This window comes from Delftia sp. DLF01 (genome assembly GCF_014852125.1).
In the GTDB taxonomy this organism is placed as follows: Bacteria; Pseudomonadota; Gammaproteobacteria; order Burkholderiales; family Burkholderiaceae_C; genus Comamonas; species Comamonas acidovorans.
Genome location: NZ_JACVAZ010000005.1, coordinates 57,213 through 114,883, shown reverse-complemented (window position 1 = coordinate 114,883; position 57,671 = coordinate 57,213). Strand labels below are relative to the sequence as shown.

General features: G+C 64.6%; 47 protein-coding genes and 1 pseudogene (2 of these 48 cut by a window edge). 35 read left to right on the top strand and 13 right to left on the bottom strand.

From position 1 onward, the window contains the following. A protein-coding gene (locus IB269_RS24260) for a LysR family transcriptional regulator (protein ID WP_192368538.1) crosses the window boundary here: on the top strand, positions 1-420 show its final stretch. The gene continues 510 nt to the left of window position 1, outside the view; 420 of the gene's 930 nt are visible here — the last part of the coding sequence; the start codon falls outside the window, past its left edge; the stop codon is at positions 418-420. A gap of 325 nt (positions 421-745) precedes the next feature. On the opposite strand, the gene IB269_RS29345 is transcribed toward IB269_RS24260, so the two are convergent. Then, complete coding sequence (locus IB269_RS29345; RefSeq protein ID WP_412523755.1) at positions 746-910, bottom strand: hypothetical protein; 165 nt, start codon at positions 908-910, stop codon at positions 746-748. Here IB269_RS29345 and IB269_RS24255 point away from each other — a divergent pair. The 16 genes and pseudogenes from IB269_RS24255 to IB269_RS24180 all read left to right on the top strand — a co-directional run. Then, positions 848-1,276: pseudogene (locus IB269_RS24255) on the top strand (CoA transferase); the annotation flags it as partial. The gene IB269_RS29345 and the pseudogene IB269_RS24255 sit on opposite strands and share 63 nt — an antisense overlap. Positions 1,277-1,583: 307 nt before the next feature. Next, positions 1,584-3,743 (top strand): indolepyruvate ferredoxin oxidoreductase subunit alpha, encoded by a 2,160-nt coding sequence (locus tag IB269_RS24250; RefSeq protein WP_192368537.1) that lies wholly within the window; start codon positions 1,584-1,586, stop codon positions 3,741-3,743. A gap of 9 nt (positions 3,744-3,752) precedes the next feature. Further along, positions 3,753-5,252 (top strand): indolepyruvate oxidoreductase subunit beta family protein, encoded by a 1,500-nt coding sequence (locus tag IB269_RS24245; RefSeq protein WP_192368536.1) that lies wholly within the window; start codon positions 3,753-3,755, stop codon positions 5,250-5,252. 32 nt (positions 5,253-5,284) lie between these two features. Then, positions 5,285-6,364 carry an NAD/NADP-dependent octopine/nopaline dehydrogenase family protein gene (locus tag IB269_RS24240; RefSeq protein ID WP_192368535.1) on the top strand — a complete coding sequence of 360 codons (1,080 nt, stop codon included), beginning with the start codon at positions 5,285-5,287 and terminating at the stop codon, positions 6,362-6,364. Beyond that, on the top strand, positions 6,361-7,392 hold the full coding sequence (locus IB269_RS24235; RefSeq protein ID WP_225614284.1) for a 3-hydroxybutyryl-CoA dehydrogenase: 1,032 nt from the start codon (positions 6,361-6,363) through the stop codon (positions 7,390-7,392). The genes IB269_RS24240 and IB269_RS24235 overlap by 4 nt, the downstream gene beginning before the upstream one ends. Beyond that, entirely contained in the window at positions 7,389-8,432 is a 1,044-nt protein-coding gene (locus IB269_RS24230) for a Bug family tripartite tricarboxylate transporter substrate binding protein (protein WP_192368534.1), read from the top strand. The genes IB269_RS24235 and IB269_RS24230 overlap by 4 nt, the downstream gene beginning before the upstream one ends. An 11-nt stretch (positions 8,433-8,443) precedes the next feature. Further along, positions 8,444-9,445: a PDR/VanB family oxidoreductase gene (locus IB269_RS24225; protein WP_192368533.1), complete on the top strand. Its 1,002-nt coding sequence runs from the start codon at positions 8,444-8,446 to the stop codon at positions 9,443-9,445. A gap of 31 nt (positions 9,446-9,476) precedes the next feature. Then, entirely contained in the window at positions 9,477-10,445 is a 969-nt protein-coding gene (locus IB269_RS24220; protein ID WP_192368532.1) for a Bug family tripartite tricarboxylate transporter substrate binding protein, read from the top strand. 4 nt (positions 10,446-10,449) lie between these two features. Beyond that, the gene (locus IB269_RS24215) at positions 10,450-11,805 is read left to right on the top strand and encodes an aromatic ring-hydroxylating dioxygenase subunit alpha (protein ID WP_192368531.1); all 1,356 of its coding nucleotides are present in this window, start codon (positions 10,450-10,452) and stop codon (positions 11,803-11,805) included. Next, the gene (locus IB269_RS24210; RefSeq protein WP_192368530.1) at positions 11,802-12,293 is read left to right on the top strand and encodes an aromatic-ring-hydroxylating dioxygenase subunit beta; all 492 of its coding nucleotides are present in this window, start codon (positions 11,802-11,804) and stop codon (positions 12,291-12,293) included. Before IB269_RS24215 ends, IB269_RS24210 begins: the two co-directional genes overlap by 4 nt. An 8-nt stretch (positions 12,294-12,301) precedes the next feature. Beyond that, positions 12,302-13,924: an ATP-dependent acyl-CoA ligase gene (locus IB269_RS24205; protein ID WP_192368529.1), complete on the top strand. Its 1,623-nt coding sequence runs from the start codon at positions 12,302-12,304 to the stop codon at positions 13,922-13,924. An 18-nt stretch (positions 13,925-13,942) separates the two neighbouring features. Then, positions 13,943-14,932, top strand: a complete 990-nt coding sequence (locus IB269_RS24200) for a Bug family tripartite tricarboxylate transporter substrate binding protein (protein ID WP_192368528.1) — start codon at positions 13,943-13,945, stop codon at positions 14,930-14,932. Between the two features lie 2 nt (positions 14,933-14,934). Next, positions 14,935-16,113: a thiolase family protein gene (locus IB269_RS24195; RefSeq protein WP_192368527.1), complete on the top strand. Its 1,179-nt coding sequence runs from the start codon at positions 14,935-14,937 to the stop codon at positions 16,111-16,113. After that, entirely contained in the window at positions 16,110-17,363 is a 1,254-nt protein-coding gene (locus IB269_RS24190) for an SDR family NAD(P)-dependent oxidoreductase (protein ID WP_192368526.1), read from the top strand. The genes IB269_RS24195 and IB269_RS24190 overlap by 4 nt, the downstream gene beginning before the upstream one ends. A gap of 1 nt (position 17,364) precedes the next feature. Next, on the top strand, positions 17,365-18,171 hold the full coding sequence (locus IB269_RS24185; protein WP_192368525.1) for a cyclase family protein: 807 nt from the start codon (positions 17,365-17,367) through the stop codon (positions 18,169-18,171). After that, entirely contained in the window at positions 18,168-18,896 is a 729-nt protein-coding gene (locus tag IB269_RS24180; RefSeq protein ID WP_192368524.1) for an SDR family oxidoreductase, read from the top strand. The genes IB269_RS24185 and IB269_RS24180 overlap by 4 nt, the downstream gene beginning before the upstream one ends. A gap of 16 nt (positions 18,897-18,912) precedes the next feature. Here the strand turns inward: IB269_RS24180 and IB269_RS24175 are convergent, their stop codons facing one another. After that, positions 18,913-19,380 (bottom strand): MarR family winged helix-turn-helix transcriptional regulator, encoded by a 468-nt coding sequence (locus IB269_RS24175; RefSeq protein ID WP_192368523.1) that lies wholly within the window; start codon positions 19,378-19,380, stop codon positions 18,913-18,915. 487 nt (positions 19,381-19,867) lie between these two features. On the opposite strand from IB269_RS24175, the gene IB269_RS24170 reads away from it, so the two are divergent. From IB269_RS24170 to IB269_RS24160, 3 genes are read left to right on the top strand one after another with little or no spacing between them, the layout of a single operon-like run. Beyond that, the gene (locus IB269_RS24170; protein ID WP_192368522.1) at positions 19,868-20,788 is read left to right on the top strand and encodes a DUF4007 family protein; all 921 of its coding nucleotides are present in this window, start codon (positions 19,868-19,870) and stop codon (positions 20,786-20,788) included. Then, on the top strand, positions 20,781-24,119 hold the full coding sequence (locus tag IB269_RS24165; RefSeq protein ID WP_192368521.1) for an ATP-binding protein: 3,339 nt from the start codon (positions 20,781-20,783) through the stop codon (positions 24,117-24,119). The genes IB269_RS24170 and IB269_RS24165 overlap by 8 nt, the downstream gene beginning before the upstream one ends. Continuing rightward, positions 24,112-24,954, top strand: a complete 843-nt coding sequence (locus IB269_RS24160; RefSeq protein ID WP_192368520.1) for a phosphoadenosine phosphosulfate reductase family protein — start codon at positions 24,112-24,114, stop codon at positions 24,952-24,954. The genes IB269_RS24165 and IB269_RS24160 overlap by 8 nt, the downstream gene beginning before the upstream one ends. Positions 24,955-25,011: 57 nt before the next feature. Here the strand turns inward: IB269_RS24160 and IB269_RS24155 are convergent, their stop codons facing one another. The 7 genes from IB269_RS24155 to dnaA all read right to left on the bottom strand — a co-directional run bounded on the left by IB269_RS24155 (position 25,012) and on the right by dnaA (position 41,808). Further along, a complete protein-coding gene (locus tag IB269_RS24155; protein ID WP_192368519.1) occupies positions 25,012-26,841 on the bottom strand; it encodes a DUF262 domain-containing protein in 1,830 nt (609 codons plus the stop codon). Positions 26,842-26,850: 9 nt separating this feature from the next. Then, entirely contained in the window at positions 26,851-32,256 is a 5,406-nt protein-coding gene (locus tag IB269_RS24150; protein WP_192368518.1) for an FtsK/SpoIIIE domain-containing protein, read from the bottom strand. Next, positions 32,250-33,809 carry a hypothetical protein gene (locus tag IB269_RS24145; protein WP_192368517.1) on the bottom strand — a complete coding sequence of 520 codons (1,560 nt, stop codon included), beginning with the start codon at positions 33,807-33,809 and terminating at the stop codon, positions 32,250-32,252. The genes IB269_RS24150 and IB269_RS24145 overlap by 7 nt, the downstream gene beginning before the upstream one ends. Beyond that, on the bottom strand, positions 33,806-35,716 hold the full coding sequence (locus IB269_RS24140) for a hypothetical protein (protein WP_225614283.1): 1,911 nt from the start codon (positions 35,714-35,716) through the stop codon (positions 33,806-33,808). The genes IB269_RS24145 and IB269_RS24140 overlap by 4 nt, the downstream gene beginning before the upstream one ends. Positions 35,717-36,379: 663 nt before the next feature. Then, entirely contained in the window at positions 36,380-38,959 is a 2,580-nt protein-coding gene (gene gyrB / locus IB269_RS24135) for a DNA topoisomerase (ATP-hydrolyzing) subunit B (protein ID WP_012201943.1), read from the bottom strand. 202 nt (positions 38,960-39,161) lie between these two features. Next, a complete protein-coding gene (gene dnaN / locus IB269_RS24130; RefSeq protein ID WP_012201942.1) occupies positions 39,162-40,280 on the bottom strand; it encodes a DNA polymerase III subunit beta in 1,119 nt (372 codons plus the stop codon). A 121-nt stretch (positions 40,281-40,401) separates the two neighbouring features. Continuing rightward, positions 40,402-41,808 (bottom strand): chromosomal replication initiator protein DnaA, encoded by a 1,407-nt coding sequence (gene dnaA, locus IB269_RS24125; protein WP_012201941.1) that lies wholly within the window; start codon positions 41,806-41,808, stop codon positions 40,402-40,404. Between the two features lie 414 nt (positions 41,809-42,222). On the opposite strand from dnaA, the gene rpmH reads away from it, so the two are divergent. From rpmH to IB269_RS24090, 7 genes are all read left to right on the top strand, one after another. Beyond that, positions 42,223-42,357: a 50S ribosomal protein L34 gene (gene rpmH, locus IB269_RS24120; protein WP_012207856.1), complete on the top strand. Its 135-nt coding sequence runs from the start codon at positions 42,223-42,225 to the stop codon at positions 42,355-42,357. A 58-nt stretch (positions 42,358-42,415) separates the two neighbouring features. Then, entirely contained in the window at positions 42,416-42,925 is a 510-nt protein-coding gene (locus IB269_RS24115) for a ribonuclease P protein component (RefSeq protein ID WP_012207855.1), read from the top strand. Further along, positions 42,922-43,212: a membrane protein insertion efficiency factor YidD gene (gene yidD, locus IB269_RS24110; protein WP_012207854.1), complete on the top strand. Its 291-nt coding sequence runs from the start codon at positions 42,922-42,924 to the stop codon at positions 43,210-43,212. The genes IB269_RS24115 and yidD overlap by 4 nt, the downstream gene beginning before the upstream one ends. Beyond that, complete coding sequence (gene yidC, locus IB269_RS24105; protein ID WP_192368516.1) at positions 43,209-44,921, top strand: membrane protein insertase YidC; 1,713 nt, start codon at positions 43,209-43,211, stop codon at positions 44,919-44,921. The genes yidD and yidC overlap by 4 nt, the downstream gene beginning before the upstream one ends. A gap of 98 nt (positions 44,922-45,019) precedes the next feature. Further along, the gene (mnmE, locus tag IB269_RS24100; RefSeq protein WP_071953974.1) at positions 45,020-46,441 is read left to right on the top strand and encodes a tRNA uridine-5-carboxymethylaminomethyl(34) synthesis GTPase MnmE; all 1,422 of its coding nucleotides are present in this window, start codon (positions 45,020-45,022) and stop codon (positions 46,439-46,441) included. A 218-nt stretch (positions 46,442-46,659) separates the two neighbouring features. Continuing rightward, positions 46,660-47,139, top strand: a complete 480-nt coding sequence (locus IB269_RS24095) for a Crp/Fnr family transcriptional regulator (protein ID WP_012207851.1) — start codon at positions 46,660-46,662, stop codon at positions 47,137-47,139. Positions 47,140-47,315: 176 nt separating this feature from the next. Then, positions 47,316-48,068: a hypothetical protein gene (locus IB269_RS24090; RefSeq protein WP_065344995.1), complete on the top strand. Its 753-nt coding sequence runs from the start codon at positions 47,316-47,318 to the stop codon at positions 48,066-48,068. Positions 48,069-48,085: 17 nt separating this feature from the next. Here IB269_RS24090 and IB269_RS24085 read toward each other — a convergent pair whose 3' ends face one another. Beyond that, complete coding sequence (locus tag IB269_RS24085) at positions 48,086-48,643, bottom strand: adenine phosphoribosyltransferase (RefSeq protein ID WP_192368515.1); 558 nt, start codon at positions 48,641-48,643, stop codon at positions 48,086-48,088. A 97-nt stretch (positions 48,644-48,740) separates the two neighbouring features. Here IB269_RS24085 and IB269_RS24080 point away from each other — a divergent pair, with 97 nt between their 5' ends. The 4 genes from IB269_RS24080 to IB269_RS24065 are packed head-to-tail and all read left to right on the top strand — an operon-like array spanning position 48,741 to position 51,758. After that, the gene (locus IB269_RS24080) at positions 48,741-49,742 is read left to right on the top strand and encodes a KpsF/GutQ family sugar-phosphate isomerase (protein WP_192368514.1); all 1,002 of its coding nucleotides are present in this window, start codon (positions 48,741-48,743) and stop codon (positions 49,740-49,742) included. Then, entirely contained in the window at positions 49,742-50,302 is a 561-nt protein-coding gene (locus tag IB269_RS24075) for a KdsC family phosphatase (protein ID WP_065344996.1), read from the top strand. The genes IB269_RS24080 and IB269_RS24075 overlap by 1 nt, the downstream gene beginning before the upstream one ends. Next, positions 50,299-50,916 (top strand): LPS export ABC transporter periplasmic protein LptC, encoded by a 618-nt coding sequence (lptC, locus tag IB269_RS24070; protein WP_013804806.1) that lies wholly within the window; start codon positions 50,299-50,301, stop codon positions 50,914-50,916. Before IB269_RS24075 ends, lptC begins: the two co-directional genes overlap by 4 nt. Positions 50,917-50,957: 41 nt before the next feature. Further along, positions 50,958-51,758 carry an SDR family oxidoreductase gene (locus IB269_RS24065; protein ID WP_192368513.1) on the top strand — a complete coding sequence of 267 codons (801 nt, stop codon included), beginning with the start codon at positions 50,958-50,960 and terminating at the stop codon, positions 51,756-51,758. 104 nt (positions 51,759-51,862) lie between these two features. On the opposite strand, the gene IB269_RS24060 is transcribed toward IB269_RS24065, so the two are convergent. Together IB269_RS24060 and IB269_RS24055 are read right to left on the bottom strand one after the other, a co-directional pair. Continuing rightward, complete coding sequence (locus tag IB269_RS24060; protein WP_097204884.1) at positions 51,863-52,390, bottom strand: RNA recognition motif domain-containing protein; 528 nt, start codon at positions 52,388-52,390, stop codon at positions 51,863-51,865. Positions 52,391-52,645: 255 nt separating this feature from the next. Then, positions 52,646-53,020 (bottom strand): RNA recognition motif domain-containing protein, encoded by a 375-nt coding sequence (locus IB269_RS24055; RefSeq protein ID WP_012207843.1) that lies wholly within the window; start codon positions 53,018-53,020, stop codon positions 52,646-52,648. Positions 53,021-53,513: 493 nt separating this feature from the next. Here IB269_RS24055 and IB269_RS24050 point away from each other — a divergent pair, with 493 nt between their 5' ends. The 4 genes from IB269_RS24050 (at position 53,514) to IB269_RS24035 (ending at position 57,164) form a co-directional block, all read left to right on the top strand. After that, the gene (locus IB269_RS24050; protein ID WP_034397481.1) at positions 53,514-54,092 is read left to right on the top strand and encodes a TMEM165/GDT1 family protein; all 579 of its coding nucleotides are present in this window, start codon (positions 53,514-53,516) and stop codon (positions 54,090-54,092) included. A gap of 106 nt (positions 54,093-54,198) precedes the next feature. Beyond that, a complete protein-coding gene (gene metX / locus IB269_RS24045) occupies positions 54,199-55,347 on the top strand; it encodes a homoserine O-succinyltransferase MetX (RefSeq protein ID WP_192368512.1) in 1,149 nt (382 codons plus the stop codon). Beyond that, positions 55,344-55,928, top strand: coding sequence for a methionine biosynthesis protein MetW (metW, locus tag IB269_RS24040; RefSeq protein ID WP_012207840.1), 585 nt, complete (start codon positions 55,344-55,346; stop codon positions 55,926-55,928). Before metX ends, metW begins: the two co-directional genes overlap by 4 nt. A gap of 72 nt (positions 55,929-56,000) precedes the next feature. Then, positions 56,001-57,164: a glycerophosphodiester phosphodiesterase gene (locus IB269_RS24035; RefSeq protein ID WP_192368511.1), complete on the top strand. Its 1,164-nt coding sequence runs from the start codon at positions 56,001-56,003 to the stop codon at positions 57,162-57,164. Here the strand turns inward: IB269_RS24035 and IB269_RS24030 are convergent. Beyond that, a protein-coding gene (locus tag IB269_RS24030) for an NAD(P)H-dependent oxidoreductase (protein WP_192368510.1) crosses the window boundary here: on the bottom strand, positions 57,148-57,671 show its 3' portion. Its footprint extends 127 nt past the window's final position; only the last 524 of its 651 coding nucleotides appear in the window; its start codon lies off the right edge, out of view — the gene reads right to left on this strand; its stop codon occupies positions 57,148-57,150. The two genes, IB269_RS24035 and IB269_RS24030, sit on opposite strands and share 17 nt — an antisense overlap.

The window sequence follows — 57,671 nt, the reverse complement described above, 5'->3', positions numbered from 1 at the left end:
GTGCCGGCCAAGCATGCGCTGCTCGAAAAGGCGGAAGTCACGCTGGCCGATGTGGCTGCCGAGCCCTACATCCTGCTCACCGTGGACGAGGCAGCGGGCACTGCAATGAAATATTGGAGCAAGACGCCATACCAGCCTCAGATCAGGCTGCGCACGAGCTCTGTAGAAGCAGTGCGCAGCACCGTGGCGAATGGCCTTGGCGTGACCGTTCTCTCGGATATGGTTTATCGACCTTGGTCGCTGGAGGGAAAGCGCATTGAAACCATCAGTCTGCGCGACGCCGTTCCTACGATGAACATCGGGCTTGGGTGGAAGCAAGGCATCGAATTTTCCCCAGCGATGACGGCGTTTCGCGATTACTTTCGGCAGTTGTTTCTCGAGCCGGTCGTGCATCAAGGCAGAAGGAGGCCCGGCGGTTGATGTCGTTGGTTGGACATGCCCGTTTCTGCATTCAGCAAAACGGCTTCCAACGAATTTTTCGCGCATGCGAATGCATCAATTGAGGCATCACTCCATGGCCCGGGTGAAGAATGCCGGCGATTCTTGGATCGATCGACATTCTCTTTCAGCCGTTGTTTTTCGCGCTTGATCTGGCGATGCGCTGGTGCCCGGGTATCAGGGGCATGCTGATCCCGGGCTGGCCATTGCTCTTGGCGCCATGCTGTGCAATCCAATGCCGCACTGCAGGGTCACCAGCTCGATGGCGACGTCGAAGGTTCTACGAGATGGATGAGAACCTGCGCGATCACACGTCGATATTGCCCGCCCGCAGCGCATTCGTCTCGATGAATTCCCGGCGTGGCTCCACTTCATCGCCCATGAGCATGGTGAACACGCGGTCGGCCTCGATGGCCAGAGCCTGATCTTCGGCCTGCAGAACGACCGCGAATGGCACAGCTTCTGCACCCATGTGCTGCAGCAGCCTGCGCTGGCGCAGGACACGCGCTTTGCCACCAACCTGCAGCGCGTGGCGCACCGTAAGGAACTCGATGCGGTGATCGCCTCCGTGCTGGCCCACCTGAGCCGCGAACAGGCCATGCAGCGCCTGGATGCAGGCGGCATCGCCAACGCGCCGCTCAACGACATGCACGCGGTCTGGAACCATCCGCAATTGCAGGAGCGCGAACGCTGGCGCGAGGTGGCCACGCCCGCCGGCAGCATCCAGGCCCTGCTGCCCCCGGCCACGCTGTCGGATGCCGAAGCCGCCATGGGCGCCGTGCTCGCGATGGGCGAGCATACGCAGGCGCTGTGGGAGGAGTTTGGCGGGCTGCACTGAGCCTGGGCGGCCCGCACTTCTTCTGCACGCATTGCACGCCCATCGTGTCGCCCTTGTCGTATTCCGTTGAGGTGCGAAATCTGCGGTCTCGATGGTGATGAAGTTCTGAGGAATTCTTGAAACCGCAAAGCGCTCCCCCGGAGCGCTTTTTTTCGTCAGAGCCTGTCCGCAGGCATCTGCGGATACCGGTCTTAAGGCCTGGGAAAACCATGATTTTGGATGCATTTACTTTGAAGTTGATGCATGTCATATTTCATCCAAATTCATGGATTACCGCTCCCCACGCGGTTCATGCGAAGGGTTCCGAATGGCAGAACGCTCGTTTGTCGAAGAGGTCCGCAAGCTGCGCCTGGGCGCCGGTGAGGTGTTCCGTGGCGAGGGCATCCTGGCCGTGACCAAGGCGCTGCTGGAGTCGGGCGTGAACTATGTGGCGGGCTACCAGGGCGCGCCCATCTCGCACCTGATGGATGTGCTGGCCGATGCGCAGGACATCCTGGTTGAGCACGGCATACGCTTCGAGAACAGCGCCAGCGAGGCCACGGCGGCCGCCACGCTGGCCGCCTCGGTCAACTACCCGCTGCGCGGCGCCGTGACCTTCAAGGCCACGGTGGGCACGAACGTCGCTTCCGATGCGCTGGCCAACCTGGCCTCGGGCGGTGTGCAGGGTGGGGCGCTGGTCATCGTCGGCGAGGACTATGGCGAGGGCTCGTCCATCATGCAGGAGCGCAGCCACGCCTTTGCGATGAAGTCCCAGATCTGGTTGCTGGACCCGCGCCCCAATCTGCCCAGCATCGTGCAGGCGGTGAAGAATGGGTTCGATCTTTCCGAAGCCAGCCATACGCCCGTGATGCTGCAGCTGCGCATACGCGCCTGCCATGTGCATGGCCAGTTCATCGCCAGCGACAACCGCCGGCCTGCCCACACCATCGAGCAGGCCATGGCGCAGCCGCAGCGCGACGTGGGCCGCATCGTGCTGCCGCCCGCCAGCTTCGTGCACGAGCAGGAAAAACTCAGCCAGCGCTGGCCCGCCGCCGTGCGCTTCATCGAGGAGCGCGGGCTCAACGAATTCTTTGCCGAGGATGCGGACGACATCGGCATTGCCTGCCAGGGCGGCAGCTACAACGGCCTGATCCGTGCACTGCAGACGCTGGACCTGGCCGATGCCTACGGCAACACGCAGATCCCGCTGTACGTGATGAACGTGGCCTATCCGCTGGTGGACAGCGAGCTGCTGCGCTTTTGCGCGGGCAAGCGCGCCCTGCTGGTGGTGGAGGAAGGCCAGCCGAACTTCGTCGAGCAGAACGTGGCGGCTGTTCTGCGCCAGGCCGGATCGGCCACTGCGCTGCATGGCAAGAACGTGCTGCCCGCCTTCGGCGAGTACACCACGGCCGCCCTGCTCAAGGGGGTGCGCGCCTTTCTGGAGGCGCAGGGCAGGCTGGTGCCGCAGCCGGTGCCGCGCAGGATCATCCCGCTGGCCTCCGTGCCTTCCCTGCCCCCGGTCGAGGCCAGCGTGCAGGCGCGCCCGCCGGGATTTTGCACGGGTTGCCCTGAGCGGCCCATCTTCACCGCGATGAAGCTGGTCCAGCGCGAGCTGGGCGAGCACCATGTCAGTGCGGACATCGGCTGCCACCTGTTTTCCATCCTGCCGCCCTTCAACCTGGGCAACACCACCATGGGCTACGGGCTGGGCGCAGCGGGGGCCGCGGCCTTCCATCCCGCGCAGCCGCGCGAGGGCGTCAAGCGCGTGGTGTCGGTCATGGGCGACGGCGGCTTCTGGCACAACGGCCTGACCAGCGGCATCGCCAACGCGGTGTTCAACAAGAGCGACAACCTGACCATCGTCGTCGACAACAGCTACACCTCGGCCACGGGAGGGCAGGACATTCTTTCCTCCAAGGCCTCCAACCCCACGCGCAGCACCAACCACGCCATCGAAAAGGCGGTGCGCGGCGTGGGCGTGCAATGGGTCAGGACCGTGCGCCGCACCTACGACCTCAAGTCGGTGGTGGGTACGCTGCGCGAGGCGTTGACCACCACGGCCCAGGGCCCCAAGGTGCTGATCGCGCAAAGCGAGTGCATGCTGAACCTGCAGCGCCGCGAAAAGCCCAGGGTCCGCCAGGCCATCGCCAGCGGCCAGCGCGTGGTGCGCGAGCGTTTCGGCGTGGACCCGGACACCTGCACGGGCGATCACTCCTGCATCCGCCTGTCGGGTTGCCCCTCGCTGTCGATCAAGCCCAACCCCGACCCGCTGCGCACCGACCCGGTGGCCACCGTGCTCGACAGTTGCGTGGGCTGCGGCCTGTGCGGCGAGGTGGCGCACGCGGCCGTGCTGTGCCCTTCCTTCTACCGTGCGCAGATCGTCAGCAATCCCACGCGCTGGGACCGCCTGCGCCAGCGTCTGCGCAGCGCCGTGATCGGCTGGCTGCAGGCGCGGGACCAGCAGCGGCGTGCGCGCTACGCGTTCTGAGGGCCTGGCATGGCAAGTCCCCAACCCATCAAGATCGCCATCCTCGCCATGGGGGGGGAAGGTGGCGGCGTGCTGGCCGACTGGCTGGTGGATCTCGGCGAGGCCAATGGCTTCATTGCCCAGAGCACCTCGGTGCCCGGCGTGGCGCAGCGCACCGGCGCCACCATCTACTACGTCGAGCTGTTTGCGCTGGAGCGGGCGCAGCACGACGGTGGCCAACCCGTGCTGGCACTGATGCCGTTGCCCGGCGACGTGGACGTGGTGCTGGCCTCCGAACTCATGGAGGCGGGCAGGGCCGTGCAGCGCGGCCTGGTCACGCACGAGCGCACCACCCTGGTGACGTCCACGCACCGTGTCTATTCCATCGCGGAAAAATCTGCCATGGGCGATGGCCGCGTGGACAGCGCCGCCCTGCTGTCGCATGCACGCCAGGCGGCCCGGCGCTTCGTGGGCATGGACATGGCCCAGGTGGCCGAACAGGCCGGCAGCGTGGTCAGCGCGGCGCTGTTCGGTGCCTTGGCGGCGACCGGCGTACTGCCCTGGAGCCGGGCGCAGTTCGAGGCCACCATCGAGCGCGGCGGCGTGGGCGTGCAGTCCAGCCTGAAGGCCTTTGGTGCGGCCTATGAGCATGTGGCTGAGCCTGCGCCACGAACGCAAGCGCAGACGGCTGACCCCGTCCAGCCTCCGGCCGCGCGCGAGCCAGCCGTAGCAGCCCTGCTGGCGCGCGTGGCGGCATTCCCCGGCGACGCACAGCCGCTCATCACCGAAGGCATACGCCGTCTGATCGACTACCAGGATCCGGCCTACGCCGCGCTCTACCTCGATCGTCTGGCCGAGGTACAGGCCCTGCCAAGCGATGGCACGGGGGCCTTGCTGCGCGACGCTGCGCGCCACCTCGCGCTGTGGATGGCCTACGAAGACACGGTGCGCGTGGCCGACCTCAAGACGCGCGGCAGCCGCTTCGCACGGGTCGAGGCCGAAGTGCGGCTGCAGGCCGGCCAGCAGATCGCAATCCAGGAGTTCATGCACCCGCGCATCGAAGAAATCTGCGACACCCTGCCCGCAGGCCTGGGCCGCTGGCTGGCCAGGCCGCATGCGGTGCACCGGCTGGTGGCGCGCTTCACGCGCCAGGGGCGCACGGTCTCCACCAGTTCGCTGCGCGGCTTTTTGCTGCTGTGGGGCCTGGCGCGGCTGCGCGGCCTGCGGCGCGGCTCTCTGCGCTTCCAGCACGAGAACGCGCGCATCGAGCAATGGCTGGCGCAGATCGCCGAGACGGCCGCTTTCAACCCGGCCCTGGCGTCCGAGGTGGTCCGCTGTCAGCGCTTGGTCAAGGGCTATGGCGACACCCATGCGCGGGGCCTGGCTAACTACCAGCTGCTGATGCAGGCCGTGCGCCGCGCCGGGTCTGCGCTGGCGCCTGCCACGTTGTGTGCGCTGCGCGAGGCGGCTCTCGCGGACGAGCATGGCCACGCGCTGCGGGCCGCACTGCAAGGCCAGGCACTGGCCTGATTTCAAGCAACAAGCATGGAGGAGGGAACGTCATGAAAATCACCATCCTGGGCGGCGGCCACGGCTGCTATGCGGCAGCGGCCGATTTGTCCGAAGCGGGCCATGAAGTCCGGCTGTGGCGGCGCGATGCGGCGGCGCTCGCACCGCTTGCGGTGGCGGGCTCCATCATCCTCAAGGATGCCAATGGCAGCCGAGAAGTGCCGCTTGCCATGGCGACGCCCGACATCGGTCAGGCCTTGAGGGGAACACAGCTGGTCGTGATCCCCAGCCCGGCGATCGCCCAGGCCGACATCGCCACCGCGATGGCTCCGCATCTGGCCGATGGGCAGGTCGTCTTCCTGCCGCCAGGCACCTTCGGCAGCTATGTGATGGCACGGCTGGTGCGTGCTGCCGGCAGCCGGGCCGACGTCGCCTGGGCCGAAACCGGAACGCTGCCCTATCTGGCGCGCAAGCATGGGGAGCGCGAAGTCAACGTCACGGTGCGTGCACTGCGCCTGCCCACCGGCGTGTACCCGGCACGCAAGGCAACCGAAGCCATCGCCGTGATCCGCGCCGCCTATCCGAGCGTGCATGCCTGTGGCGATGCGCTTTCGGGTGCAATGATGAATGCAGGTCCGGTCATCCATCCGCCATTGATGGTGATGAACGCCGCGCCGCTGCAGCACTTCGAGCGCTGGGACATCCACAACGAAGGCACGCAGGCGGCAGTGCGCGCCGTGACCGACCATCTCGACCGCGAACGCATGGCTGTGCGCGAGGCGCTGGGCTACGGCGCGCCCCACTATCCGCTGGCCGACCACTACGACAACGACCAATGGATGTATGGCGACGCGCACAAGCAGCTCGTCAAGTCCGGTGACTGGCGAGAGCACATCGACCTGCACCGGCATCGCTACATCACCGAAGACACCGAGCTGGGCTTGGCCTTTCTTGCCTCGGCCGCGCGCTGGGCGCAGGTGGATGCGCCTGTTGCGCACGGCCTGCTCGCCATCGTGGGTGGCTTTCTCGGGCGCGACCTGCGCCACGGCCCGCGCACCTTCGAGGCTCTGGGTCTTGCCGGTCTTGACCGCGCCGCATTGCAGCAGCGCCTGCACGACGGGGAGCGGCCATGACAGCGCATCTGACCGAGCCCATGCCGGCACCTGTCGCAGCCGTGGGCGCCGGCCGCATGGGACGCGGCATCGCCATCGCCTTCGCCTATGCGGGCCACCGCGTCGCGCTGATCGACCTCAAGCCGCGTGCAGCGCAGGCCGCCGAGCGCCTGCGCGACGAGGCTTTCCAGGAAATCCGCGCCAGCCTGCAGGCGCTGACCCGGCTGGGCGCGCTGCAGGCCGCGCAGGCCCAGGCCATCGAAGCGCGGATCGAATTTTTCGCGGCAGATGCCGCGAGCAGGGCTTTGGCGGGCGCGGGCCTGGTGCTCGAAGGTGTCCCGGAAACGCTGGAGGCCAAACGTGAGGCCTTTGAACAGCTCAACCGCCATTGCCATGAAGAAGCCATCCTGGCCTCCACAACAAGCAGCATTCTCGTCACGCAGATCGCCGGCTTCGTGCACCGGCCTGAACGGTTTCTGAACATGCACTGGCTCAACCCGGCCTACCTGATCCCGGTGGTCGAGCTGAGCGCGCACGCAGGCACCGACCCGGAAGTCGTGCGCCGCGCGACGGCGATGCTCGAATCGATAGGCAAGGTGCCGGTGCTGTGCGCGCAGGCGCCGGGCTATATCGTGCCGAGGCTGCAGGCACTGGTGATGAACGAGGCGGCCCGCATGATCGAGGAGGGCATCGCCACCGCCGAGGAAATCGACAAGGCCACGCGCCACGGGCTGGGCCTGCGCTTCGCGGCGATGGGCGTCGTGGAGTTCATCGACTTCGGCGGCTGCGACATCCTGCACCACGCGAGCCGCGAGATGTCTGCCTCGATCGATGCACAGCGCTATGCGGCCCCCGCCATCCTTGGCCGCATGGTCGAGCAGGGCCTGCTGGGCCTGAAGTCAGGCAGCGGCTTCTATGACTACGCGGGACAGGACCTTGCCGCCTGCCGCGAGGACGTGCTGGCGCGCACGCTCGCCCAGCTGCGCAACGCCGGCCTCTGGCGGCCGGCGGCCGACCTGACCCTTGCCTCACCGGGAGCCCTTCCATGAGTCATGCCCGCACCACCTCATTTCACGAGTCATCCCGCGAGAAATGCCTGCCAGCCCCACGGAGGCGCCGCCGCCTGCTGCTGCGCGACTGCCGGCAGGCCCTGGCCGTGCTGCTGTGCGCAGTCGGCGCAGTGACCGCCGCGCACGCCTGGCCGACGAAGCCGCTGCGCCTGGTCGTATCGTTCTCGCCTGGTGGCCTGGCCGATGTGATGGTGCGGTTGCTGCAACCGCAACTGGCCGAAGCCCTGGGCCAGCCTGTGCTGATCGACAACCGCAGCGGCGCCTCGGGCAACCTGGCTGCGGACCTGGTGGTCAAAGGCGGTGACGGGCACAGCTTTCTTGTCACCACCTCCACCGTCGAGTCGGTCAATCCCTACATGTTCTCCAGCATGTCGTTCGATCCGGGCAAGGATCTGGTGCATGTGGCGCTGCTTGCCAACAGCCGTCTGTTTCTCGTCACGCGGCCCGACCTGCCGCCGCGCGATCTGAAGGCTTTCGTCCAACACGCACGCGCCCATCCCGGCAAGCTCAGCTACGGTTCTCCGGGCACAGGCAGCACGCCGCACCTGGCCGCAGAAATCTTCAAGCAGGCTGCCGGCATCGTCGCCACCCACGCCCCTTACCGTGGAGCGCAGCCGGTGCTGCAGGACCTGTTGTCGGGCCAGATCGACTATGCCTTCGTGCCCGGCACGGCGCTGACCTGGGTGCGCGGCGGCAAGCTCAGGCTGCTGGCGGTCGTGGGGCCGGCGCGCGTGCCCGAGGCACCCGACACACCGACTTTTGCCGAACAAGGCCTGGGCGACGTGGCCGTCGACACGCTGTTCGGCGTCTACGGCCCTGCCGGCACGCCGCCCCAGGTGGTGGACCGGCTCAACGGCGAGATCAACAAGCTGCTCGCGCAGCCGTCCATCAAGCTGCGGTTCGCCGAGCTGGGCGCCGAGCCCCTGCCGGCCAGCCCGGCCGCGTTCAAGTCCGCCGTACAGGCCGAGGCCCTGCGATTTGCCGCCGTGGTGAAGGCCGCAAACATCAAGGCGGACTGATGGAGTACCCCATGGCCCAGCCGACCGACTCCACCTCCCCTGCCCCCACGCTCACGCTGCGCGTCGCGCAGGCCGTGCCGCTCAACCCGCTGATCCGCATGCTGGTGCTGCGCGCGGCCGATGGCGTGCCGCTGCCCGGGTTCGAGGCCGGATCGCACCTGCGCGTGCGGGTGGGCCCGGGCAGTGGCATGCAAGATTGGCGCGAGTACTCGCTGATCGAGCTGGACCACGGCGCCGACGCCGCACCGGCCCAATACCGCATCGCCGTGCGGCTGGACGCCGAAGGCCGCGGTGGCTCGCGCTTCATGCACGCCTTGCAGGAGGGCGAGGAGATCACCATCGAGCCGCCGCGCAATGATTTCCCCCTGTCTGAGCACATGGGCTGCGCGGTGCTGGTCGCGGGCGGCATCGGCGTCACGCCGCTGGCCAGCATGGCGGCGCGCTGCCGCGCCCAGGGCAGGCCTGTGCGCATGGTCTACGCCGGCCGCAGCCATGCGCTGATGGCTCTGCTGCCCGAGCTGCGGGCCCTGCTGGGCGATGCGCTGCATGTGCATGCCGACGACGAGCGGGGCGCGCCGCTGGACGTGGGCGCCTTGCTGGACCACTGCGAGGCCGATGACCACCTGTATGTCTGCGGCCCCCAGCCCTTGCTCGATGCCGTGCTGCAGGGTGCGCAGGCCCGTGCGTGGCCCATGGAGCGCGTGCAGTTCGAACTGTTCACGGCCGCGCTGCCGCAGGCCGGCGACCACGCCTTCGAGCTGGTGCTGGCGCAAAGCGGCCGGCGCTGCACCGTGGCGGCGGACCAGAGCATCCTCGATTGCCTGGTCGAGCAAGGGTGCGATCCGCTGTTCGACTGCCGGCGCGGCGAATGCGGGGTCTGCGCCGTGCCCGTGCTCGAAGGCGAGATAGACCACCGCGACCATGTGCTCAGCGCCAGCGAAAAGGCCGCGGGCAACGTGATCCAGATCTGCATCTCGCGCGCCAGGGGGCCGCGCCTGGTGCTGGACCTCTGAGGCCCCACCCACCCCATGCGAGGAGACACCGATGATGCTCACAACCTTGAGGCGGCTGGCTTTGCTGGCCCTGCTTCCGCTGGCCGCACTGACTGCACTGGCCAATGACGGCAAGCCCGTCGAATGGGTCGTGGGCTACGCGCCCGGCGGCGGCTCCGACGTGGTGGCGCGCATGCTGGCCGATGCCATGGGCAAAAGCATGCAGCAGTCCTTCATCGTGGTGAACAAGCCGGGCGCGGGCGCGAACATCGCCGCCGAATACGTGGCGCGCACGCGCAGCCCGGAGCACATCGTCTCCACGGTGGATTCGGCCGTGCTGGCGGCCAATCCCTTTCTCTACGGCAAGCTGGGCTATAGCGCCGAACGTGACTTCGCGCTGGCCGGCATGATCGCGCGCTTTCCACTGGTGCTGGTGGTGGGGCCTCACGTGCCGGCCAAAAGCCTGCCGGAGTTCCTGGCCTGGGCCCGCAATGCGCCCGAAGGCACCAGCTACGGCAGCCCGGGCCTGGGCAGCCCGCACCACCTGGCGATGGAGCTGTTGCGCAGCCGGTCGGGATTGCAACTGACCCATGTGCCCTACCGCGGCGCCGCGCCCGCCCTGGCCGATGTGGCCGGTGGCCAGCTGCCCTTCATGTTCGTCGATACCTCCAGCGGCGGCCCCTTCATCAGCACGGGCAAGGTACGCGCCATCGGCGTCGCCAGCCCGCAGCGCATGCAGTCCATGCCCGATCTGGTGACCCTGGCCGAGCAGGGCCTGCCCGGCTTCGAGGCCTATGCCTGGCAGGCCCTGGTGGTGCCGGCCGCCACACGGCCCACCACCGTGCAGGCCCTGAACAAGGCGCTGAACCTGGCGCTGAATTCCGCCGACGTGAAGGCCCGCATGCAGACGCTGGGCATCGAGCCACTGCCCACCACGCCCGCCGAGGCCACGCACTACGCCGCCCAGGAACGCGAGCGCTGGGGCCGCGTGATCCGCAACGCCCACATCCGCCTGGACTGACGCCATGGACCGCAACCCCCGCTACCACGACAAGCCCGAGGCAGTGGCCGCCCTCGTGCGTGATACCGAAGTGCACAAGGACTGCTACACCAGCGAAGAAGTCTTCGCCCTGGAGATGGAGCAGCTGTTCGCCAGCGCCTGGATCTATGTCGGCCATGGCAGCCAGATTCCTAAGCCCGGCGACTTCTATGCCACCACCGTGGGCGACCAACCCGTGGTCATGGTGCGCCACACCGATGCCAGCATCAAGGTGCTCTACAACCGCTGCGCGCACAAGGGCGTGCAGATCGCCCCCGAGGGCTGCGGCCACACGGGCAAGTTCTTCCGCTGCCCCTACCACGCCTGGACCTACCGCACCGATGGCCGGCTGCTGTCCATTCCCCTGAAGAAGGGATACGACAACACGGGCTTCGAGGCCTGCGAGGCCAGCCAGGGCATGGTGGCCGTGGGCGCCGTCGAGGTGTACCGAGACTTCGTCTTCTGCCGTCTCCGGCCGCAGGGCATAGGTTTTGCAGAATTCTTCGGCCCCTCGCTGTCCACGTTGGACAACATGGTCGAGCGCTCGCCCGAGGGGCGCCTTGAGGTGGCCGGTGGCGTCATGCGCTACCTGCACCGCTGCAACTGGAAGATGCTGGTGGACAACCAGACCGACACCTGCCATCCCATGGTGGCGCACGAGTCGTCGGCCGGCACGGCGGTCAAGGTCTGGCAGCAGGCCCCCGAGGGCACGCCCCGGCCCATGGCGGTGGAGCTGTTCGCGCCCTTCGTGAGCCCCTACGAGTTCTTCGAGAACATGGGCATTCGCGTATGGCCCAACGGCCATGGCCACACGGGTGTCAGCGACTCCATCCATGCGGCATATTCGCCCGCGCCCGGCTACTGGGAAAGCATGGTCGCGGCCTACGGCGAAGAGCGTGCGCGCGGCATTCTGGGCGAGGTGCGGCACAACACCGTCTACTTTCCCAACCTCATGGTCAAGGGGCCGATACAGACGCTGCGCCTGTTCAAGCCGCTGGCGGCCGACAGGACGCTGGTGGAGAGCTGGACCTTCCGCCTGGCAGGGGCGCCCGACCTGCTGCTGGAGCGCACGCTCATGTACAACCGGCTCGTCAACGCACCCACCTCGGTGGTGGGCCACGATGACCTGGAGATGTACGAGCGTGCCCAGCAGGGCCTGGCATCTCGCGGCTCGCAATGGGTGAACGTGGGCCGCCTGTTCGACCCCGCCGAAAAGGACCAGGGCGAAGCCGTGACCAACGGCACCAGCGAATGGCAGATGCGCAGCCAGATGCGTGCCTGGGTGCGCTTCATGACGGACGGCATGCACGACGCCATGCACGCGCAGGAGGCCCGGCCATGAACCCCGCTCAACCCACCGATCAGCAGCTCATCGACTTCGTGCTCGACGAAGCCGCCTTGCTCGACGCATTGCGCTACGACGACTGGCTGGCCCTGTTCACCGACGACGGCCACTACTGGATGCCGCTGGCCCCTGGCCAGACCGATGCCCGCCTGCATGCCTCGCTGCTGTACGAAGACCGGCTGCTGCTGCAGGTGCGCATAGAGCGCCTGCACGGGGCGCGCACCTTCTCGCAACAGCCCGGCAGCCGTTGCCACCACCTGCTGCAGACGCCACGCGTGACGGCGCGCGACGACGCGACCGGCATCTACCACTGCCGCACGGCCTTCCACTACATCGAGACGCGGCAGGACGAGCAGACGCTGTATGCGGGCTGGGCCAGCCACGAACTGGTGCGACAAGGCGATGGCGCGCTGCGCATGCGGCTCAAGCGCGTGGATCTGGTCAACTGCGATGCCGCGTTCGGCAACATGCAACTGTTCATGTGAGGCTTGCGATGCCCTGTGCCAACCCTTGGATCGACAGCTTCGCGCCCGCTGCGCGCACCCTGCCGGCGATGCTGGAGCAGCAAGGCCGACGCTTTGCCGACCGCACCTTGCTCGTGGCCGGCGACATCCCCTGGAGCTACGCCGATGCACTGCGCACCGCCCGTGCCATGGGCGCGGTGCTGAGGGGCGCCGGTATAGGCCCCGGTGACCGCGTGGCCCTGATGTGCGGCAACCGTCCCGAGTTTTTGCAGGCGCTGCTGGGCTGCGCCTGGATAGGCGCCATCACCGTGCCCATCAACACCGCTGCGCGTGGCCCCTCGCTGCGGCACATGCTGGCCAACAGCGGCGCGCGGCTGTTCGTGGCTGAGGCCGAGGGGCTGGCGGCACTGCAAGGGCTGGAGGACCGTGACAGCCTGGCTCTGGAGCGCGTGTGGTGCATCGATGCGCCGCCGCCGCCTGGTGCCGTGCCAGACACCGGCCCTTTTCCGGCACCGGATGAGGTGCCGGCCGACGCCATCGCAGACCCTGCACCCGTGCAGCCTGGCGACACGCTGGCCATCCTCTACACCTCGGGTACGACCGGCCTGTCCAAGGGCGTGTGCTGCCCGCATGCGCAGTTCTACTGGTGGGGTCGCCATACCGCGCAACTGTTGGAGCTGTCGGGCTCGGGGGAGGGCGAGGTACTGCTGACCACGCTGCCGCTGTTCCATACCAATGCCCTGAATGCCTTCTTCCAGGCCTTGCTGACGGGATCCACGCTGGTGGTGGAAAAGCGCTTCTCGGCGTCGGGCTTCTGGGCTGCGCTGGCGCAGCACCGGGCCACGGTGACCTATGTGCTGGGCGCCATGGTACCCATCCTGTTGTCCCGGCCGGTGTCGCCGCTGGACCGCGCGCACCGGGTGCGCATGGCGCTGGCACCCGGCGTGCCGCCGCGCTTTCATGCGCAGTTCGGCGAGCGCTTCGGCATGCGGCTGCTGGACGGCTACGGCTCCACCGAGACCAATTTCGTGATCGGCCTGGGTGCCGAGCAGCGCCCCGGCAGCATGGGCCGCGTGGTGCCGGGCTTCACCGCGCGCGTGGCCGACGCGCATGACGGGGAGGTGCCGCCCGGCACGCCCGGCGAGTTGCTGCTGCGCGCCGACGAGCCCTTTGCCTTCGCCACCGGCTACTTCGGCATGCCCGAGCAGACCGTGCAGGCCTGGCGCAACCTGTGGTTCCACACCGGCGATCGCGTGGTGCGCGATGCTGACGGCTTCTTCATCTTCCTCGACCGGCTCAAGGATGCGATCCGCAGGCGTGGCGAAAACATCTCCTCCTATGAGGTCGAGCAGGTGCTGCTGAGCCACCCGGACGTGGCCGTGGCGGCGGTGTTCCCTGTGCGCAGCGAGCTGGCCGAGGACGAGGTCATGGCCGCCATCGTGCCGCGCGAGGGCGTTGCGCCGGACCCTGTGCAACTGCTGCGCTTTTGCGAACCGCGCATGGCGTACTTCGCCGTGCCTCGCTACCTGGAATTCATGGCCGCTCTGCCCTCGACCGAGAACGGCAAGGTGCAGAAATTCAAGCTGCGCGAGCGCGGCATCACCGCGCAAACCTGGGACCGCGAGGCGGCCGGCTTCCAACTCAAGCGCTGACCCCTGGGAGAAACCACCATGCAAACCTTGCGACGCCTGGCGCGATCTTTGGCCGCGCTGCTGTGCACCGCTTGCCTGGCACTGGGTGCGGCCGCAGGCACGGGGACGCAAGATGCCTACCCCAGCAAGCCCATCCGCATCATCGTGCCCTTTCCGCCGGGAGGCGGCAGCGACCTCGTGGCCCGCACGGTGGCGGCTCGCCTGGGCGAGCGCTGGAAGCAGCCCGTTCTGGTGGACAACCGGCCCGGGGGCAACACCCTCATCGCGGCCGAGGCGGCAGCCCGGGCGGCGCCGGACGGGCATACGCTGTTCGTGGCCATAGACGCCACGCTGGCCATGAACCAGAGCCTGTATCGCAAGCTGCCCTATGACCCGGTCAAGAGCTTCGTGCCGGTCACGCTGGCCATCACCATGCCCATGGTGCTCGCGGCCCACCCGTCGGTGGGCGCGCGCAGCATGGCCGAGCTGCTGGCGGCGGCGCGTGCCCAGCCCGGCCGGCTGGCCTATGCGCATGGCGCCCTGCCGGCCCAGGTGGCCGGCGAGGTGTTCAAGCGCGCAGCTGTCGTGGACCTGCTGGCCGTTCCCTACAAGGGAGGTGCCCCGGCCATGACGGACACGGTGGCGGGCCAGGTTCCACTGATCTTCGATGCGCTGGGGCCGGCCATGCCCTACCTTCAGGGCGGCAAGGTGCGCGCGCTGGCGGTGACCAGTGCCGCGCGCAGCCCGCTGCTGCCCGAGGTGCCGACCCTGGCCGAATCGGGCCTGCCCGGCGTGGACCTGCAGACCTGGATCGGCTTCGTGGTGCCGGCCGGCACGCCGCTGCCCATCATCGACCGGCTGCACCGGGAGCTGACAGCCATCTTGCAAATGCCGGGCACGCGCGAGCTGCTGACCGGCATGGGCATGACGGTGGTGGCCGGCACGCCCGCGCAGTTTGCGCAGACCATCGCGGAGGACGCCCTCAAGTTCGGCCGCATCATCGAGGCGGCCGGTATCCGGCTGGACTGAGCATGGCCGCCTACCTGCAACGCAAAGGCTATGAGGGCGTGGCGCTGGCCGTGCCCGTCACCGTGCCCTACGAGCGCTACAGCCTCCATGGTGCGCACCGCTTCCTGGGCCAGGCCATGCGCGGCCTGCTGGCCGGCAGCGGGCTGGCCAAGGCGCAGATCGACGGCCTGACGGTCAGCAGCTTTTCGCTGGCGCCCGACACCGCCGTGGGCGTGACCCAGCACCTGGGCCTGTCGCCACGCTGGCTGGACCACATTCCTACAGGCGGCGCCTCGGGCGTGATGGCGCTGCGCCGCGCCGCGCGGGCCGTGCAGTGCGGCGATGCCCAGGTCGTGGCCTGCGTGGCGGCCGACACCAACCATGTGGACTCGTTCCGCCAGACGCTGGGTGCGTTCAGCGATTTCGCGCGCGATGCCAGCTATCCCTATGGCGCTGGTGGGCCGAACTCCATGTTCGCCTTCATCACCGCGCACTACATGCGCACCCACGGCGCGCGGCGCGAGGATTTCGGGCGCATCGCCGTGGCCCAGCGCACCAACGCGCTGCGCAATCCAAAAGCCTTGTTCCGCAAGCCCCTGACGCTCGATGACTACATGGCGGCACGGCCCATTGCCGAGCCCATCCATTTGTTCGATTGCGTCATGCCCTGCGCGGGGGCGGAGGCCTTTCTCGTGATGGCGCCCGAGCGCGCGCGTGACCTGGGCCTGCCCCATGTGCTGCTGCACGGCGCCATCGAACGCCACAACGCCTATGCAGACGACCCGGTGATGCTGCGCGGCGGCTGGGCAGTGGACCGCGACGATCTCTACGCCCAGGCGGGCATCCAGCCCCGGGACATCGACCTGCTGCAGACCTATGACGACTACCCGGTGATCGCCATGATGCAGATGGAGGATCTGGGTTTTTGCGGCAAGGGCGAAGGGCCGGACTTCGTGCGTACCCATGACTTGACCCATGCCGGAGATTTTCCGCACAACACCGGTGGCGGTCAGCTGTCCTGCGGCCAGGCGGGTGCGGCCGGCGGCTTTCTGGGCCTGACGGAGGCGCTGCGCCAGCTCACCGGACAGGCCGGGGAACGCGCCGTGCCCGGTGCGTGCACTGCGCTCGTGGGCGGCTTTGGCATGGTGACCTACGACCGCTGCCTGTGCACGGGCGCCGTGATCCTCGGGAGCAGCGAATGACAACGCCATTCACGAAGCCCGCGCGCAAGAACCCTGTGCTGCGCACCCCGCAGATCAATCTGCCGCCGTCCGCGCGCGGCCGCGTGGCGCTGGGACTGACGGCCGCTGCCGCCGAAGGGCGTTTTGCGCTGCAGGTCTGCGCCGAATGCGGCGCCGTGCAGTACCCGCCGCGCGAGGCCTGCCACCGCTGCCTGTCGCCCGATCTGCCCTGGCAGCCGCAGGACGGCGCAGGAGTGCTGCTGGCCTCCACCACGCTGGCCCACAGCAACGACCTGTATTTCCGCGAGCGCCTGCCCTGGCGCTTGGGCATGGTGAAGCTGGATGCCGGGCCCAGCGTCATGGTCCATCTGCATGGTGAAGTCCGAGCCGAACCCTGCCGTGTGCAGGTGCAGGCCCGGCTGGACCGTGCTGGCCAGGCGGTGCTGATCGGATGTCCCGAGAAAGGAACGGAACACATGGCTGACGACCCCCTGCTGCGCGAAATGGCCAGCGACCCGAAGTACCGCAAGGTCCTGGTGACGGACGGCAAGTCTGCCGTGGGCCAGGCCCTGGTGCATGCCCTGGTGAAAGCCGGTGCCGACCTGGTCTGGGTGGGCCATGCCGAACCCTGGAAGCAACTGCCGGGACTGGCCGAACTGGCGGCCCTGCCTCAGGTCACGCTGGTGCCGCTGGACGTGACCGATGAGCGCTCGGTCAGCACCCTGGCAGGCCGCATCGGCGGCAAGGTCGACATCGTGGTCAACACGGCCGAACTGCACCGGGGCTTTGGCATCGCTGCGCGGCGTGGCACCGACGTGGCCAAGGCCGAGATGGAGGTCAACTACTTCGGCCTGCTGCGGCTGGCGCAGTGCTTCGGCCCGGCGCTCAGGGGCCGCTCGGCCGATGGTGCCGTGCATGCGACGGCATGGGTCAATCTGCTGTCGGTCTATGCGCTGGCCAATTTCCCCGCGCACGGCACCTTCTCGGCGTCCCAGGCTGCTGCCCTGTCGCTGGCACAGTGCCTGCGCGCCGAAATGCAGCCCGCGGGCATCCGCGTGGTCAATGTGTTCCCCGGGCCTATCGACGATGAATGGAACCAGAACCTGCCACCACCCAAGCTGGCGCCAGCCGCACTGGCCTCGGCCATCGTGCGCGCGCTGCAGAGTGGCGTGGAGGACCTCTATCCCGGCGACGTGGCCCAGGAGTGGCACCAGCGCTGGCGCCACGACCCCAAGGTACTGGAACGCGAACTTGCCGCAGGAGGACACTGACATGACCACTTCCCCCGATCTGCTGGCCGGCCTGGCGCTGGCCCTGGCCACCGGACGCATCCGCATCGTCGACCTGACCCAGACGCTGAGCCCTGATTTCCCTACCATTGCCCTGCCCCCTGACGTGGGCCAGTGCCAGCCCTTTCGCATCGAGCAGATATCGGCCTATGACGAGCGCGGGCCGGGCTGGTACTGGAACAACTTTTCCTGTGGCGAGCACACGGGCACGCATTTCGATGCGCCCATCCACTGGATCTCGGGCCGCGACCTGCCCAACAACGCCGTGGACAGCATTCCCGCGCAGCATTTCATCGCCCCGGCCTGCGTGATCGATTGCAGCGCGCAGGTCGCAACCGATCCCGACTATCTGATGGGCGTGGAAGACATCGAGCGTTTCGAGGCTGCGCATGGCCGCATTCCGGCCGGCAGCTGGGTGCTGATGCGCACCGACTGGTCCAGGCGTTGGTCGCAGGCGCGCGATGCCCAGGCCTTCCAGAATTTCGACGCCACCGGGCAGCACACGCCAGGGCCGGACACGGAGGCGGTGCGCCTGCTGGTCGAGCAGCGTGACGTGCTGGGCTTTGGCTCCGAGGCCATAGGCACGGACGCGGGGCAGGGCTATCACCTGCGCCCGCCCTATCCCTGCCATTCGCTGATGCACGGTGCGGGCAAGTACGGCCTGCAATGCCTGACCCGCCTGGACCAATTGCCGCCTACAGGCGCGCTGGTGGTGGCTGCGCCACTGAAGATAGAAAACGGCAGCGGCAGCCCGCTGCGGGTACTGGCGCTGGTGGAGGTCAGGGCATGAAGACGAACAAGGTGGCGGCGGTGACGGGCGGCAGTGCGGGCATCGGCAAGGTGGTCTGCGAGCAACTGCTGGACCAGGGCTACGAGGTGGTATCGCTGGCGCGGCGGCGTGCCGGAATCGACCATCCACGGCTGCACAGCATCGAGGTCGACCTGGCTGACCGTGCCGCCACGGCCCAGGCCGTGCAGTCCATGGTGCAGCAGCATGAGGTCACCACCATCGTGCACAACGCTGGCGTGATCCGCGCTGCGCTGCTGCCGCAGGTGAAACTCGCGGATCTGGATGCCCTGGTCGACCTGCATCTGGGCTGTGCGGTTCAGATGCTGCAGGCCGCGCTGCCTGCCATGCGCCAGCGGCAGTTCGGCCGCGTGGTGCTGCTGTCCTCGCGGGCGGCGCTGGGTCTGGCCACGCGCACCAGCTACTCGGCCACCAAGGCCGGCATGCTGGGCATGGCGCGCACCTGGGCACTGGAGCTGGCGCCTGAGGGCATTACGGTCAACGTGGTCGCGCCGGGGCCGATCCGCACCGACATGTTCTATGACGTGGTGGAGCAGGGCAGCGACAAGGAGCGCCAATTGGCCGCCTCCGTACCCGTGCGCCGGCTTGGCGAGGCCGCCGATGTGGCGCGTGCGGTGGCCTTCTTTGCCGACGAGGCCAGCGGCTTCGTGACCGGCCAGGTGCTGTATGTCTGCGGCGGCACCAGCGTCGGCAGCCTCGCGCTGTAGCTGTCGATACAGCGGTTCAGCCAGGCGGCAGGTGCAGCTCGATGATGCGCCGCAGCGTGACCTTCAGGGCCTCAGCGCGCTTGAGGCCAAAGGGCTGCAGCACGCGCAGCTCGTGCTCCTTGGCCTTGCGGATCAGGTCGGCCAGGGTGGCCTGGCCGGCCGGCGCGATGCGCACCATGGTCAGGCGCCGGTCGCTCTCGTGCGCGAAGCGCTCCACATAGCCCTTGGCCTCCATGCGGTCCAGCAGCCGCGTGACCGTGGGCTGCTTGGTGACCGAGATCTGCGCCAGCCGCCCGGTGCTGATGCCCTGCGAACCGGTCAGCGAGGCCAGGATGCGCCACTCCGTGACCGAAAAGCCCTCGGCCTCGACCACGGCATGGAACTCCGCCGAAATCAGCTTGCTGGCCTGTGCCAGCAGCGCCGGCAGGTAGTCCTCGACAAAGGGCAGCGCTGCGTCGTGCTCGTCCTGCGGGTCCTCATCCATGCCGGTACCTTTGTGAGCCGAGGTGCGGGGTGGCAGACGATGTGAAAAATAGAGGGTTCATCTGGCAGGGGATTTTGCATCTTCTGCGTCATGGCTTCTTGATGGCGGCGGGTACCCCCGGGGGCGAGAAGCGTGTACCACACCGGGAACACCATGCCTGCGTAGCCTTCTTCGGTCAGCATCGCGGCACATCGGGCGTGACGCGTTACGCTGCAGCAGTGGTGACGCCTTCGCGTATGCCTGGGCTGAATCAACTTCGGCGTGCTTGAGCACTCGTTCAGGGTCTGGGGCACACAGTCCATCTTGGGAGCAATGGACTAGATGGTCACCCAAAGTGACGGGTATTGCCCGCGCTGCTCCTGTACGGTCCTCGCTGTGTACTTGCGTGCCCCAGATATGTACAATACTGTTTTTATTTACAGTATTCTGATGTATCGAACTGGTGGGCTTCACCAGTTCGTTCCGAGGGCAAGCTAGAATGACTGCTATGAAAACCACATCGAAAGTCAGCGGAAAGACCATCGCCCACTTTTCTGGGCACGAGACATTCCCTCTGCGTCAAATGTGGCTCAAGAAGGCTTTTGATCAAGCGATCAATGGTGGATTGATCCGAAAATCCGTCTTCACTGATGAGAATGCAATCTCTGAATTCGGCGTCGGTAAAAACATGGTGGCATCAATCCGACATTGGGCCTTGGCATGCGGCCTCATGTATGAGAAGAGTGACGAATTCCGTGTCGGTAGCCTCGCCCGTGAAATTTTTCAAGATGGCGGTCTTGACCCCTATGCAGAGAGTCCTTCGACAGCATGGCTTGCCCACTGGCAGCTAGCGGGCTATTGCCTTCGCTCTACCACTTGGTACTGGCTTTTCAACCATGTGACTACCCCATCGTTCACTCGCCAAGAGCTTGAAGAGCCGCTAGCGAGTTACGCCCGTATGCTCAACCCGAAGCACAGGCTCTCTGCTTCGACAATCTCGCGTGACTTGGAGACGTGCCTTCGCAGCTATGCACCTCGTGCAGCGGGAAGTTCACCCGAAGATTTTGCCGAACCTCTGTTAGGTGAGTTGGGTCTCCTGCAGGAACCCCATAAAGGCCAATACACCTTTCGCCGCGGCCCGAAGACCTCATTACATGATGGCATCTTTGCCTATGCCCTCGTCGACTTCTGGGATCGCGAGGCCGAAGGCCAAAGCTCGCTGGCTTTCGAGACCATTGCCTACGCCGAGGGCTCGCCGGGCCGGGTCTTCAAGCTCGACGAAGAGTCGATCGCACAACGACTTATCACCCTCTCCGACTTCACTGGGCGCAAGCTCGAATGGACCGACTCTGCCGGCCTTAGGCAAGTCCACCGCAAGCAAATGTCCAAGGAAGAAATCAAGAACCTGATCAGGCGCGCTTATGACTGATAAAAAGCAACTGGCGCTGTCCGACATCGTCCAAATTTCGCGCCAGTACCAACGCTCTATTCGCGTCGACGCGGACATCGGCCGCGCTGATGCGCTCTCCGGTTACATCTGCCATGCGACGGCTAACTCCGTCGTTGATGGCATGTGCAGACAGCTTGCCAGCACCAACCAGCGCTGCTTTACCTGGACTGGCCCCTTCGGAGGCGGTAAGAGCTCATTGGCCGTCGCCTTGGCAAGCGCGCTGCATTCTGACAAGAACCTGCGGGTCAAGGCCCGTGAGGCGCTGTGGCTGGATTCCAAGCCTGCCTTCGACAAAGCCTTCCCAGTGAGCAAAGGGTGGTTGCTCGTACCGGCCGTGGGCCGGCGAGGAAGCGTGATCTCCGAGCTCCATGCATCGCTGCGTCGCGCGCAGGGTCGCAACGTCGACAGTCGTAGCAAGCCCACCGCCCAATCGTTGATCGCGGAGCTTCTTGAAGAAGCCAAGAGCCGGCCGCAGGATGGCGCGCTGGTCATCATCGACGAGATGGGCAAGTTTCTGGAAGCCTCTGCCCTGGGCTCCGGAGACGATGTCTACTTTTTCCAAGAGCTGGCCGAAGCCGCCGCGCGCTCCGAGGGGCGCCTAGTGGTCGTGGGCGTGCTGCATCAGTCTTTCGTACAGTATTCCGCCCGTTTAGGTATCGACACCCGCGACGATTGGGCCAAGGTTCAAGGCCGGTATGCCGACCTGCCTTTTGTAGCCGCGAGCGACGAAGTGGTCGAACTCATTGGCCGCGCGATCCACATCAAGGACGGCCCGCCACCTTGGATGCCCGAGGCATCCAAGGACATCGCTGAAGCGATTCGTTCGCGCCGTCCCGCCGTGGGAAAAGACTTCGCCAAGGCTTTGGAGGCATGCTGGCCATTGCATCCGGCCATGGCTGCTCTGCTTGGCCCGATCTCCAAGCGGCAGTTTGGACAGAACGAGCGCAGCACATTCGGCTTCCTGTCGTCTGTGGAGCCGCATGGCTTCCGCTCCTACCTGAATTCGACGCTCAAGAGCGAAGCGAGCTGGTATCGACCGAGCGACTATTGGGACTACCTGCGCTCGAATCTGGAGCCGGCGATCCTAGCCTCCCCTGACGGTCATCGCTGGTCGCAGGCCGTCGAAGCTGTCGAGCGGGCCGAGGCTAAAACGAGTGACGCCTTGCTCGTGTCGATGATCAAAAACATCGCTGTCATCGACCTCTTTCGCAATGGGTCTGGCCTTGCGGCCGATTCAGTGGTGATTGCTTCGCTCTTCTACCCGCGGCCTGCGGCGGAGCTCGACGCCGCCCTTAAAAAGCTCTCGGATCTCAAAGTCGCTCTCTTCAAGAGCTATACCGGTGCTTGGTCGGTATTCGAGGGCAGCGACTTCGACATCGACGCCGCCATCGCTCAAGCCCTGGCCGCTTCTCCCGGCATTGATTACGCCCGACTTGCGCAGCTCATGGGCCTGCATCCCGTGGTAGCCAAACGGCACTACCACGAGACGGGCACCATGCGCTGGATGGAGCTCTCGCTGTGCAGCATTGAGCAAGCCGAGAAGATGGCTGCCGACTACCGGCCCAAGAAGGGCGAATTTGGTGCCTTCATCCTCGCTTTACCAAGCAAAGGCATGAAGGCCAGAGACGCAAGAAAGCGCGCTCAGGCTTGCGCCAAGCTTCGTCCTTGGCCGGTGATGATCGGTATCCCTGAAAACCACGCCCGTATCGCTGAGCTCTCCGCGGAGTTGGTGGCGTTGGAGCAAGTCAAGGACCGGCACGAGCTCTCTGGCGATGCCGTCGCGCGACGCGAGGTTTATGCCCGTTTGGCAGCCACTCGCGCGAACCTGGAAGACCAGTTGCAAGCGGCCGTGTCCCTGGCGAAGTGGCATGACGGATCCGAACAAGTCGTCGAGCCAGGCTCCAAGCTATCGCCTGTGGCCTCTGAACTGGCCGAAGAGCTGTTTGGAGACTCCCCGCCAGTGTGGAGCGAGTTGGTCAATCGCGACAGCGTGTCGAGCAATAGCGTTAAGGCGCGCCGCGACTTGCTGCACGCGATGATCAACTCAGAGGGCCAGGAAGCTTTGGGCTTCGAGGGCTACCCGGCTGAGCGCGGTCTCTACGAGACGCTGCTCAAACGCACAGAGCTGCATCGCCAAGACGTCTCCGGCGCCTGGCGTTGTATGCCACCAGATGATCGATTCGCCACCGGCTTCAAGGCCCTTTGGGACGAGACCTGCGCTCTCTTCTCAAGTGCCGACGCCCGCGTGGGGGCGCACGAAATCTACGCCCTGTGGAGCGCGGCGCCCTTCGGCATGAAGCAAGGGATACAGCCGGTGGTCCTCACGGCTTTCCTGCTCGCCCACAAGGCCAATATCGCCGTCTACAAGGACGGGATGTTCGTGCCTCGGCTTACCGATTTCGATATCGACGAGTGTCTGCAAGACCCCGAGCGCTTCTCGCTGCGTTGGGTGGCGATCGACGAAGACAAGAGCTTAATACTCGAAGGCATATCGCAGCTTCTGGCTGAGATCGGCGAGAACGCCGGCGCGGCCGACCCGCTCGAGGCGGCCCGTGGCTTGGTGGCCATGGTCTTCAACCTGCCCGAGTGGGCTCGCCGCACCTCGCGCCTTGGCAGGACTGCCCGTGAGATGCGCGACATGCTCTTGAAGGCAAGCGATCCACACAAGGTGCTGTTCGTCGACCTCGCATCGCTGCTTGAAGCAGCCGATGGCAAAGCCTACGTAACGGCGCTTCGCGCACCGCTGCAAGAGCTTGCCGGAGCCTACGGCAAGATGCTCTCGGAAGTGGAGGCCAAGATGCTCGCTGCGCTCGACGCCAGCCGAGATGATCTGCAAGGCCTGCGCGAGCGGGCGGATTCTGTCTCCGGCATCTCGGGTGATTTCCAGATGGATGGCTTCGCGACGCGCTTGGCCAACTACGACGGATCGCGCGCAGCACTTGAAGGCATCCTGAGCCTGGCGGCCGAGAGGCCGCCTCGCGACTGGGTGGACCGGCACATCGACACAGCCGTCTTGGAACTTGCGAAATTCGCTCGCCGCTTCCGCGAGTCGGAGGCGTTCGCTGGAGTGCAAGGCCGTATGGCGCACAGCGAAGCCATCGCTGTGGTCATCGGTACTGGCGCGGACACCAAGACGATCTCACACTCTTTCGCGATCTCTGACCGCCATCGCGAGACGGTAGAGACCAAGGCCGACGAGCTCGCTGCGATGCTGGAGGGCCAAGGCCTAGGGACTGAAGTGTTACTGGCGATCTTGGCCAAGGCCGGGATGAAGCTGGCGTCCATCGACAAGGAGGTAGCCAATGGCTGAACGCCACGTTCTAGGAATTTCGGGCGGCAAGGACAGCGCCGCTCTGGCCGTCTACATGGCGGCTAAGCACCCTGAGCTCGACATTGAATATTTCTACACCGACACCGGCGAAGAGCTACCCGAGGTCTACGAGTTCCTTTCCAAGCTCGAGGGCAAGCTGCACAAACCGATCCTGCGCTTGAACCCCAATCGCGACTTCAAGTTTTGGCTGCGTCAGTACAACCATTTCCTGCCCAACCCCAATTCGCGTTGGTGCACTCGGAAGCTGAAGCTCGCGCCTTTCGAAGAGTGGGTCCGGCCCATGCTGGCAGCCGGAGACAAGGTCACTTCCTACGTCGCCATCCGCGCCGATGAGGATTATCGCGAAGGCTACTCGGCAAAGGCCGACAACCTATTTGTGAAATTGCCTTTCCGCGAGGCCGGCATCGACAAGGCGGGCGTAATTGACATCTTGGAGAACTCTGGCGTCGGCTACCCCAAGTATTACGAATGGCGATCACGCAGTGGATGCACATTCTGCTTCTTTCAGCAGAAGATTGAATGGGTGCGGCTGCGCGAAAAGCATCCAGATGCTTACGAGGCTGCTAAAGCCTTGGAGAAAGACGCCTTAGAGCACGGCTCTCCTTTCACATGGTCCAAGGGCGAATCGCTTGTCGATATGGAACAGCCTGAACGCGTGGCCGAGATCGAGGCGGAATATAAGATCCGTCGCGACCGTATGCGCAAGGCCATCCCCATCAATCCGCTGCGGCCGGTGAAGGCCTGCCCGGACGACATCGACGATATATACGGGGTCGATGAAGGCAACGGCTCATGCGCTGTTTGCCACAAGTAGGCCGCCCCTCCATGTCCGCGGGATGCCGCAATCGCACAACAGTTCCTGAAGGATCTGTTAGGGGTGTAGCCAGGAGACATGCAGCACGTTCCAAACGCGGCTAAGAATCTGAGCGGACCGGGTGCCGATTTCAGACTCGCCCCACGCGGCGTTTCCTGCGATTGGGCCGAGGTGCGCCAAGCTTGGACTATTGACATCATTCAGATAGTCCTTTATGGCTTTAGGCACAGTCTTTCCACTGCCAGCATAAGCGACCGGCACGACAGCTTTTCCTGGAGCTGCGAGCCACGCATAGACTTCTCGTTTGTCACTCCAACTTGCGGCTTGCAACGACTTGTTGATCGTGCTGGGCAGGAACGTTAGATTTCCAATCTTGTGAACGCTCGGAGGAGTAGGAGTCAGCCCCACTGCATGGATATGCTCAACGTCGTCAACCGAGGTCCAAGGATCGTTCGGAACGAGATTCGACTTGATTGTTGCACCCATTTCTAAAAAAATGAAGAGCCTACACAGCGTCTTAAGCTCCTCGTAGTTGAGCGTAACTTCAACGGACCACTTGTGCTCCTGCGTTTGACCAGGCGACAGTAAACCAATCTTGTCAGAGAGCCTGCTCTTGAAATACACCGCCAAATCCTGCACCGTCTTCAAAGGCTTTCCGCCAATTACAGACAGGTCGTCAGGCCCTTTCTCTGTCAGTAGCGCCCTGTAGGTTTTAGGTAACGCATTTGTAGGAAAGGCTGCCCGCCATAATGCATAGAAGGCAACGATGATCTTCAGCACCTTCGGAAGCTCGGTAGGTCGCTCAAGGTAGTATCGAAGGAGCAGAGGGATGGCAATGTCATGGGACATTGCTTTCAAAAAGCGAACGCAATTTTTTGCTTCATCATCAAACCAGACGGCCGTAGATGTCTGCTCCAGCCAAATCGTTCTGAAGAAGTCCGCAGCCTCCTCGAACTTTGCGATGAAGAGTGCATCGACGTGCTCGTCGAGATAGTGTTTCAATGGGACGAAATGAATACGAGGTCGTAGTCCGGAATAGGTCTGCGCCATATTGAAGATGAGGTTGTTTGATCGCGTGATCACTTCATCACGCTTGGTCTCCTCGTAGGCCAAAAGAAGCTCGGTCTTTGGGAACTGTGCAGCAAGCTGACGAACTGCCTTGGAGCGATACACCTCGAACGCTGTCAACGGTTCGCTTGTCGAGTTTAAAGGCTCAAACATAGTGAATGCCGTATTCTGGTCGTCAGCAAGGACCTGGACAATCGTGCATTTGATCAAAAAGTGCTCGCAGAAGGTCGCGAAATTGGTAGCATCCAAATTTTCGTTGACCCACTCAACAACGGACTTGTGGGTATCCACGAGTCTTTGTCCAACACCGGCTGGCCACGGAGAATGACCGGCAAACGAGTCCAGCATTTTGGCAAGGTCAGATGCAAACCCAGTGTCATAGTTGTCACCGTCTCTGATGAGGACCGGAACAGTCTTGCCCTTCTTGCCGCGGGACGTCTCATAGAGCATCTCGAGTTCCAGAGAAGGGGCATAAACTAGACCAGCAGTAGCTAGTGTGTCATGGTGAATTTTCAAGGCATGCCCGATAACTCCAAACACAGTCAAACGCTGCTGACCGTCGACCACTTCCCAAAGCGTATTGGGTCCTATTGTTGTTGGCGTGCTGTTGCCAAACGGCTTCACATCTGGAATGTCGCAAAACAACAAGGTGCCTAAAGAAGTCAGCCTCGCTCCTTGTTGGGCGTCCTCCAAAACGGCATCGAGTAGCTCAATCGCCTTACGTGGCTCCCATGCAAATGGCCTCTGGTAGAGGGGGATCACATAGGCTTTGTTCAATGTGTCGTACAGCTTCATCAACTGGAGTGCATCAGCTTGCATGGTTTCTTCTTAGTTGTGGTTAGAGTCAGATTGGATGGCCTCTACCGCAGCGGCGATATCATCGTCATCCAAGAAAGGGGCTTGCGCGAAGACCAGGCCTTGCTCGCCATTGAGCTTGGCGGCTAAGTGGCCCCGACCCAGTAATAGTTCGGCACCCGGCCGATCAAGTGCGATCTTCGATGTCGCCTCGCTGGAGACTTTCAAGATTAGGCGGTTGCCCAAGTTCTCGCGAAGCTGCATTGGCATCACGTCCTTGTCTGGGCGTTGCGCAGCGAAGATTAGGTGGATGCCTGCCGCTCGGGCCTTCACTCCCAAGCGCTGCACAGCTGCCCCCACTGCGCCCTTATAGGCGTCGTCGAGCATCCAATCCGCGAACTCGTCGTGGACCAGGAAGACCATGGGCAAGCGCTCAGCGGCTGAGACCTTGGAGTTGAACGTGGGCAGATCGCGGGCGCGGGCTTTAGCAAAGGCTCGGTAGCGATCCTCCATCTCCTGAACCAAGGCATCGAGTACTTCGCCCGCCTTCTCTTTGGTAGTGATGATCTCATCGCGCATGTGCGGCAAGTCGGCCAATGGGGCGTAGTCGACGCCCATCTTGGGATCGATCAAGATGAGCTGCGCCAGCTCCTTGGGATTCGTCGCGGCGATGTCCAAAATCAGGGCTTGGATCAGCACCGACTTGCCGCTTCCGGTCGCGCCGGCCACCAGCGAATGCGGCTCGTGGGATGAGAGTCCGCCGAACTCCGTGCCAAGGTTCAGATACAGCAGCGCACCGTTGATCTCTTGCAGGCCCAAGAGGAATGATGTGTTGACGCCGGCGACATTGCGGTTGTGCTCGCGGCGGGACCATAGCTCCCAGAGAGACACCGCTTGGCGCTTGGATCCAGCAACCGTCACCACGATCTCGCCAGGTTTGGGCTGGACTGTGACGAGGTTGATCGCGTGCGTGGTCAGAAGCTGCGTCCGCTTGTTTTCGATGTCCTCGACACGCAGCTTGTCGGAGCCAGCCAAGCGCACCAAGCAACCGTTGGGCGTCAAACGCGTACCGATGGTTTTGGCCTGAAGCCCATAGCTGTTGAGGGCGGCTTGGAGCTTCTTGGTGACTTCCTGAGCCCACGCCTCCCGTTCGACGTCGGATTGCGCGCCACCTGCAAATTTGGAGGCGACGAGTTCGGAGAAAGCCGAGCCGGGATTCCCGGGCATGACGGCCGTAGCGATCGGGGCCGAAGCCGGTATCTCGACGTTTGCTTGGGCCGAGCTTTGTGTAGGGGCAGAAGGCTCTTGCGCCAGAGTGTCGGGCTCTCTCGGAGCGTCGGCCTCTGCTGCCGCTGTTTCCATAGTCGCTTCGACTGGAGTATTGGCGAGCTGGCCCATCGCCGCAAGCCATTGCACGCGAGCCGCAGGCTTCTTAAAGCTGTGCCCAGACCAAGGCTCGTGAGGGCCGAGGGCGGCCCGCGCCTGCAAGCAGCCTGCGTCTTTCGCGTAGGCCTCAACGAGCTTCCTGAGATCGTTCCGATCAAAGACTTCTTGCCAGGCTTTGACGCCACTCTCGTCCAATAGGAGTTCTTGCTCAGAAGCCGAGCCAGAGCCGGCATCCGAGGTGTGAACGTAGACCAGGGAATAGCCACGCAGCGAGATCCCCACTTCGCCTTCACGTAGCTTCGACCGGGCGCGTTCCATAAGGGCTGTCATGCCTGGCGGAATTTCGGCGTCGAGGAGCATGTCGGCCAAGCGCGCAAGCCAAACGTCGCGGTCCAGCCGGCCCGGATCGCCAAAGAGCGCCTCCCGGAACTTGTCCAGCGTTTGCAGCAGTTGGTCCTTCGAGCTGCGGCGTGCCGCGGCAAGGCCATCGGCTCCGACGTATTTCGATTCGACGATCGAGATGGCGACACGGATCCCCTCGTCGGTTTCCTCGACATTGATGGCGAGAATGTCGGCGATGCGGCTCTCACGCTGCGAAAGCCAGCTTGCATAGTCGTCGAGCAGAAAGTAGGCCGTCAACACCGGCCCCCCGCCCGCATGCGCCTTGAACTCTTCGGCCAGCAGATAACGGCTGAGGACCAGGCCGATCATTTCACCCGCGGAGACGCCGCGTTTGGCCGCGCGCAACACGATGTCGCCGGACACCAAAAGCGCGTCGCTCTTGGCCTTGTCCGCAGCGGCTCCGATCTCCTCGGGCGTGAGTGGGAGCTTCAGTTCATCAAGGCGACGGCGCACCAGCACACTCAAAAGCCGCAGCTCGGATGTCGAGCTCACGATTATGTTGCGGCCATTGGTGGAGCCGCGGCGGTAGCGGACGACGGTAATACCGTTGTGCTGAAGCTGGCGCTTGTCGAGCAGCTCGTCATAAGTGGCAACCCATTCAGCCAGGTTGTGCGCGTCCTTGATCAAGTCGGCCAGCTCCTGGCTTTGCAACGAGATGCGCCGGGCTGGCAGGAATCGCTTGTCGGGTTCCGCGTCCTTTGAATTGCAGACGGCGGCCACCGCAGTGACGTAGGCCCATCCCGAGGCCGTCTGCCACGGGCAAGCAAGGAACGTGGTTGATTTGAGCTCGTCTTCACCGGAGACGCTGCGATAAGACCAGCGCGAAGGCGCGTGCTCGAGGCTCGGGCGGTCGTTGGTCCAGGCGACCTCTAGCCACTCCTCCTTGGCCGCGCGCGCGACTACGTCATGTAGAAAAGCCACGTCGAAGGCCTTGAAGCCCTGCGCGCTTTCGCTGGGCGTAGACGAGATCGGCGTGACGGCGATGCGCAGCTTCGAGATGAAGTTGTCGCTGGTTTCGCTGACCACGGGCAGGTCAGGATCGTCGCCTGCTTTGTTGACTAGCTCGCCATAGACGCTGCGGAGCTTCAACTGGTCGGCGTGCCGCACAGATACGCTGCATTGGAATTTCCCGTCCTCTTGGATCGAGGAGAGCTCGTGCACCGTCGCCAGAGGTAGCTCGGCCGCGTCGGAGTTGTAGAGCACGACGCTGAGATTCGAAGCCTCATGCGGTTGCAAGCCGATGTAGCGCTCCAGCAGCTCCCGCGCTTGCTTGGCCGCTGCAGCTGGGTCCACGTCGGTCATGGCGTCTTCGTCGCCTCGAATCGGTGCCTCGAAGAGGCTGTAGCCGTTGACCGTGCTACTCTCGCTGACAAGCTTCGGCGAGCTACCCGCGTTCAGGACAGCGATCTCTGGATAGAACGGGTGGGCGATCTCGTCTGCGAGCTCGCGCATGAAGATCTCGCGGTCGCCGTAGAGGATGCCGTGGCTGGAGAGCAAATGGGTAGCGAAGCCTGCCACGCGGCGGGACTTCACCGCCAGCGCTTTCATGCGCTCCGGATGCCACGGCGGAATAATCAGCGAGGGGTTGTCACCTGCCACTCGGGCGGTGCCGACAGAAAGGACCTCGGAGACGAGCTTCGAACGGCAGATGTCGCCGCGGGCGTGGACCATCAGGGTGTTGAGCAGCACGCCGAAGGATTCGGCTTGATGCATCACGGCTTCCCCATGCAGGCCGAAGCCGACGAAGTCCTCCATCGCCTTGATGTAGTCCGCTTCGAATGTATCCCACGCGCTCTTGACCTCGTCGCGTTGAGCCTTGGTCAGGCGGCCTTCGTCCGCGAGCTCCTTGATCCGGTCTTTAATAGCCTGCCGCAGGCTACGGAGCTTGCTCGTCGCGGGCACGAGAGAGCCAGCGTCGGCGGAATAGGTGGACTCCAAGGTGCTGGTGTCGAGCAGTGACAAGTTTTGGACGCCGCCCTTCTTACTCACCAAGCGACGATGGACCTCCGTACAACCGACCGCGCCTTTGTCGAGAAGTCGGCGCATGTCCGCGATCATCGACAGCCCAATCGCTCCTGGCTTGTAGATCCATACGAGCTGAGTCTTGCTGATCTTGGTCTCGATACCGCCAGACAGCTTGATCAGTTCGACATCGAATTTGATCTGCATTGCCGCGCGCCCGAGGCCGGTGACAGGTTTGAACTTCTTGTTGCGGCTCTCGGCAATCTCCCGCTCTTTGGCGATGAACCTCTCGAAGTCGAACAGCGGATCCGGGAGATCAGCCGTGGTCATCTTCGTGACCTTCCAGTCCACCTTCGAGCCCATCAGTCCGCGCAGCCCGCGATACATAGCGGAGAAGAAGCAGCCGGCATCGTGGTTAAAGCGCTCGCGCCACTCGGTCCGGCCCTTGTTGACGGTGAAGCGCAGGATCCGCTCGCCGCTGGCGTCGTCGAGCCCAGCATGGAGGTTGTTGGCCACCCGTGCAAATCCATCAAAGAAGTCGGTGCACTCGATGGGTTTACCGAACAGGGCCTTTTCCCAGCGCGCCATCAACTTGGCGTCACGCTCCAGAAAGCGGCGGTGCGAGGCTAAGAACTCTTCGTCTTCTGGCGTGAAATCGGCGCGGCGCTCGCGCGACTTCAGGTCCTCAAGGTGCTTGCGGCCTTCCGGCGACAGGGAGTCCTCTTCCTCGCAGTCGTGCTCGAAGAAGTGCAGTGTCGTGTCCACTAGCCCCTGTTGCCTATCCTTGGGCTTGTCGAAGGCTAAATAGACACCCTCGGACTCCCACTCGAATTGGGCCAGCGCAGCAGCAGCCTCTTGATCACCCACTGCTGCTGCGGCGAATGCGACCAAAGCCTGGCGAGCGCCTTCGCCAATCTCGTTGGCATTGGCCTCAATGCGCTCAATCAGTTCATCGTGATCCAACGGCTGGCCATTTTGGCGCAGCTTCTTCAATAGCGGACCGCGTTGATCAAACAGCTTCGCGAATGCCTTTTGCCACGGGCCGCGCGCGGTCGCGAAGCTACGGGTATTGGAGAAGTATCCGCTGTCCCTGGGCAGGCCCGCCCGCGGCAGCGCATAGCCCACGGCATCACGGATCGGCATGCCTCGGGTGGAGATGGCTTCGACGATCTCTGAGCAAAATTCGCCGAGCTGCACGAGAGAGAGCTCAGTGGCGCTGAGTAGCCCTGCGATGGCGGCTTGGAACACCGCGCGATCGTCCGCCACGGGTGAGAGGCCACCGGTGAGCAGGGCCGCATCCACCCAAGGCTGCGCTTCAGATCGCATTTCCTTGGCGCCGATCGGCGTGACGTGAGCGAGCGTATCTGAGAGGTTGTGCTCGCTGCCGCTGGCGGTGAGGATCGCCTCCTTCTTTGTGTCGGCGTTGTTGCGCACGTAGCCAGCGTTTTCCTGGATCAGAATCTCCGGCGGCAGCCCCTGTTTCTCCACCAAAGTCTCTGGGATCATCAGATCCATCCGAGTAAACAGATCCGCCTTGCCCATGACAGCGCGGGCCACGGCCGCGATCTGGCTGGAAGAAAGCCTGTCGAGCCGGAACAACGCGACGGGGTCGTCCACTTGGGCGGGCTTTGCGAGGCGCTTAGCGAGGATGTCCGCGCCGACGCGCCCGATGATGCGATCGGTCAACATGCGGCTTCCCCCTCAGACGCAAACGGGTTTTCAACAAAGGAACAAGAGTCAGAGAGCCGGCGCACCAAGCCAAGGCCGACGAGGCGAGCCTCCAGGTTGGCGCGGTTTTCGCTCAGCTCCGATTGATCGATGGACTTGGCCTCCACCAAGCGCGCGCCTTCTACTTCGCCAATCACCAGGCCATAGCGGGCTTTGGCTGCGGCCAGGAACTCGTCGAACTGCATGCGTTCGCCGACCAGCGCTATGACGATAGATTTCAGCAGCCGGTCGTGGGGCGCGTAGCGATAGCGACGCGAGAGCCTGCGCGAGCTGAGCCCGATCGCCCGCGACCACGACGCATGGATTTTGCCGACATGCTGGGCGTGTCGCGGCAGCGCGTCTGCGACGAGCTTGGTAACCAACTCGTCGGGCTTGCGGCTTGCCTGGCCCTCTTCATCCTTGTCGTCGGCAGGTGGCCATTGGAAGGCCTCGCGCAATAGCTTCACGCGTTCGGCATCAGGGAACTCCGCCGAACCCGCGTCAACCCAGGCTTTTTCGCAGCGAATCGATTCGATGTGCGCGCGGATCGCTTTCTCAGGGCAGCCTTGGTTCCGCAAGTAGCTGTCTCCGGAGAGCGCGCGGACTTTGCGGCCGTCCTTGGAGACGATCTCGCAGATGAACTCGACAGGCTCGTCGTCCCCGGCGACGCACTTGGCGCGCTCGAGGAAGTAGAGCAGCATGTGCAGGCCGGTAATGGCGATCAGGTGCTCCAAGGCGTCATAGACGGGCATATCCCTCGACAAGATAGCCAGCCAGTCCTCGCAGATCAGATCGAAGCGCGGGTTAGAGGCTTCCGGCAGGTAGCCCGACACGCGTGACTCCTCAGGCAACTGCGGTGTACCTTGCAGCGCGCGGGTCAGACGATTCATGGGTGCCGAGCGCTCGAAGAGCCTCACGGCCAAAATGTCTCCCAGCTCCGCACCGCGCTTGGCGCGGGTAAGCATTAGGTAGAGCAGCTCGCCGGTGCGCGCGAAGAAACGCCGGTCGTTGCTCATGTTGCCCTTCGCGTCGATCTTCAAGTCCTCGTAGAGCGCGTCGGGGCCGAAGGGGAATACGAACTTCGAGCTCCAGCGCTTGTTGCTGCGATCTTCGAAAGAAGACGAGCGCAGCAGCTCGATCGTCTTGGCGAAGTCGTCGAAGCTGGCGAAGCACTGGCGCAGGTAAGTCACGTCGTCGGCCGAGTCGCCGTTACCCGTCTTGCCCTGGTCAAACTTGGCGAGCCACTGTCGCCACTTTTCCTCGTCGGAGAGCTTGCTCTCGGCAATGGCCTCGACATAAGGGTTGTTGAAGAGCAGCCCCCTTAAGCGCATTTGCCGCTGGGGCTTGAATTTGACGGCACCGTCCAGCCCTAGGTGGGGCCGTAGCGGCTTGTCCAAGTTTGAGCCCAGCACACCTAGGAACTCAAGAACCGTCAGATGAGGAAGCTGCTCGTCGTAGAGTCGGTGCCCCCAGATGTTCTCGTCGACACAAAAGTCGACACCCTTGATGAAGGGGCGCTTGAAAATTTCGCTCATGCCGGCGCCCTTATGGTCACAGGGCGGACTAACCCGCGCCCGCCTGGTTCAATATCGATGAAGTCGAGCGTCATGGCAGAGTCTTCGCCGCCAACCTCGTCATCGTCGGCGACGCCATTGCGGCGGACGACCTCCGCTTTGCGTAACAGCTTGGCTTTGAAGGCTAGCAAGTCTTCAAGGCACTCGTTGGAGAAGCTGGCGGGAAGAGCCCCCTCCGCTACGCGGGAGAGGAACTCGTGGCGGATGGGCGTCAGATCGAAGATCACTCGGTTGGCCACGCCCGCGGCCAGTTGGACCTCCAAGAGAGGTCGGCCCGTCATGGCGTCGAGTTTGATGGCCATGCCCACGCCTTGCTGACGCCGAGCGGTGGTCTCATGGTCGCAAAGCACGCTCACGCGGCTTTGCGTGAAGCCGCCGGAACTGGCAATGAAGATGCGATCGGCATTTTCAAGCAGCAGGCCTGTCAACACGCGGTTGAGGCCCTTGGCGATTCGCGCGCGGACCGCCTCGTCGACTTGCGTCTTCTTCTCGGTCAGCGTGTTGATGATTCCCAGGTAGTCACCCGCGAAGCGGTAGACCGTCATGGCCCAACGGGAGTAGCCTGGTTCGTCGTTGGGCAGTGTGAAGTAGAGCCTGCGGCGCTGGTCCTCAAGCATCTCCATGAACTCGACTGCGCCGCCGTCGAGTCGCGCTCCCTCGTGGCCTTCCAGGTAGTTGTTCTGAGCGTTGAGATACCTCTCTGTCGCTCCGTAGATGGGGTCGCTGGCCACTAGACGCGCGAAGTCTGCCTGCAGCCGCGAATCGTCCTTACCGTAGACCAGCAAGCCGTCGGCCCCATTCGAGGTCTCTTCACCCACGCCAAAGGCTGCCATGGCCTTGAATACGGGGCCATCGAATGCCCTGCGTTTTGGAAGATTCGCACCGAAGGCGTTGGCGTAGATGCTGGCCTTGCCGACATGGCCCGCCTCTTGGATCTGTGCCACATCTGTGCAAGTCATCAGGTTTTCCTTCGCCTCCTTGGCATCGGCATACCCGAGAACCATGTTCGCGCACAGGGCTAGCAAGTCCCGCACCGGTAGATGCAAGCCGTTGAGACGGGCGATTTCCACTAGGTCACCCAGGCGGCTGGCGAGCTGGCCGCCGTCCGTCTCACCGAGCAATCGGCGGCGGTTTTCGTCGATCGGGCAGATCTTCCCACCTACATTGAGGGCGCAGTGGGAGCAGTTGCTCCACTGAGGGTGCCCCGCCACCGCCTTCGCGACCTCTTCGAAAGTCTTGCGGGTAGTTGTGCGGCTGAGGTCGAATACCGCTAGGCGATCGGGAGCGGGCCCCGCTTGCAGGAAGCACTCTTGCAAGGGTGTTCGCAGGGGGTGCCGGCCGCCATGCCGCTCGCCTAGGTCGCGCAGTCGGTCTAGGACCTGACCATGGTTGGCTGCCAAGATCACGATCTCGGAGTTGTCGCCTTCAAGGACGGACTTCTCGAGGCGCTGGAGCGGCAGATCGCTTGACTCACCCCGAAACTCGGAGAGGTCTTTGATGAAGACGGCCATACGTCCGTCGGCCAGCCGTAGCTCCTTCACGTTGCCTTTGGCGGCCCAAGCCTTGGCCTCGCCGCCGAGGCGGCTCCATAGAGCTCGGCAGTGGTAAGTCTTGCCATCGCCCGCCGTGCCGGCGATAAGCATTGAGCCTGGAGCCTTGGATTCGACATGCAGGATCATGGCCTCAAGCAGCGGGGTCGCAAGCTTGATCGGATCGACCTTGGCCCGGTCGACTGCAGCGGCCACATACTCGTCGAACAAAGTCAGGTTTTGCGGTGTCGGTCCGTAGCTGCGTAGTAAGCGTACCCAAGCACTCGCAGGCGGCACGTCGACTTCCCCTTTGTATTGCGAACTTAGATCGGTAGACAAATAACGATTCCTTTGTATGCCATTCTTCTGCGTTTCACAGCAATTTAAGCCATCGCACCAAACAAGTAGAAGTACGGATCGAGGATTGATCACCAAACACTTGGTGCAACCAAGTGTAATTCTATGTGTTCGCTTGGCTTCACGAAGGCCTTATGTTTTGAGAGCGTGTTCAAGTCTTCTGAGCAGTAGAACCGAGAAATACCAAGTGAATGGACGGTTGATTGTTGTCGAGCTAAGCCAGGTTGAACAGGCCGACGATGGCATGCTGGGCTGTCGCTGTGTGAAAGCTGATGCGCACAGGGGGTATGTCCGCATACGCATCCAGCGGCGCAGCAAATTACCTAGCCCCATGGCTCCTGCTTGACCAAAGCGTGCCGTTTGCTGCGCAGTACTGGTTGCTAGCCCTGCTGCTGGAGGCAAGACAGGTGATCCATTGTTAGACGATCAACTGTGCCAAAGCTGTCAGGCTGTCGCTGGGGCTTGTTGCAGTGCTTCGGTCAGAGCTCTTTCGAGCAGGTACAAAGCAAAAAAGGGAACGTGTGAAACACGTTCCCTTTTTTTGCTTTTATCAGAATTGCTTGGTGTATCTGACTAGCATTGCGGTGCTGCCAAGCGCTTTCAGGTCAAAAAAATACCAACTAGAACCTTCAAGTTTGAAGGGCATCAGACGTCGATATTGCCCGCTCGCAGCGCATTCGTCTCAATGAATTCCCGGCGTGGCTCCACTTCATCGCCCATGAGCATGGTGAACACGCGGTCGGCCTCGATGGCGTCGCCGATCTGCACCTGCAGCAGGCTGCGGACGGTGGGGTCCATGGTGGTTTCCCACAGCTGCTCGGGGTTCATTTCGCCCAGGCCCTTGTAGCGCTGGCGGGCCGTGGTGCGTTCGGCTTCGTGCAGCAGCCATTGCATGGCCTGGCGGAAGTCGCCGGCCTTGTCGCTCTTGGCCTTTTCGCCCTCGCCACGCGTGACCTTGGCGCCTTCGCCCAGCAGGCCGTTGAAGTTCTGGGCTTCGTCGGCCAGCGCGGCGTAGTCGTGGCTGCGCACGAACTCCTGGGTGAGTATGGAACTCTTGATGTTGCCGTGGTGGTGGCGGCTGATGCGCAGCACGGGCTTTTCGGAGACCGGGTCGATTTCGGCCGTGACCTCGGCGGGCACGCCCGTGGTGGTCAACTCGCGCAGCTTGGCCTCCAGGATGGGGGCGCAGGCCTGGGCCGCCTCGATGCTGTCCAGCGTGATCTGCACGCCGTCGGCGATGGCGCGCAGGGCCTCGGCATCCATGAAGTTGGACAGACGGTCGATGACGGTCTCGGCAGCCAGGTGCATGTTGGCCAGCTTGGCCAGTTCCTCGCCGTCCAGCGTGCGCGGGTTGGCACCGCCGGTGCTGACGCTGGCGTTCATCAGCGCGATGCGCAGCAGGTACTGGTTGAGCGCGGGGCCGTCCTTGATGTACAGCTCTTCCTTGCCGTTCTTGACCTTGTACAGCGGCGGCTGGGCGATGTAGATGTGGCCGCGCTCGACCAGGTCCGGCATCTGGCGGTAGAAGAAGGTCAGCAGCAGGGTGCGGATGTGGGCGCCGTCCACGTCCGCGTCGGTCATGATGATGATGCGGTGGTAGCGCAGCTTGTTGGGGTCGAAGTCGTCGCTGCCGCTCTTGCCCGATTCGGCCGTGGCCTTGCCGATGCCGGTGCCCAGGGCCGTGATCAGGGTGACGATTTCGTTGCTGGTCAGCAGCTTTTCGTAGCGGGCCTTTTCCACGTTCAGGATCTTGCCGCGCAGCGGCAGGATGGCCTGGAACTTGCGGTCGCGACCTTGCTTGGCGGAGCCGCCGGCGGAGTCACCCTCGACGATGTAGATCTCGCACAGCGCCGGGTCCTTTTCCTGGCAGTCGGCCAGCTTGCCGGGCAGGCCCATGCCGTCGAGCACGCCCTTGCGGCGCGTCATCTCGCGGGCCTTGCGCGCGGCCTCGCGGGCACGCGCGGCATCGACGATCTTGCTGCACAGGATCTTGGCGTCGTTGGGCTTTTCTTCCAGGTAGTCGGTCAGCGCCTTGGCGACGATGTCCTCCACGGGCGCGCGCACTTCGCTGGAGACCAGCTTGTCCTTGGTCTGGCTGCTGAACTTGGGTTCGGGCACCTTGACGGACAGCACGCAGCACAGGCCTTCGCGCATGTCGTCGCCGCTGACCTCGACCTTGGCCTTCTTGGCCAGTTCGTTCTGCTCGATGTACTTGCCGATCACGCGCGTCATGGCGGCGCGCAGGCCCGTCAGGTGGGTGCCGCCGTCGCGTTGCGGGATGTTGTTGGTGAAGCACAGCACCTGTTCGGCATAGCTGTCGTTCCACTGCATGGCGACTTCGACGCCGATCTCGGTGCCGGGGATGCCGCCGTAGCTTTCCGCAGGGCGCGTGCCGTTGGCGTGGAAGGCCGTGGGATGCAGCACCTTCTTGTTGGCGTTGATGAACTGCACGAAGCCCATGACGCCGCCGGCGCCGGAGAAGTCGTCTTCGCGGCCGTCGCGCTCGTCCTTGAGGCGGATGCGCACGCCGTTGTTCAGGAAGGACAGTTCGCGCAGGCGCTTGGCCAGGATCTCGTAGCGGAACTCATGGTTCTGCGTGAAGATTTCCGTGTCGGGCAGGAAGTGGACCTTGGTGCCGCGCTTGTCGCTCTTGCCGACCACGCGCATGGGAGAGACCTCGACGCCGTCCACGATCTCGATCGGGCGGTTCTGCACGTGGCCGCGCGAGAAGTCGATTTCGTAGACCTCGCCATCGCGGCGCACGTTGAGCTTGAGCCAGATGGACAGCGCGTTCACGCAGGACACGCCCACGCCGTGCAGGCCGCCCGAGACCTTGTAGCTGTTCTGGTTGAACTTGCCGCCCGCGTGCAGTTCGGTGAGGGCGATCTCGGCCGCCGAGCGCTTGGGCTCGTGCTTGTCGTCCATCTTCACGCGCGTGGGGATGCCGCGGCCGTTGTCGATGACGGACAGGGAGCCATCGGCATGGATGGTGACCAGGATGTCGTCGCAGTAGCCGGCCAGGGCTTCGTCGATGGAGTTGTCCACCACTTCGAAGACCAGGTGGTGCAGGCCCGTGCCATCGGAGGTATCGCCGATGTACATGCCGGGGCGCTTGCGCACGGCCTCCAGGCCTTCGAGGATCTGGATCGCACCTTCGCCATAGCCGCTGGAGTCTGAGCCTTCGGGGGCAATGGTCTGGTTTTCTGGCTTGTTCTCGTCGGTCATGGAAGGCCCTGGGGTAGTTCCGTCGGAAGCTGTCGCTTCGCTTGAAAATGTTCGATTCGGCCGCTGGCGCGGTGCGTAGGGACGCGCGCTGCGGGCTACGAGTCGGGTAGGGTGGTTGCGCGCCTTGCACCGGCTTGTGCCACCGGGCGGCGGGTGCAGGGGCTGCGCAATGTGTCAGGCATCGGTGTCGTGTGGCGCGCGGTCAGATGCGCATGGGCATCACGACGTACTTGAAGCTGTCGTTCTCGGGGATGGTCAGCAGGGCCGAGCTGTTGCCGTCCTGCAGGTCGATCCTGATCATGTCCTGGCTCATGTTGGACAGGGCGTCGATCAGGTAGGTGACGTTGAAGCCGATCTCGATGGTGTCGCCACCGTAGTCGATGTCCAGCTCGTCCATGGCCTCTTCCTGCTCGGCGTTGTTGGACGCCACGCGCAAGGTGCCGGGCTCCACCGTCAGGCGCACGCCCTTGAACTTGTCGCTGGTCATGATGGCCGTGCGCTGCAGGCTGGCCAGCAGCGGGGCGCGGCCCAGGGTCACGCTGTTGGTGTGGTTGCGCGGGATGACACGGTTGTAGTCGGGGAACTTGCCCTCGACCAGCTTGGTCACGAACTCCATGCCGCCGAAGGTGAACTTGGCCTGGTTGTTGGCGAACTGCATCTCGATGTGGGGCTGGTTCTCGCCGCCGGCATCCGACAGCAGGCGCTGCAGCTCCAGCACGGTCTTGCGCGGCAGGATCACTTCCTGCTTGGGCACTTCCACGTCCAGCTGGCTGCTTGCGAACGCCAGGCGGTGGCCGTCGGTGGCCACCAGGGACAGCTGCTTGCCCTCGGCCACGAACAGGATGCCGTTGAGGTAGTAGCGGATGTCCTGCACGGCCATGGCGAAGGAGACCTGGCCCAGCAGGTCCTTGAGCACCTTCTGCGGCACGCTGAAGGAAGGACCGAAGGCCGCAGCCTCCTGCACCAGCGGGAAGTCCTCGGCCGGCAGGGTCTGCAGCGTGAAGCGGCTCTTGCCGCCCTTGAGCACCATCTTGGCCTGCTGGGTCTCCAGGCTCACGGTCTGGTCGCCGGGCATGGTCTTGAGGATGTCGATCAGCTTGCGCGCGCCCACGGTGGTGGTGAAGTCGCCGGTGTCGCCGCCGAGCTCGGCGGTGGTGCGGATCTGGATTTCCAGGTCGCTGGTGGTCAGCTGCAATGCGTTGCCGGTCTTCTTGATCAGCACGTTGGCCAGGATGGGCAACGTGTGGCGGCGTTCGACGATGCCGGACACCGATTGCAGGACCGCGAGAACTTTGTCTTGTGTGGCTTTCAGGACGATCATGTCAACCTCTGATTTAAGGATGCGGGTCTCGGTAGGAGCGGCGGCTCACAAATGAGCCCCCTCTTGCCGCTCGAATCCCCCATTTTGCCGCGTACATACGACCAGAATGGGGGAGTTTTCATCAACCTTTGAGAGTTTGCTCCAGCACGTGCAGCTGCTGGTTCAGCTCGGTCAGTTGCTGGCGTTCGCCGGCGATCTTGCGCACCGCGTGCAGCACGGTGGTGTGGTCGCGCCCGCCGAACAGCTCGCCGATCTCGGGCAGGCTCTTCTGGGTCAATTCCTTGGCCAGGTACATGGCAATCTGGCGCGGCCGGGCGATGCTGGCCGGGCGCTTCTTGCTGTACATGTCGGCCACCTTGATCTTGTAGTAATCGGCCACCGTCTTCTGGATGTTCTCCACACTGATCTGGCGGTTCTGGATGGACAGCAGATCGCGCAGGGCCTCGCGGGCCAGCTGGATGGAGACTTCCTTCTGGTTGAAGCGCGAATAGGCCAGGATCTTGCGCAGCGCGCCTTCGAGCTCGCGCACGTTGGAGCGCACGTTCTTGGCCACGAAGAAGGCGACTTCCTCGGGCATCTCGGCGTTCTCGGCGCGGGCCTTGTTGATCAGGATGGCCACGCGCATCTCCAGCTCGGGCGGCTCGATGGCCACCGTCAGCCCGGAGTCGAAGCGCGATACCAGCCGCTCGTGGATGTTCGCCAGACCCTTGGGATAGGTGTCCGAGGTCATCACGATGTGGCTCTTCTTGGCCAGCAGCGCCTCGAAGGCGTTGAAGAACTCCTCCTGCGTGCGGTCCTTGTTGGCGAAGAACTGCACGTCGTCGATCAGCAGCAGATCCAGCGAGTGGTAACGCTCCTTGAATTCGTCAAAGGTGCGGCGCTGGTAGGCCTTGACCACATCCGAGACGAACTGCTCGGCGTGGATGTAGAGAACTTTGGCGTCGGGCTTGTCGGCCAGCAGCTTGTTGCCCACGGCATGCACCAGGTGGGTCTTGCCCAGGCCCACGCCGCCGTAGATGAACAGCGGGTTGTACAGGTGTCCGGGCGAGCCCGCCACATGCATGGCGGCCGAGCGTGCCATGCGGTTGGCCGTACCTTCCACCAGGGTCTCGAAGGTCAGCGCGGCGTTCAGGCGCGTGCGAAAGACGGGCGCTGCCGCGTCTTCGCTGGTGACCGTGGGCACCGAGGTGACAATGGTTTCCGGCGGGGCCGAGCGCTCGCTGGAGGAGGGGCGGACGTAAGTCCGCACAACGCTTTCCCGCTGAGCAAGTGCCAACTCAAGCGTCACCGGCTGGCCATAGAGCGACTCCAGCATGGCCGAGATGCGGCCTGCATATTGGGCGCGGATCCAGTCGAGCTTGAAGCGGTTGGCCACGTAGACGGTGACTTTGGAGAAGTCTTCGGCGACGTGCGCGGTCAGGGGCTTGATCCAGGTGTTGAACTGCTGTTCGGGCATTTCCTGCCCCAGTTGCTCAACGCAGACTTGCCACAGGCCCTGGCCTGCATCGTTCGTAGGTTCCTCTGTCATTGTCGAAGTCTAGTTGTGGATAGGAGGAACTGTTGCGAGGCTGCCATTGTAGCTTTTGCGGAAGTTATCCACAAAATATCAGGAGCTTGTCCTCCGCCTTGTCGCAAAATGGGCAGGCATCCTTCGGGTTCGAAGGGCATTGCATCAAGTGGACAACGCTGTGATAATCGCGGGTTTCCCTGAATGTGTTCAGGGTGATATGTCCCGCCCGTCTGCATCGGGTCTGCATGCTGCCGCTGGCGGCCTTGGGCGAAACCTCTCGGGGTTGCTCCTTGGGCCGCACATGGCAAGTGCATCGTGCAGATTTTTGGCAGGTGGCCTGGCGGTTTGCCTTTGTGGCGGCTGCTGGCTGCACTGCGTGTAGCGTGCCGGATACGGGACCGGTGCAAAACTGAACCTTCTCTAGGAACCAACATGAAACGTACTTACCAACCCTCCAAGACCCGTCGCGCCCGCACCCACGGCTTTCTGGTCCGCATGAAGACCAAGGGCGGCCGCGCCGTGATCAACGCTCGCCGCGCCAAGGGCCGCAAGCGTCTGGCCGTCTAAGGCCAGCCATTGCTGGGCGGTTTGCTCGCTGCACTGAACCCCTGAACGGGGTGCTGGCATGCAACGGCTGAAAACACGTCCGCAGTTTCAGGCCGCCATGGCTGCCGGTACGGTATCGCGTACCGCGCATTTCGCCCTGCACCGTCTCGTTCTGACGGAGCAGGGCGGTGCCATGGCGCCACCGACAGGGCCCGGGTCGCAAGACCCGCAGGCCCTGTTCGGCGTTGGCGCCGTGCGCCAGGATGCCTGGCTGGGCGCCATGGTGCCCAAGCGCTGGGCGCGCCGTTCGGTGACGCGACACACCATCAAGCGGCAGATCTATGCCGTGGGCAGCGAGCATGAGACCCTGATGCTCCAAGGCGCCCATGTGGTGCGGCTGCGCTCGGGCTTTGACCGGCGCCAGTTCGTGAGCGCCACTTCTGATGTGCTCCGGCAGGCCGTGCGCGCCGAGCTGCAGCAGTTGTTCGCCTATGCGGCGAAACGCCTGTCGCAGCCTGCGCCCGAGCTGCCGCAGCCCGCACAGGAACGCGCCGCAGCCGCTGGCGAGAGCATCGGGGTTGCGCCATGATGCAGCGGCTGCTGATGGCGCTGGTGCGCGGCTATCGGCTGATGCTCAGTCCCTGGCTGGGCTCGGCCTGCCGCTTCACGCCCACCTGCTCGGCCTATTCCCTTGAAGCGTTGGAGCAACACGGCGCTGCGGTAGGCTCCTACCTGACGCTGCGCCGCCTGGCGCGCTGTCATCCGTGGTGTGACGGGGGGCATGACCCTGTGCCAGAGCAAAAGCCCAGGCTGTTCACCAGCCTGACGGCTGCGCCCGAAAACACCCAACCTTCCTCACCTAAGAAGTCTTCATGAACGATATTCGCCGCACCATCCTGTGGGTGATATTTGGCTTTTCGCTGGTCTTGCTATGGGACAAATGGCAAGTGCACAGCGGCAAGAAGGCCACTTTTTTCCCCGCGCCTGCCGTCGCCACGGCCCCGGCACCTGAAACGGGCAAGGCGCCCGGCGATGCCAGCGTGCCCTCGGCGGCTGCTGCGGCAACGGCCGGTGCCGGCGAAGTGCCTGGCGGCGCTGCCGCCGCGCCCGAGGTAGCCCCGCGCCAGAACGTCACCATCAGCACCGACGTGCTGCGCCTGACCTTCGACAGCCAGGGCGGCACGCTGCGCCATGCCGAGCTGCTCAAGTACGCGGATTCCGTGCACAAGGACAAGCCCGTGGTGCTGTTCGACGAGAGCGTGCACCGCGTGTACCTGGGCCAGTCGGGCCTGATCGGCGGCGGTTTCCCCACGCACAAGACGACCATGACCGCGCTGCCCGGCGCGCGCGAGCTCAAGGACGGCGAGGACCAGATGGAACTGCGCTTCGAGTCGCCCGACATGGGTGGCGTGAGGCTGGTCAAGATCTGGACGCTCAAGCGCGGCGCCTATGACATCGGCGTGCGCCATGAAGTGGTGAACACCGGCACGGCGGCCGTGAGCCCGCAGCTGTACCTGCAACTGGTGCGCGACGGCAACAAGCCCGAAGGCGAACAGTCCACCATGTACTCCACCTTCACGGGCCCGGCCGTCTACACCGACGAGAAGAAGTACCAGAAGGTCGAGTTCAAGGACATCGAGAGCGGCAAGGCCAGCGTCGAGAAGTCGTCCACGGGCGGCTACGTGGCCATGGTCCAGCATTACTTCGCCAGCGCCTGGCTGCTGGCCGAAGGCATCCAGCGCGACAACTTCCTGCGCAAGGTGGACAACAACCTCTACGCCGTCGGCATGATCACGCCGGTGGGCACCATCGAGCCTGGCCAGAGCAAGAGCGTGGAAGCGCGCCTGTTCGCCGGTCCCCAGATCGAAAAGCGCCTGGAATCGCTGGCGCCCGGGCTGGAGCTGGTCAAGGACTATGGCTGGCTGACCATCCTGGCCAAGCCGCTGTACTGGCTGCTGGACAAGCTGCACGGCTTCCTGGGCAACTGGGGCTGGTCCATCGTGGCCCTGGTGCTGCTGCTGAAGATCGCCTTCTACTGGCTCAATGCCAAGGCCTACTCCTCGATGGCCAAGATGAAGGCCATCAACCCGCGCATCATGGAAATGCGTGAGCGCCTCAAGGACAAGCCCCAGCAGATGCAGCAGGAGATGATGCGCATCTACCGCGAGGAAAAGGTCAACCCCATGGGCGGCTGCCTGCCCATCATCATCCAGATCCCGGTATTCATCGCGCTGTACTGGGTGCTGCTGTCCAGCGTGGAAATCCGCAACGCGCCCTGGATCGGCTGGATCACCGACCTGTCGGCCAAGGATCCTCTGTTCATCCTGCCCGTGCTGATGACCCTGTCCTCGCTGCTGCAGACCGCGCTGAACCCCGCTCCGCCGGATCCGATGCAGGCCAAGATGATGTGGATCATGCCCCTGGTCTTCAGCGTGATGTTCTTCTTCTTCCCGGCCGGCCTGGTGCTGTACTGGCTGACGAACAACATCCTGTCCATTGCCCAGCAGTGGATCATCAACACCCGCATGGGCGTGCCGCCGCAGTTCAACCTGCCCAAATTCGGCAAGTCCACGCCGGCCAAGTAAGCCTGCGAAGGCCCTTGCTCCAAAGCCCGCTTCGGCGGGCTTTTTCATGGGCGGCCTATCATCGGCGGCCTGAAATCCCTCCCAAGAAAGCTCTATCCATGCTGCCCCGCCACAACGACCCCATCGCCGCCATCGCCACCGCCCCGGGGCGGGGTGCCGTGGGCATCGTGCGTGTGTCCGGCAAGGGCGTGGCGCCGCTGGTGCGGGCGCTGTGCGGGCGCGACCTCAAGCCGCGCGAGGCCACCTATCTGCCGTTTCGCGATGCCCAGGGCGGCCCCATCGACCACGGCCTGGCCCTGTTCTTCCCGGCGCCGCACAGCTATACCGGCGAGGATGTGCTGGAGTTGCAGGCCCACGGCGGCCCCGTCGTTCTGCAACTACTGCTGGCGCGCTGCCTGGAGGCTGCACAAGCCTCTGGCGAAGACCATCGCAGCGTGCTGCCGGGCCTGCGCCTGGCCCAGCCCGGTGAATTCACCGAGCGCGCCTTTCTCAACGACAAGATCGACCTGGCCCAGGCCGAGGCCATTGCCGACCTGATCGACGCCAGCACCGAGGCCGCCGCGCGCAGTGCGAGCCGTTCGCTGTCGGGCGCTTTTTCCGAGGAAATCCATGGCCTGCGCGATGCGCTGGTGCACCTGCGCATGCTGGTCGAGGCCACGCTGGACTTTCCCGAGGAAGAGATCGACTTCCTGCAAAAGGCCGATGCCAGCGGCCAGCTCGCGCGGCTGCGCGGCAAGCTGGACCAGGTGCTGTCGCGCGCCCACCAGGGTGCGCTGTTGCGCGAAGGCATCAAGGTCGTGATCGCGGGCCAGCCCAACGCGGGCAAGAGCTCGCTGCTCAACGCGCTGGCCGGTGCGGAGCTGGCCATCGTCACCCCGATTGCCGGCACCACGCGCGACAAGGTGCAGCAGACCATCCAGATCGAGGGCGTGCCCCTGCATGTGATCGACACGGCAGGCCTGCGCGAGAGCAGCGACGAGGTCGAGCGCATCGGCATCGCGCGCGCCTGGGACGAGATCGCCGCGGCCGATGCCGTGCTCTTCCTGCACGACCTCACACGCATGGGCGAGCACGACTACCTGGCGGCCGATGCCGCCATTGCCGAAACCCTGGCCCAGAAGCTGCCGCGCCAGGTGCCCGTCATCGACGTCTGGAACAAGACCGATCGCGCGGAACCCGCCCAGATGCAGGCGCATGGCGGCCGTGAAGGCAGCGTGGCACTGTCGGCACGCACGGGCGACGGCCTGGATGCCCTGCGCCGGCGCCTGCTGGACGTGGCCGGCTGGCAGTCGGCCCCAGAAGGCCTGTACCTGGCGCGCGCGCGCCATGTGGAGGCACTGCAGGCCGTGGCCGCCCACCTGCAGGAGGCCGAGCTGCAGCTGGCGGCCCAGGCCGCCCACCTGGACTTGCTGGCCGAGGAACTGCGCCTGGCCCAGGTCTCGCTGAACTCCATCACCGGGGAATTCAGCTCCGACGATCTGCTGGGCGTGATCTTTTCCAGCTTCTGCATCGGCAAGTGACCGGGCTGGCGGATGGCCTCGACCCATTCGCACAGCCAGCAGAGTTGCTGCAATACTTATCTTTTGCTACAAAATTTGCCGTCGAAAACCCGCTTGTCGGCATTGGCGTGCCCGCTGCCGTCGCTTAGCATGCGGCGTGCCGCAGCGGCCCTCGTCGCTGCCTGCCGCCGGGCGCAGCCCTGGCGCAGGTGCGCGGCCCACTTCGAACCGGATCCGCCATGTCTTCTTCCTCCCACAATGATTTGCGGCCACTGGCCCAGGCCATGTCGTCGGCCGTGGCTGTCGATGGTGTGCAGAACGCGCTGACCTTGGAGCAATGGGATCTGCTGGCGCCCTACCTGGTGCCGGTCACGCTGGCGGCGGGCGAGCTGCTGTTTGCCGAAGGTTCGCTGGACCGCAATCTGTACTTCGTGGAGTCCGGCAGCCTCAGCGTGCACTACCAGGATGCGAAGGAGCGCATCCGCCTGGCCATCGTCGGCCCGGGTTCCATCCTGGGTGAGGGCGCCTTCTTCGCCCACCGTGCGCGCCATGCCACCGTGCAGGCGGCTGCGCCGGGCCGGCTGTGGTGCCTGACGGCCATGCGCTTCGCCGAACTCAGCAATCGCCAGCCCGGTGTGGCGCTGGCCCTGGTCATGGCGGCTGGCCAGGTGCTTGCCCGCCGTGCGGTGGACAGCCGCCGCCGGGTGGCCAGTACCTGAAAGGCTCCCGGGCAGCACCTGGGGCGGGGCGCTCTGCGGGCGCGGGGCGGTGACAGGCCGGCCTTTGCGCTGCGACAAATTGATACAGCGGTTTTGCTGCGCCCGTGCTCGAAATGTCGCAAAGTTGCAGGCACAATGCCGCGAGTTTGTGACTATTCGTGACAATGAGAGCCCCCATGTCTGTGTTCAACTGGTTTTCCCGCAAGCCTGTGCCGGAGCAGGGCCGTGGTTCGCCCGGAGACGATGGCCAGGCCAGTGCCGTGGCGCGTCGTGATGCAGGGCCCGGCGGGCGCCGCAGCGAGCGTTCCGAGCGCCGTGAGCAGCTCTACGGTGTGGTGCGCGATGTCATGGTGCGTGCCGGTGTGTTGTCGGCCAGCTACAAGTTCAAGGTGCTCTCGCTGGACAACGTGGGCCAGCGCTTCGTGGTGATGATGGACCTGGCGCGGGCCTATGCCAGCGAAACCGCGCGGCTCAGCGAGATCGAGGCCATGCTGGCCCAGGCGGCCAAGGCCCGCATGGGTGCGGTCGTGACGGCCGTGTACTGGCGGGTCAGCGACCAGAACGCTGCAGCCCAGGCCCAGGCCCAGGTGCATTCCGCGGCGACGCGCGCCCCGCGTCCTGCCCCGCCCATGGCCGTCCCGTTGGCGGCCGCGATGGAGGCGGCAGCGCCCCAGCGCCGCAGGCAGGACATGGCGCCCTTCGAACCCATAGACGATCAGGAAATGGCGGCCTTCAAGCTCGCTGTGGCAGCCATGCCCGCAGCCGGGCGGGGAGCGGGTTCTGCAGGCTCTGCTGCAGCGGCTCCCGCTGGTGTGCGCCGCTCGGGCCCCTTGCTCGGGCCGGGCGCAGGCGATCGCGGTGCGGACTTTCCCCACAGCACGCTGGACCACCTGGACCTGGGCGTCACCCAGTACGGCGAACTGCGCTGACCGGGCTGCGGCCTGGCTCAGTGGCCGGCGAAATCCACCAGCGTGAACAGCGGCAGTCCACTATCGCGCAGCAAGGTGGAGCCGCCCAGTTCGGGAAGGTCCACGATGGCCGCACCCTCGATCACGGTGGCGCCGAGTTTTTCCAGCAGCCGCTTGCCGGCCATCATGGTGCCGCCGGTGGCGATCAGGTCGTCGATCAGCAGCACGCGGTCGCCCGCCTTGACGGCGTCGGTGTGCAGCTCCACGGTGGCACTGCCGTATTCGAGTTCATAGGTTTCCTCCACCGTGGTGAAGGGCAGCTTGCCTTTTTTGCGGATGGGTACAAATCCTACGCCCAATTCGTGGGCCACCACGGCGCCCAGAATGAAGCCACGCGCATCGAGCCCGGCCACCACATCGGGGCGCATGCCGCGCTGCATGTAACGGTGCACGAAGGCGTCGGTCATCACGCGAAAGACCTGCGGGTCCTGCAGCAGCGGCGTGATGTCGCGGAACTGCACGCCGGGCGCCGGCCAGTCGGGAACGGTGCGTATGTGCGTGCGCAGGTAGTCGTTGACGCTGGTGGTGGTATGCATGGCGCTGGATCGGGGGCTGGAGAAGACGGGCCAGTGTACCCAGGCGCCCGATGGCGACCGCCGCCGCCGGATGGCCAGACCGCCTAAAATCATCCAGATGAATTCTGATGCTGCCACCCTGGATGCGCTGGACACGCCCCGTGCCCTGCGCCTGGCCCGCGACACCCTGGGCATCGAGGCCGATGCCCTTCAAGCCATGTCGCAGCGCCTTGATGGCGTGTTCGGCGAAGTGGTGCAGCGCATCCTGCGGCTGTCCGGCCGCGTCGTCGTGATGGGCATGGGCAAGAGCGGCCATGTCGGGCGCAAGGTGGCCGCCACCCTGGCTTCCACGGGCACGCCTGCGTTCTTCGTGCATCCGGCCGAGGCCAGCCATGGCGATCTGGGCATGGTGACCGGCATCGACCTGGTGCTGGCGCTGTCCAACAGCGGCGAGGCCGATGAGCTCGCTGCGCTGCTGCCGGCCATCAAGCGCCAGGGCATTGCGCTGGTGGCCATGACCGGCGGCGCGCAATCCACGCTGGCCCGCCATGCCGACTGGGTGCTGGACACCCGTGTCGAGCGCGAGGCCTGCCCCCTTAACCTTGCGCCCACGGCCAGCACCACGGCGCAGATGGCCATGGGCGACGCCCTGGCCGTGGCCCTGCTCGATGCGCGCGGCTTTGGCGCCGAGGACTTTGCGCGCTCCCATCCGGGCGGTGCGCTGGGCCGCAAGCTGCTGACCCATGTGCGTGATGTCATGCGCAGCGGCAATGAGCTGCCGAAGGTCGGGGCCGATGCCAGCTTTGTCGAACTGATGCGCGAGATGAGCGCCAAGGCCCTGGGCTGCTCGGCCATCGTCGATGCGGCGGGCGTGCTGCAGGGCATCTTCACCGACGGAGATCTGCGCCGCCGCGTGGAGGCCGGCACCGACCTGCGCGCGCTGCAGGCCGGCGATGTCATGCACAAGGGGCCCCGCACCATCGCCGAAGACGCGCTGGCCGTGGACGCCGCCAGCATGATGGAGGAGCACGGCATCACCGCGGTGCTGGTGGCCGATGCGCAGCGCCAGCTGCGCGGCGTGGTCCATATCCGCGACCTGATGCGCGCCAAGGTGATCTGATGGCACGCGCTCCTTTGACGCCCGTGCAGAACTGGGACGCACAACTGCTGCTGCTGGCACAGGATGTGCGGGTGGCCTTCTTCGATGTCGATGGCGTGCTCACCGATGGCGGCCTGCTGTTCTCTGGCGAAGGCGAGGTGCTCAAGCGCTTCAACACGCTGGACGGCCATGGCCTGAAACTGCTGCAAAAGGCCGGCATCACGCCCGCCGTGGTGACGGGCCGCGATTCGCCGGCCCTGCGCCTGCGGCTGGGCAACCTGGGCGTCACGCATGCGCGCTTTGGCACGGAAGACAAGGTGCCTGCCGCCGAGGCCATTCTGGGCGAGCTGGGCCTGCAGTGGCACCAGGCGGCAGCCATGGGCGACGACTGGCCGGACCTGCCCGTGATGCGGCGCTCCGCCTTTGCCTGCGCGCCGGCCAACGCCCATGACGAGGTGCTGGCCGTGGCCGACTGGATCACGCCGCGCAGCGGTGGCGAAGGGGCGGTGCGCCAGCTGTGCGACCTGCTGCTGGCCGCGCGTGGCGCCTATGCCGGGCTGCTGGCGGAATACGCATCATGATCCAGGCTTGGCGCCGCGTCGGTGACCGGCTTTCCCTGTACCTGCCCGTGCTGCTGATGGGCCTGCTGGCGCTGGGCACCTGGTGGCTGGTGCGCAATGCACCGCAGCCCGTGGCCAGCGGCACCGAAAAGGCCGTGGCGCATGAGCCCGACTACTTCATGAAGGATTTCTCGATCAAGAGCTTCGACGCCACGGGGCGGCTCAAGAGCCAGATCGAGGGCAGCATGGGCCGCCACTATCCGGATACCGACACCCTCGAAATCGACAACGTGCGCATGTTCGCGGTCTCGCCTGAAGGCCGCATCACGCGCGGCAGCGCCAAGCGGGCGCTGAGCAATGCCGATGGTTCCGAGGTGCAGATGTTTGGCAATGCCGTCGTCACGCGCGAGCCATTTGTGACAGCAGGTAAACAACCGCAGCCGCAGTTGCAATTCCAGGGCGAATTCCTGCACGCCTGGCCCAACGAGGAAAGAGTGAGTTCCAACCAGCCCGTGGTGCTGACCCGTGACAAGGACCGTTTCACGGCCGACAGCATGCAGTACAGCAACCTGGATCTGGTGATGAAGCTGCAGGGCCGCGTGCGCGGCACCCTGCAGCCGTCCAGGACCAAGTAAGGCGCCAGCGCAAGCGCAGGCCTGCCGATGGAGAACAAGCCATGACGACATCCTCGCGCAGCCCGGCACCCCTGGCCTTCATCACCGGCGCATCCAGCGGCATAGGCCAGGCCCTGGCCTGGCATGCCTACCAGCAAGGCTGGTTGCTGGCACTGGTTGCGCGGCGTGGCGACGTGATGGCGCAATGGGCTGCGCAGCAGGGCCTGGAGGCGTCGCGCTTCGCCATCTACGAGGCCGATGTGGCCGTGCCCGACAGCATCATCGCTGCCGCCCGGCGCTGTGAGCAGCAGCAGGGCCTGCCCGATGTCGTGATTGCCAATGCCGGCGTCAGCTGGGGTGTGGACACCTCGATGCGCGAGGATATCGACACCATGCAGCAGGTGCTGGCCGTCAACACCATGGGCGTGGCGGCCAGTTTCCATCCCTTTATCGCGCCCATGGTGCGGCGTGGCAGCGGGCAGTTGGTCGGTATCGCCAGCGTGGCCGGGCTGCGCGGCCTGCCGGGACATGGTGCTTATTGCGCCAGCAAGGCTGCAGTCATTGCCTATTGCGAAAGCCTTCGCGGTGAATTGCGCAGTAGTGGCGTAAAAGTCACTACATTGCTTCCTGGTTATGTAGATACACCCCTCACACGCGGTAACCGCTATGGCATGCCATTCCTATTGCAACCCCATGAGTTTGCTGCAAGGGCCTGGCGTTCCATTGATGCCGGGCGCAGCTTGGCCATCATCCCCTGGCAAATGGCGTGGGTTGGCCGTTTGATGAAAATTCTGCCAAACCCCTTGTTTGATCGGCTGCTTGTAGGACGAAAGCGCAAACATCGTCATTCGAAAAATCCCTGAAGCTCGTCGTGCTCAGGGAATATGTTCATGCATAAACTTGCACCCGCAAAAAAGGCTCCCTGAAGGAGCCTTTTCTTGTTTGGGAGAACATGGAGACCGGGGTCTCATTCTCCGTTGTTATTGTTGTTTCCCCAGCCGCCGCCACGGCCGCCATTGCGTGGGCCGGAGCCATAGGGGCTGCGGAAACCACCATCGCCACGGCCGCCGTAGCCGCCGCCTCCACCGCCGTCACCACGGCCATAGCCACCACCGCCGCCGCCATCGCTGCGTCCGTAGCCTCCGCCATCACCGCGGCCACCGCCACCGTAGCCACCGCCGCCGCCATCACCACGGCCATAGCCGCCACCGCCGCCACCAAAGCCGCCCGAGCGCGGGGGACGGGGCTCCATGGGGCGCGCTTCGTTCACCACGAGGCTGCGCCCGCCCAATGGCTGGCCATTCATGCCTTGAACGGCTGCCTGTGCCTCGGCATCGCTGCCCATTTCGACAAACCCGAATCCCTTGGAGCGGCCTGTGTCGCGTTCCATCATGACCCGGGCGCTGGTGACAGCGCCGAACTGGCTGAATGCCTGCTCCAAGTCGTTGTCACGCACACCATAGGGAAGGTTGCCGACGTAAAGCTTATTGCCCATCAAAAACTCCTCAACTCCTCAATGCTCACTGGTTTGCGCTCGGCTTCAGGACGCACAGACATCAGGTTCTTTGTATACAAGAGCCTGTCCAACCTTCCTAAACACATAGCGTTCGAACGGGTCTGCCCGAAACCAAATTATGAAGCACAAAAATCAAAAAGATAAATGCTCGAAAACACAAGCTGATAACGTTTGGCAACAAAAAAGGGGCCCGAAGGCCCCATTTTTTTGCTATCGCAAGCTCTAAGCGAGTGCTTAGTAGCTGTTGCGACGGCCGCCGCCACCGCCGTAGCCGCCGTCACGGTTGCCGCCGCCGAAGCCGCCGCCACCGCCGCCACCACCAAAGCCGCCGCCGAAGCCGCCGCTACGGGGAGCGCGGGGCTCCATCGGACGGGCTTCGTTGACCACCAGGTCACGGCCGCCGCGGTTTTGGCCGTGCAGGCCTTGGATAGCAGCTTGTGCTTCGGCATCGCTGCCCATTTCGACGAAGCCGAAACCCTTGGAACGGCCGGTGTCGCGCTCCATCATCACTTTGGCGCTGTTGACGGCGCCGAATTCGCTGAAGGCTTGCTCCAGATCGCTGTCACGGAAGGTGTACGGCAGGTTGCCGACGTAAAGCTTGTTGCCCATGGAGGACTCCTGAAAAAACTGGAAAACGCGATGGAGCCCTAGGGAGTCAACACGGGATGACAACGTTAGAGACGCAAACGCACTCGCCCTCATTGAGCCGAAGCCCGAACGAAAGCCTGCCCATTATGTGGCAGAAGTTTTCGCACGTTATTACTGTTTCGCAAAAATTCGTCGTGCCCGCCACAGAATGCCCCTGGGAGTAACCCTGAAATTGCGGCAGCGCATAAGCAAGTGCCGTGGCGGCAGTGGTGGTCGGCATGCGGATCGGGGTGCTGCTATGATCGCCGCCTCAGTCTTTGGGGAGTAGATCGTTCGGCTCAGTAGCCGGATGCATGCGTCAACAAACTTGGGCCTTCGCTGGCCTATGGCGTATGCGGCGCGCAGTGCAATGCTGCGTGTGACCGATCGAGACCATTGACCGCGCACCGATCCAAAGGCCGGAGTCGGAGCGTGGTCAATGCGTGCTCTATCCGGCCGGATAAATCCCCACACCATGGAAGCCTTCCTGATTTCAACCTCCGTCGTGGCACTTGCCGAGATGGGGGATAAGACCCAGCTGCTGTCGCTGGTGCTCGCCGCGCGTTTTCGCAAACCCTGGCCCATCGTTGCGGGCATTTTCGTGGCCACGCTGGTCAACCATGCGCTGGCCGGTGCCGTGGGTGCCTGGATCACCAGCTACCTGGGCGAGAACGCCATGCGCTGGATCCTGGGCCTGTCCTTCATCGCCATGGCGATCTGGATGCTGATCCCCGACAAGCTCGACGAGGACGAGGTCTCCGGGCATTCGCGCTGGGGCGTCTTCGGCACCACGCTGGTGGCCTTCTTCCTGGCCGAGATGGGCGACAAGACGCAGATTGCCACCGTGATGCTGGCGGCCAAGTACAACGCCTACCTGTGGGTGGTGGCCGGCACCACGCTGGGCATGATGCTGGCCAACGCGCCTGTGGTGTGGCTGGGCGACAAGCTGGTCAAGCGCGTGCCCATACGCCTGGTGCATGTGGTGTCGGCCGTGATCTTCCTGGTGTTGGGCGTGCTGGCCCTGTTCCTTCCGGGGACGGGCGTTTTGGCATAATGAGTCTTCATGCGCCGATTTGCTTCTGCTTGCGGGCGCTTTATAAATCCTGCTAAAGACGACACCAGAGAACCCGGCCTCGTTTTTAGCGATGCCGGGTTTTTTCATGTCCTTCATCGCCACACCACAAACCATGCACTTCGACGAGCCCCTGCCGCTGCAGGGCGGCGGCTCGATCCGGGACTACGACCTCGCCTACGAGACCTACGGGCAGCTCAATGCCGATCGCAGCAACGCGGTGCTGGTCTGCCATGCGCTCAATGCCTCCCACCATGTGGCAGGCGTCTACGAGGGCCAGGCCAAGAGCGAGGGCTGGTGGGACAACATGATCGGCCCGGGCAAGCCCGTGGATACGAACCGGTTCTTCGTGATCGGCGTGAACAACCTGGGCTCGTGCTTTGGCTCGACCGGCCCCATGCACGCGCATCCCGACACCGGCAAGATCTATGGCGCCGACTTCCCCGTGGTCACGGTGGAGGACTGGGTGGACGCCCAGGCCCGGCTGCTGGACCGGCTGGGCATTGGCCAGCTGGCCGCCGTGCTGGGCGGCAGCCTGGGCGGCATGCAGGCGCTGTCGTGGTCGCTGCGCCATCCTGACCGCATGCGCCACGCCGTGGTCGTGGCCAGCGCGCCCAACCTCAATGCCGAGAACATCGCCTTCAACGAGGTGGCGCGCCGCGCCATCGTCACCGACCCGGATTTCCACGGCGGGCATTTCTACGAGCACGGCGTGGTGCCGGCGCGGGGCCTGCGCATCGCCCGCATGATCGGCCACATCACCTACCTCAGCGACGACGTGATGAACCAGAAGTTCGGCCGCCAGCTGAGGGAGGGGCTGGACCTGAAGTACAGCACGCAGGACGTGGAGTTCCAGATCGAGAGCTACCTGCGCTATCAGGGCGAGAAGTTCAGCAGCTACTTCGACGCCAACACCTACCTGCTGATCACGCGTGCGCTCGATTATTTCGACCCGGCGCGCGCGCATGGCGGCGACCTGACCCGGGCGCTGTCCGTGGCCAAGGCCGGCTTCCTGCTGGTGAGCTTCACCACCGACTGGCGCTTTGCCCCCGCGCGCAGCCGCGAGCTGGTCAAGTCGCTGCTGGAGAACAACCGCGACGTCAGCTACGCCGAGATCGACGCGCCCCACGGCCATGACGCCTTCCTGCTCGACGACCCCCGCTACATGAAGGTGATGCGCTCCTACTTTGACAACATCGCCCAGGAAACCAAGACAGCCGCCAAGGAGGCCGCATGACCGAGCTGAACACCATGCAGGCGATTGCGCGCCTGATCCCCAAGGGCTCGCGCGTGCTCGACCTGGGCTGCGGCGATGGTGCCCTGCTGTCGCACCTGCAGCGCGAGCGCGGCTGCACCGGCTACGGCGTGGAGCTGGACGACGCCAATGTGCTGGCCTGCGTGCGCCGGGGCGTGAACGTGCTGCAGCTGAACCTGGAGGACGGCCTGGCCATCTTCCAGGACAACAGCTTCGACGTGGTGCTGCAGATCGATACGCTGCAGCATCTGCGCAATGCCGAGACCATGCTGCAGGAGACGGCGCGCATAGGGCGCGCGGGCATCGTCGCCTTCCCCAACTTCGCGCACTGGCCCAACCGCCTGTCCGTGCTGCGCGGGCGCATGCCGGTGACGCGGCGCCTGCCCTACCAGTGGTATGACACGCCCAATATCCGCGTGGGCACCTACAAGGACTTCGAGGTGCTTGCCACCCGCAACCGGCTGCGCATCCTGGACTCCTTCGGCCTGCAGGATGGCCGCAGCGTGCGCACCCTGCCCAATCTCATGGCGGGCACGGCCGTCTTCCATTTCGAGCACGCCTGAGCGGCGGTCCGGTCCATGCCCGTGTCATGGGTGGCGCGCACAATCGACGGATTGCGAACCCGAAAGGCAGACATGAACCGCTTCCCACGCCGCCGCGCGCTGGCCCTGGCCGGCGCGGCCGCCGGCCTGCTGCTGGCAGGCTGCGCCACGCCGCAGGCCGCCAATTCCCCATCGCAGGCCGCGGACTGGCCTCCCCGGCCCGCGCTGATCGCGCACCGCGGCGCATCGGCACTGCGGCCAGAGCACACGCTGGAGGCCTACCGGGAGGCCATACGCGCGGGCGCCGACTTCATCGAGCCCGACCTGGTCATCACGCGTGATGGCGTGCTGGTGGCGCGGCATGAGAACGCCATCGCCATCCTGGCGGCCGACGGCAGCCTCAAGGAGGCCACCACCAATGTGGCCGACCGCCCCGAGTTCGCGGCGCGCAAGACCACCAAAACCATCGACGGGCAGGCGATCACGGGCTGGTTCGTGGAGGATTTCACGCTGGCCGAGCTGAAGACGCTGCTTGCGCGTGAACGCATCCCGGCGATCCGCCCGGCGAATGTGCAGTTCAATGACCGTTTCGAGGTGCCCACGCTGCAGGAGGTCATCGACCTGGCAAAGGCGGAGAGCGCGCGCACGAACCGCACCATAGGCATCTATCCCGAGACCAAGCACCCGAGCTACTTCCAGTCCATCGGCCTGCCGCTGGAGCCCGCGCTGCTGAAGCTGCTTGCGGACAACGGCTGGAACCATGCGCAGGCGCCGGTGTTCGTGCAGTCCTTCGAGGTGGAGAACCTGCGCTGGATCCGTGCGCGCAGCAGCCTGCGCCTGGTGCAGTTGCTGGCGCCCAAGGGCAAGCCCTATGACAGCGTGGCACGCGGCACGGGCCCCGGCTATGCCGACATGGTCACGCCTGCGGGCCTGGCCGAGATTGCGCGCTATGCCAACGGCATCGGGCCGAGCAAGAGCATGGTGATCCCCGTGGTGCAGGGCGCCAATGCGGCGCCCACGGCGCTGGTGGCCGATGCCCACCGTGCGGGGCTGCTGGTCCATCCCTGGACGCTGCGGCCCGAGAACGCCTTCCTGCCCCTGAGCCTGAAATCGCCGCCCGCACAGGACGGCACCCGGCGCGGCAATGCACGCGCCGACATGGACGATTTCCTGCGCACGGGCATCGATGGCATCTTCACCGACGATCCGTCAGTGGGGCGCGCGGCCATCGATGACCTGCTCAAACCGAAGCCTTGAGACGGCGCGCCGCCGCGCGCTTGCCTGCTGCCTGCGCCTGCTCCAGCCACTGCTGCACACGGGCGGCCTCGGCGCCGAGCACGGGGCCGAAGCTGTGTATGCGCACGGGCCGGATGCCGCTGAATTCCAGGATGGCGCGGCGCATCTGGTGGTGGCCCGGCATGTGCGCCACCCAGCGGTAGTACCAGGGCGGTGAATCCATGCTCACCAGCAGGTCGGCCGTGCGGCCGGCCAGCAGCCGGTCCCACAGCACCGAGCCCTTGCGGTACTTGAAGGCGAAGCCCGGCAGAAAGATGCGATCGATGAAGCCCTTGAGCAAGGCCGGCAGGCCGCCCCACCAGGTCGGATAGACCCAGGCCAGGTGGCTGGCCCACAGGATGTCGGCCTGGGCCCGCTGCAGGTCAGGCTCCAGGGGCTGGTCCTGGCGGTAGCCGGCGCGCAGCAGCGGGTCGAAGTCCAGTTCGCCCAGGCGCAGCAGGCGTACCTCGGCGCCGCTGTCGCGTGCGC

Bases quoted from the DNA above. Each gene is read 5' to 3' on its own strand.
- IB269_RS29345 (WP_412523755.1), bottom strand. From the start codon at position 910: ATGGGTGCAGAAGCTGTGCCATTCGCGGTCGTTCTGCAGGCCGAAGAT.
- IB269_RS24250 (WP_192368537.1), top strand. From the start codon at position 1,584: ATGGCAGAACGCTCGTTTGTCGAAGAGGTCCGCAAGCTGCGCCTGGGC.
- IB269_RS24245 (WP_192368536.1), top strand. From the start codon at position 3,753: ATGGCAAGTCCCCAACCCATCAAGATCGCCATCCTCGCCATGGGGGGG.
- IB269_RS24240 (WP_192368535.1), top strand. From the start codon at position 5,285: ATGAAAATCACCATCCTGGGCGGCGGCCACGGCTGCTATGCGGCAGCG.
- IB269_RS24235 (WP_225614284.1), top strand. From the start codon at position 6,361: ATGACAGCGCATCTGACCGAGCCCATGCCGGCACCTGTCGCAGCCGTG.
- IB269_RS24230 (WP_192368534.1), top strand. From the start codon at position 7,389: ATGAGTCATGCCCGCACCACCTCATTTCACGAGTCATCCCGCGAGAAA.
- IB269_RS24225 (WP_192368533.1), top strand. From the start codon at position 8,444: ATGGCCCAGCCGACCGACTCCACCTCCCCTGCCCCCACGCTCACGCTG.
- IB269_RS24220 (WP_192368532.1), top strand. From the start codon at position 9,477: ATGATGCTCACAACCTTGAGGCGGCTGGCTTTGCTGGCCCTGCTTCCG.
- IB269_RS24215 (WP_192368531.1), top strand. From the start codon at position 10,450: ATGGACCGCAACCCCCGCTACCACGACAAGCCCGAGGCAGTGGCCGCC.
- IB269_RS24210 (WP_192368530.1), top strand. From the start codon at position 11,802: ATGAACCCCGCTCAACCCACCGATCAGCAGCTCATCGACTTCGTGCTC.
- IB269_RS24205 (WP_192368529.1), top strand. From the start codon at position 12,302: ATGCCCTGTGCCAACCCTTGGATCGACAGCTTCGCGCCCGCTGCGCGC.
- IB269_RS24200 (WP_192368528.1), top strand. From the start codon at position 13,943: ATGCAAACCTTGCGACGCCTGGCGCGATCTTTGGCCGCGCTGCTGTGC.
- IB269_RS24195 (WP_192368527.1), top strand. From the start codon at position 14,935: ATGGCCGCCTACCTGCAACGCAAAGGCTATGAGGGCGTGGCGCTGGCC.
- IB269_RS24190 (WP_192368526.1), top strand. From the start codon at position 16,110: ATGACAACGCCATTCACGAAGCCCGCGCGCAAGAACCCTGTGCTGCGC.
- IB269_RS24185 (WP_192368525.1), top strand. From the start codon at position 17,365: ATGACCACTTCCCCCGATCTGCTGGCCGGCCTGGCGCTGGCCCTGGCC.
- IB269_RS24180 (WP_192368524.1), top strand. From the start codon at position 18,168: ATGAAGACGAACAAGGTGGCGGCGGTGACGGGCGGCAGTGCGGGCATC.
- IB269_RS24175 (WP_192368523.1), bottom strand. From the start codon at position 19,380: ATGGATGAGGACCCGCAGGACGAGCACGACGCAGCGCTGCCCTTTGTC.
- IB269_RS24170 (WP_192368522.1), top strand. From the start codon at position 19,868: ATGAAAACCACATCGAAAGTCAGCGGAAAGACCATCGCCCACTTTTCT.
- IB269_RS24165 (WP_192368521.1), top strand. From the start codon at position 20,781: ATGACTGATAAAAAGCAACTGGCGCTGTCCGACATCGTCCAAATTTCG.
- IB269_RS24160 (WP_192368520.1), top strand. From the start codon at position 24,112: ATGGCTGAACGCCACGTTCTAGGAATTTCGGGCGGCAAGGACAGCGCC.
- IB269_RS24155 (WP_192368519.1), bottom strand. From the start codon at position 26,841: ATGCAAGCTGATGCACTCCAGTTGATGAAGCTGTACGACACATTGAAC.
- IB269_RS24150 (WP_192368518.1), bottom strand. From the start codon at position 32,256: ATGTTGACCGATCGCATCATCGGGCGCGTCGGCGCGGACATCCTCGCT.
- IB269_RS24145 (WP_192368517.1), bottom strand. From the start codon at position 33,809: ATGAGCGAAATTTTCAAGCGCCCCTTCATCAAGGGTGTCGACTTTTGT.
- gyrB (WP_012201943.1), bottom strand. From the start codon at position 38,959: ATGACCGACGAGAACAAGCCAGAAAACCAGACCATTGCCCCCGAAGGC.
- dnaN (WP_012201942.1), bottom strand. From the start codon at position 40,280: ATGATCGTCCTGAAAGCCACACAAGACAAAGTTCTCGCGGTCCTGCAA.
- dnaA (WP_012201941.1), bottom strand. From the start codon at position 41,808: ATGACAGAGGAACCTACGAACGATGCAGGCCAGGGCCTGTGGCAAGTC.
- rpmH (WP_012207856.1), top strand. From the start codon at position 42,223: ATGAAACGTACTTACCAACCCTCCAAGACCCGTCGCGCCCGCACCCAC.
- IB269_RS24115 (WP_012207855.1), top strand. From the start codon at position 42,416: ATGCAACGGCTGAAAACACGTCCGCAGTTTCAGGCCGCCATGGCTGCC.
- yidD (WP_012207854.1), top strand. From the start codon at position 42,922: ATGATGCAGCGGCTGCTGATGGCGCTGGTGCGCGGCTATCGGCTGATG.
- yidC (WP_192368516.1), top strand. From the start codon at position 43,209: ATGAACGATATTCGCCGCACCATCCTGTGGGTGATATTTGGCTTTTCG.
- mnmE (WP_071953974.1), top strand. From the start codon at position 45,020: ATGCTGCCCCGCCACAACGACCCCATCGCCGCCATCGCCACCGCCCCG.
- IB269_RS24095 (WP_012207851.1), top strand. From the start codon at position 46,660: ATGTCTTCTTCCTCCCACAATGATTTGCGGCCACTGGCCCAGGCCATG.
- IB269_RS24090 (WP_065344995.1), top strand. From the start codon at position 47,316: ATGTCTGTGTTCAACTGGTTTTCCCGCAAGCCTGTGCCGGAGCAGGGC.
- IB269_RS24085 (WP_192368515.1), bottom strand. From the start codon at position 48,643: ATGCATACCACCACCAGCGTCAACGACTACCTGCGCACGCACATACGC.
- IB269_RS24080 (WP_192368514.1), top strand. From the start codon at position 48,741: ATGAATTCTGATGCTGCCACCCTGGATGCGCTGGACACGCCCCGTGCC.
- IB269_RS24075 (WP_065344996.1), top strand. From the start codon at position 49,742: ATGGCACGCGCTCCTTTGACGCCCGTGCAGAACTGGGACGCACAACTG.
- lptC (WP_013804806.1), top strand. From the start codon at position 50,299: ATGATCCAGGCTTGGCGCCGCGTCGGTGACCGGCTTTCCCTGTACCTG.
- IB269_RS24065 (WP_192368513.1), top strand. From the start codon at position 50,958: ATGACGACATCCTCGCGCAGCCCGGCACCCCTGGCCTTCATCACCGGC.
- IB269_RS24060 (WP_097204884.1), bottom strand. From the start codon at position 52,390: ATGGGCAATAAGCTTTACGTCGGCAACCTTCCCTATGGTGTGCGTGAC.
- IB269_RS24055 (WP_012207843.1), bottom strand. From the start codon at position 53,020: ATGGGCAACAAGCTTTACGTCGGCAACCTGCCGTACACCTTCCGTGAC.
- IB269_RS24050 (WP_034397481.1), top strand. From the start codon at position 53,514: ATGGAAGCCTTCCTGATTTCAACCTCCGTCGTGGCACTTGCCGAGATG.
- metX (WP_192368512.1), top strand. From the start codon at position 54,199: ATGTCCTTCATCGCCACACCACAAACCATGCACTTCGACGAGCCCCTG.
- metW (WP_012207840.1), top strand. From the start codon at position 55,344: ATGACCGAGCTGAACACCATGCAGGCGATTGCGCGCCTGATCCCCAAG.
- IB269_RS24035 (WP_192368511.1), top strand. From the start codon at position 56,001: ATGAACCGCTTCCCACGCCGCCGCGCGCTGGCCCTGGCCGGCGCGGCC.